Origin of the sequence: Paraburkholderia sp. SG-MS1, from assembly GCF_012275575.1 — a bacterium.
In the GTDB taxonomy this organism is placed as follows: Bacteria; Pseudomonadota; Gammaproteobacteria; order Burkholderiales; family Burkholderiaceae; genus Paraburkholderia.
In genome coordinates this window covers 1-40,654 of the sequence record NZ_NPIH01000261.1, presented here as the reverse complement: position 1 = coordinate 40,654, position 40,654 = coordinate 1, and the positions used below count along the sequence as shown (strand labels likewise).

Annotated in this window: 34 protein-coding genes; 4 read left to right on the top strand and 30 right to left on the bottom strand. The window is 64.6% G+C overall.

Annotated features, from left to right (window positions below; all coding sequences use genetic code 11):
• Window positions 1-353 (top strand): LysR substrate-binding domain-containing protein (locus CIC12_RS26570; protein ID WP_238812899.1); only part of this gene is annotated, 353 nt, incomplete at its 5' end.
• Window positions 354-444: 91 nt separating this feature from the next.
• On the opposite strand, the gene CIC12_RS26565 is transcribed toward CIC12_RS26570, so the two are convergent.
• From CIC12_RS26565 to CIC12_RS26550, 4 genes are all read right to left on the bottom strand, one after another.
• Entirely contained in the window at window positions 445-750 is a 306-nt protein-coding gene (locus tag CIC12_RS26565; protein ID WP_168668521.1) for a hypothetical protein, read from the bottom strand.
• A gap of 43 nt (window positions 751-793) precedes the next feature.
• The gene (gene ligD, locus CIC12_RS26560; protein WP_168668519.1) at window positions 794-3,829 is read right to left on the bottom strand and encodes a DNA ligase D; all 3,036 of its coding nucleotides are present in this window, start codon (window positions 3,827-3,829) and stop codon (window positions 794-796) included.
• 71 nt (window positions 3,830-3,900) lie between these two features.
• Window positions 3,901-4,941: a non-homologous end joining protein Ku gene (gene ku / locus CIC12_RS26555; protein ID WP_168668517.1), complete on the bottom strand. Its 1,041-nt coding sequence runs from the start codon at window positions 4,939-4,941 to the stop codon at window positions 3,901-3,903.
• A gap of 155 nt (window positions 4,942-5,096) precedes the next feature.
• The gene (locus tag CIC12_RS26550; protein WP_168668515.1) at window positions 5,097-6,362 is read right to left on the bottom strand and encodes a cytochrome P450; all 1,266 of its coding nucleotides are present in this window, start codon (window positions 6,360-6,362) and stop codon (window positions 5,097-5,099) included.
• A 513-nt stretch (window positions 6,363-6,875) separates the two neighbouring features.
• On the opposite strand from CIC12_RS26550, the gene serB reads away from it, so the two are divergent.
• Entirely contained in the window at window positions 6,876-7,715 is an 840-nt protein-coding gene (gene serB, locus CIC12_RS26545) for a phosphoserine phosphatase SerB (protein ID WP_168668513.1), read from the top strand.
• Window positions 7,716-8,239: 524 nt separating this feature from the next.
• On the opposite strand, the gene CIC12_RS26540 is transcribed toward serB, so the two are convergent.
• The 13 genes from CIC12_RS26540 to CIC12_RS26480 form a co-directional block, all read right to left on the bottom strand.
• Window positions 8,240-9,424 (bottom strand): cystathionine beta-lyase, encoded by a 1,185-nt coding sequence (locus CIC12_RS26540; protein WP_168668511.1) that lies wholly within the window; start codon window positions 9,422-9,424, stop codon window positions 8,240-8,242.
• A gap of 168 nt (window positions 9,425-9,592) precedes the next feature.
• The gene (locus tag CIC12_RS26535) at window positions 9,593-10,267 is read right to left on the bottom strand and encodes a hypothetical protein (protein WP_168668509.1); all 675 of its coding nucleotides are present in this window, start codon (window positions 10,265-10,267) and stop codon (window positions 9,593-9,595) included.
• A gap of 52 nt (window positions 10,268-10,319) precedes the next feature.
• Complete coding sequence (bktB, locus tag CIC12_RS26530) at window positions 10,320-11,504, bottom strand: beta-ketothiolase BktB (RefSeq protein WP_168668507.1); 1,185 nt, start codon at window positions 11,502-11,504, stop codon at window positions 10,320-10,322.
• 83 nt (window positions 11,505-11,587) lie between these two features.
• Window positions 11,588-12,538: a sugar kinase gene (locus tag CIC12_RS26525; protein ID WP_168668506.1), complete on the bottom strand. Its 951-nt coding sequence runs from the start codon at window positions 12,536-12,538 to the stop codon at window positions 11,588-11,590.
• A gap of 3 nt (window positions 12,539-12,541) precedes the next feature.
• Entirely contained in the window at window positions 12,542-13,933 is a 1,392-nt protein-coding gene (rimO, locus tag CIC12_RS26520; protein WP_168668504.1) for a 30S ribosomal protein S12 methylthiotransferase RimO, read from the bottom strand.
• 188 nt (window positions 13,934-14,121) lie between these two features.
• Window positions 14,122-15,708 (bottom strand): tetratricopeptide repeat-containing glycosyltransferase family protein, encoded by a 1,587-nt coding sequence (locus CIC12_RS26515; protein WP_168668502.1) that lies wholly within the window; start codon window positions 15,706-15,708, stop codon window positions 14,122-14,124.
• 214 nt (window positions 15,709-15,922) lie between these two features.
• Window positions 15,923-16,945: a tRNA dihydrouridine synthase gene (locus CIC12_RS26510; RefSeq protein ID WP_168668500.1), complete on the bottom strand. Its 1,023-nt coding sequence runs from the start codon at window positions 16,943-16,945 to the stop codon at window positions 15,923-15,925.
• Window positions 16,946-17,324: 379 nt separating this feature from the next.
• Window positions 17,325-17,942, bottom strand: a complete 618-nt coding sequence (phaR, locus tag CIC12_RS26505; RefSeq protein ID WP_121318343.1) for a polyhydroxyalkanoate synthesis repressor PhaR — start codon at window positions 17,940-17,942, stop codon at window positions 17,325-17,327.
• A 133-nt stretch (window positions 17,943-18,075) separates the two neighbouring features.
• Window positions 18,076-18,816 carry a 3-ketoacyl-ACP reductase gene (locus CIC12_RS26500; RefSeq protein WP_168668498.1) on the bottom strand — a complete coding sequence of 247 codons (741 nt, stop codon included), beginning with the start codon at window positions 18,814-18,816 and terminating at the stop codon, window positions 18,076-18,078.
• Between the two features lie 204 nt (window positions 18,817-19,020).
• Window positions 19,021-20,202 carry an acetyl-CoA C-acetyltransferase gene (locus tag CIC12_RS26495; protein WP_168668496.1) on the bottom strand — a complete coding sequence of 394 codons (1,182 nt, stop codon included), beginning with the start codon at window positions 20,200-20,202 and terminating at the stop codon, window positions 19,021-19,023.
• A gap of 132 nt (window positions 20,203-20,334) precedes the next feature.
• Window positions 20,335-22,155: a class I poly(R)-hydroxyalkanoic acid synthase gene (gene phaC / locus CIC12_RS26490; protein WP_168668523.1), complete on the bottom strand. Its 1,821-nt coding sequence runs from the start codon at window positions 22,153-22,155 to the stop codon at window positions 20,335-20,337.
• A gap of 624 nt (window positions 22,156-22,779) precedes the next feature.
• Window positions 22,780-23,643, bottom strand: coding sequence for a peptidoglycan editing factor PgeF (gene pgeF, locus CIC12_RS26485; RefSeq protein ID WP_168668494.1), 864 nt, complete (start codon window positions 23,641-23,643; stop codon window positions 22,780-22,782).
• Window positions 23,640-24,908 (bottom strand): RluA family pseudouridine synthase, encoded by a 1,269-nt coding sequence (locus tag CIC12_RS26480; protein WP_168668492.1) that lies wholly within the window; start codon window positions 24,906-24,908, stop codon window positions 23,640-23,642. The genes pgeF and CIC12_RS26480 overlap by 4 nt, the downstream gene beginning before the upstream one ends.
• A 38-nt stretch (window positions 24,909-24,946) precedes the next feature.
• On the opposite strand from CIC12_RS26480, the gene CIC12_RS26475 reads away from it, so the two are divergent.
• The gene (locus CIC12_RS26475; protein WP_168668490.1) at window positions 24,947-25,807 is read left to right on the top strand and encodes an outer membrane protein assembly factor BamD; all 861 of its coding nucleotides are present in this window, start codon (window positions 24,947-24,949) and stop codon (window positions 25,805-25,807) included.
• Window positions 25,808-25,937: 130 nt separating this feature from the next.
• Here CIC12_RS26475 and rlmD read toward each other — a convergent pair whose 3' ends face one another.
• The 6 genes from rlmD to surE form a co-directional block, all read right to left on the bottom strand.
• Complete coding sequence (gene rlmD, locus CIC12_RS26470; RefSeq protein WP_168668488.1) at window positions 25,938-27,359, bottom strand: 23S rRNA (uracil(1939)-C(5))-methyltransferase RlmD; 1,422 nt, start codon at window positions 27,357-27,359, stop codon at window positions 25,938-25,940.
• A 161-nt stretch (window positions 27,360-27,520) separates the two neighbouring features.
• Entirely contained in the window at window positions 27,521-28,297 is a 777-nt protein-coding gene (locus tag CIC12_RS26465) for a 3'-5' exonuclease (RefSeq protein WP_168668480.1), read from the bottom strand.
• Between the two features lie 4 nt (window positions 28,298-28,301).
• On the bottom strand, window positions 28,302-29,384 hold the full coding sequence (gene rpoS / locus CIC12_RS26460) for an RNA polymerase sigma factor RpoS (RefSeq protein WP_168668478.1): 1,083 nt from the start codon (window positions 29,382-29,384) through the stop codon (window positions 28,302-28,304).
• Window positions 29,385-29,395: 11 nt separating this feature from the next.
• A complete protein-coding gene (locus CIC12_RS26455; RefSeq protein WP_168668476.1) occupies window positions 29,396-30,325 on the bottom strand; it encodes a peptidoglycan DD-metalloendopeptidase family protein in 930 nt (309 codons plus the stop codon).
• A gap of 5 nt (window positions 30,326-30,330) precedes the next feature.
• Window positions 30,331-31,431, bottom strand: coding sequence for a protein-L-isoaspartate(D-aspartate) O-methyltransferase (locus CIC12_RS26450; protein ID WP_168668474.1), 1,101 nt, complete (start codon window positions 31,429-31,431; stop codon window positions 30,331-30,333).
• The gene (gene surE, locus CIC12_RS26445; RefSeq protein WP_168668472.1) at window positions 31,428-32,186 is read right to left on the bottom strand and encodes a 5'/3'-nucleotidase SurE; all 759 of its coding nucleotides are present in this window, start codon (window positions 32,184-32,186) and stop codon (window positions 31,428-31,430) included. The genes CIC12_RS26450 and surE overlap by 4 nt, the downstream gene beginning before the upstream one ends.
• A gap of 241 nt (window positions 32,187-32,427) precedes the next feature.
• Here surE and CIC12_RS26440 point away from each other — a divergent pair, with 241 nt between their 5' ends.
• Complete coding sequence (locus tag CIC12_RS26440) at window positions 32,428-33,402, top strand: NADPH:quinone oxidoreductase family protein (RefSeq protein ID WP_168668470.1); 975 nt, start codon at window positions 32,428-32,430, stop codon at window positions 33,400-33,402.
• A 121-nt stretch (window positions 33,403-33,523) separates the two neighbouring features.
• Here the strand turns inward: CIC12_RS26440 and CIC12_RS26435 are convergent, their stop codons facing one another.
• From CIC12_RS26435 to CIC12_RS26405, 7 genes are all read right to left on the bottom strand, one after another.
• Window positions 33,524-34,348, bottom strand: coding sequence for an ABC transporter permease (locus CIC12_RS26435; protein WP_168668468.1), 825 nt, complete (start codon window positions 34,346-34,348; stop codon window positions 33,524-33,526).
• 90 nt (window positions 34,349-34,438) lie between these two features.
• The gene (locus CIC12_RS26430; protein ID WP_121318369.1) at window positions 34,439-35,251 is read right to left on the bottom strand and encodes an ABC transporter ATP-binding protein; all 813 of its coding nucleotides are present in this window, start codon (window positions 35,249-35,251) and stop codon (window positions 34,439-34,441) included.
• Between the two features lie 150 nt (window positions 35,252-35,401).
• Entirely contained in the window at window positions 35,402-36,439 is a 1,038-nt protein-coding gene (locus CIC12_RS26425) for an ABC transporter substrate-binding protein (protein ID WP_168668466.1), read from the bottom strand.
• A gap of 193 nt (window positions 36,440-36,632) precedes the next feature.
• Window positions 36,633-37,886: a CaiB/BaiF CoA transferase family protein gene (locus CIC12_RS26420; RefSeq protein WP_168668464.1), complete on the bottom strand. Its 1,254-nt coding sequence runs from the start codon at window positions 37,884-37,886 to the stop codon at window positions 36,633-36,635.
• Window positions 37,887-38,018: 132 nt separating this feature from the next.
• Window positions 38,019-38,615 carry a recombination mediator RecR gene (recR, locus tag CIC12_RS26415; RefSeq protein WP_168668462.1) on the bottom strand — a complete coding sequence of 199 codons (597 nt, stop codon included), beginning with the start codon at window positions 38,613-38,615 and terminating at the stop codon, window positions 38,019-38,021.
• Between the two features lie 306 nt (window positions 38,616-38,921).
• Window positions 38,922-39,248 carry a YbaB/EbfC family nucleoid-associated protein gene (locus tag CIC12_RS26410; protein WP_007182071.1) on the bottom strand — a complete coding sequence of 109 codons (327 nt, stop codon included), beginning with the start codon at window positions 39,246-39,248 and terminating at the stop codon, window positions 38,922-38,924.
• A 66-nt stretch (window positions 39,249-39,314) separates the two neighbouring features.
• Window positions 39,315-40,654 (bottom strand): DNA polymerase III subunit gamma/tau C-terminal domain-containing protein (locus CIC12_RS26405; protein WP_274597578.1); only part of this gene is annotated, 1,340 nt, incomplete at its 5' end.

Sequence of the window (40,654 nt, the reverse complement as noted above, 5' to 3'; positions counted from 1 at the left end):
CCCGCCACGAATGCATGATTCTGTCGGACCAGCGCGACTGGGCCTTCGTCACGCCTGCCGGGCCGCTCGACGTGCGCGTGAGCGGACGGCTCGTCACCGACAATGGCGAGGTGATCCGCGATGCGCTGCTCGCGGGTTTCGGCATCGCGCTGAAATCGACGTGGGACGTGGCGCCCTATCTGCGCAGCGGCGCATTGGTCAGCGTGCTCGACGCCTATCCGCTCGCCGAGGAGGTGGCGATCTGGGCCGTGTATCCGAGCCGCGCGTTCGTGCCACCGAAGACGCTCGCGTTCATCGGGTTCTTGGCAGCACATTTTGGCGATCCGCCGTATTGGGACGGTGAGGCTGAGTGAGGTTGGGTTCGAACTGGCCTGAGCCGAACCCGCGGCAACGCCGCACCCGATTCAACCTGCCCCGCCCGCCGGCGCTCGGCGTCTTGCTCCGTCAGCGCTTGCCTGCCCGCCCCGCATCGCCCTGCTTGCCGTCCGAATTCACATCGGTGTGCGTATCGTTCTGTGTCTGCTGCTGATACTCGTCGCCGCCACGGCGGTCCGTATCTTTCAGGCCGTGTGCGAGATCCCGATGCGCCTGCTTGCCGACATGGCGCGGCTCGTCCTCGTGCTGCGACTCCGGGTCCTGATCGGTTTCATGCGGCAGCGGCGCGGCGGCGTCCTGCAACGAATGCGGATCTTTTTGCCCATGCGGATCGGCCTGCTTGTCGCCGTCCGACGATTGCGGTGAGGTCTTCATGATGTGCTCCTTCCCGTGTTGAGTGAGATCGGCTGGCAAACGCTCATCGCGCTCCGTCCAGGCGTTTTTTCATCGCGGCGGTAATGCGCTGGCGCGTCTTCGCATAATCTGCCCATGGATCGCTTGCGAGATCGGCGAGACGCTCGTGCAGGTTCTCGATGGTCCACTGATCGCCGCCCGTGGTGGCAGCGACCTCGTCCCATGACAGTGGCACCGACACGCCCAGCCCCGGCCGCGCGCGTGCCGAGAATGCGGCCACCGTGCTGGAGCCGCGGTTGTTGCGCAGGTAGTCGACGAAGATTTTCTGCTTACGATTTTGCGCGCCCATCTTCGCGCTGAATTGCCTGGGCAGCGTCGTCGCCATATGTTGCGCGACGGCTTGCGAGAAGTCCTTCACCTCATCCCAGCCGGCCTGCTTCGCGAGCGGCACGACGACATGCAGTCCCTTGCCGCCGCTCGTCTTGCAAAACGACTTGAGGCCGAGTTCGTCGAGCAGCGAGCGCGTGAGTTGCGCGGCTTCGATCATGCGCTCCCAGCCGAGCGCCGCGTCGGGGTCAAGATCGAACACCATGCGATCGGGCTTTTCGATATTCGCGGCGAGCGCATTCCACGTGTGAAATTCGACCGTGCCCATTTGTGCCGCGCCGACCAGCGCCTCGATCGTCTCGACGGTGATCAGCGGCGGATGGCCGGGGTCGAGGCCGGGATGCTGCGTGACGTTCGGAATCGATAGCTTCTGGCTGTGCTTCTGAAAGAACAGCTCGCCGCCGATGTCCTCGGGCGCACGCACGAGCGACACCGGCCGGTCCTGCAGATGCGGCAGCATCCAGTCGGCGACGGACTCGTAGTACCGCACGAGGTCGATCTTGCGGGTGCCGCTGCTTTTGTCGATGACACGGTCGGGGTGGGAGATGCGCACGCTTGCGACTTCGCTGGGGGTGGTGGTTTTCGTAGCGGTCTTTGCGGTTGCAGTCTTCGACGTTGCAGTCTTCGACGTTGCACCCTTCGACGTTGCACCCTTCGAGGCGGTAGTCTTCGAAGCAGCGGTCTGCGAAGCAGAGGTCTTCGACCCAGCCGCCTTCGACACCGCCCGCTTCTTCGGCGCGGCATCGGACCCGTTGTCGGTTTGCTGTTGCACGTCGGCTCCTTGGCGGGATGTTTCCATGACGATCTGACGCGCCGGCTTGTCGTCGCGCAGGCTCACGAACGACGCCTGGCGCACGATGCCGTCGCTTGTCCACTCGGCGAAGTTGCATTCGGCGACGAGCACCGGTTCGACCCAGTGCACCGGCGTGCGGCTGCGCTCGCGCGGCGCGGAGGCGAACGGCATGCGCTTCGTCTCGTGGGCGTCGAGCGCTTTCTTGACGGTGCGCAGCAACGCGGCGTCGAAGCCCGTGCCGACCCGCCCGGCGTAGCGCAGGCGCCCCTCGCCGTCGTAGACGCCGAGCAGCAGCGCACCAAACGCGGCGCGGCTGCCGCTCGGCTCCGAATAGCCGCCGATCACGAACTCCTGGCGCCGCCGGCACTTCAGCTTGATCCACGTCTGCGAGCGCCCCGACACATAGCCGCTGTCGCGCCGCTTGCCGATGATGCCTTCGAGGGCCATGTCGCACGCGCTCCTGAGCAGTTCGTCGGCGCTAAACGCGAAGTCGTTCGAGAAGCGCAGCACGCTGTCGTCGACCTCGTCCAGCAGCGCGTGCAGAATCGCGCGGCGCTGTTCGAGCGGCACGCCGCGCAAGTCGTAGCCGTTCAGAAACGGCACGTCGAACAGATAGATGACAATGTCCTGCGGACGGTTCGAATCGAACGCGTTTTGCAGCGCCTGAAAACTCGGCACGCCGTGTTCGTCGAGCACGACCGCTTCGCCGTCGAGCCATGCGCTTTCGAGGTCGAGTTGGTCGAGCGCCTGGACTTGCTTGCCGAACTTCGCGGTCCAGTCGTTGCCCGCGCGCGTGAACACCTTGACGGCGCCGCCTTTGACCGAACGCTCGATGCGCGCCAGCACACGATAGCCGTCGAACTTGATTTCGTAGGCCCAGTCGTCGCCGGGTGGAGCGGCATCGACGAGCGTCGCGAGTTGCGGCTTGAACGTGGCCGGCAAACGAGCCTTGACGGCCCCTTCGATCGACGGCGACGCTGCAAGCTCGCGCAGAGACTCCCCGGTTCGGGTGGAGACGATGTCGGGCCGCTTCGGGTCCGCTCGGCTCGACGATGCGGATTGTGTATTGCTTCGGGCGACGGCTTGTCCAGCGCCCCGGGACGTCCTGCTGAGCGGCGTATTCGTTTTCGAAGCCGTGCCAGGCTCTGTTGCGTCGCTGCTTGCGTCCTTCCGTTTTCTGCCCTTGCCGGAAGTCTCGTTTGCAATTTCGCCTTCGCTGCCGGGCGCAGTTTTACTCGCCCGCCCGCTTGCGGTTTTCCCTTTCGCCTTGCTCGCGGTTTTGCCCGCAGCACCTTTCGAGTTCGCCCCGCTCCGCGCTGCCGACCCGCTACCGAGCACACTCCCGGGACGTTCCTTCAGAACGTCATATTCGCTCTCGTCGCGCGCTTCATCGTCGCGCTCCTTGATCAACAGCCATTGCTCCTTGTCGCCGCTGCCGCGCATGTGACTGCGCACCAGCGTCCAGCCGCCGTGCAGCTTTTCGCCGTGAAGCTGGAATTTGAGCTTGCCTGCCGCATAGGAGCGCGCCGCCTGCGCCGCGCCACCCACCGGCTCCCACGTGCCGCGATCCCACACGAGCACGCTGCCCGCCCCGTAGTTGCCGGCAGGAATCTCTCCTTCGAACGACCCGTATTCGACCGGGTGATCTTCGACGTGCACCGCCAGCCGCTTCACCGACGGATCGAGACTCGGCCCCTTCGGCACCGCCCACGACAATAACGTGCCATTGAGTTCGAGCCGGAAGTCGTAGTGCAGACGCCGCGCGTCATGCTCCTGAATCACGTAAGCGAGCGTCTCGTCTTTCGAGCGTTCCGCCGTCTTGCGGCCGGCGGAGCGCTTCGAGCCCGTCCGGGTGCCGGCAGGCTCCGGCGTTTCGTCGAAGCGACGCTTGCGGTGGTAGAGGTCGAGTCTGTCGTTCATGGCGATGACGTCGTCCAAAGTGGATGGGGCGCGGCGCTAAGCGTCCGCGCAACGCTCAGATGGCCGGGCGTTCATGCGGCCGCGCGCCGCTTGCGGGCCGCGGGCGTCGCGGCGGTTTTGGCCGCCGTCGCCCGAGCGCCGGCAGTACCGCTGCCGGCGCTACTACCGCTACTGCGACTGCGTGGCGTGCTCGCCGCGCGTGTCGTACGGGGCTTCTTTCGCGCCGGCGTCGAAGCCTTGCCGTCGGCATCGGCGTCGTCCCGATCGTCGTCATCGTCTGCGGCGCGCTTGCGAGCGCCTGCCGCGGGCTTGCCCTTGCCCCGGCCCAGGCTCCGTTTGAGCAGATCGGACAGGTCGAGAATATCGGCCGATTGCCGCGACTCGTGCGGCGCTTCGACCTCGGTGATCTCCTCGGTCTTGCCCGCGCGAATCTTGCGATCGACCAGTGCCATGATGTCGTCGCGGAACGTGTCGTGATACTGCGACGGGTCCCATGTATCGCTCATGTCGTCGATCAGTTTCTTCGCCATGTCGAGTTCTCGCGCCGACACACCCGCGGCCTTCATTCCCTCGGGAGGCAGCTTGAATTCGTCGAAGCCGCGCACCTCGGCGGCCCAGCGCAGCGTGTTCAGCGCCAGCACCGGGCCCACCGGAATCAGCGCCGCCAGATGCTGTTTGTTGTGCAGCACGACGCTCGCGACGCCGACCTTGCCCGACGCCTTCATGGCTTCGCGCAGCAACGCATAGACCTTGTCGCCCTTGCGGTCGGGTGTCAGGAAGTACGGTGTGTCGAGGTAAAGGAACGAGATGTCGGGTGCATCGACGAACGCGAGGATGTCGACTGTCTGGGTCGACTCGGGGTTCGCCGCGCGGATTTCGTCGTCCGACAGCACCACGTACTTGTCCTTTTCGTACTCGAACCCCCGCACGATGTTGTCGCGGCTCACGTCCTTGCCGGTGCGCTTGTTGATCTGCTTGTAGCCGACCGGATCGATCGTGCGCTTGTCCAGCAGATTGAAACCGACCTTCTCCGACTGCGTTGCCGGATACAACTGCACCGGCACGTGGACGAGTCCGAAACTGATTGCGCCTTTCCAGATCATGTGTGCCATCGTGCGCTCCCGTGAGCCTAAGACTTCAGACGAAGCAGCAAGCGTGCCACGGCCCGGCGCACGGAGCCGGGCGCAACGCAGGCGCGGCGCCGGCGCTTGCGGATGGCGCGCGGTCCACTACCCAGGCGGTAAGACTTTCGTCAGGACGGCAAAAGCTACGGTGCGCGGCGCGATGCCGGCCCTGCTTTAGGCGTGACGTCAACCGGCACGGCCGCAAAGCCGCGAAAACGCACGCGTCCGCCACGCGTCGGCTCGCCAGCGAGGCAATACGTCGGAAAACGCTGCACGAAACGTCCGATTGCGATACGCGCCTCGAGCCGCGCCAACGACAACCCGGCGCATTGATGGATGCCGAAGCCGAACGCGAGATGCCGGTTCGGATCACGGCGGATGTCGAAACGGTCCGGCTGCGCAAACTGTTCCGGGTCGCGATTGGCCGCGCCGATGCACAGCGTGACCGGCGTGCCGCGCGCGACCTCGACGCCGCCGATCTCGGTGTCGACGGTCGCCATCCGGTTGCCGAGCTGGTTCGAGCTCTCGTAGCGCAGACATTCCTCGACCGCCGGCTCGATCAGCGACGGCTCCTCCAGCAACGCGGCGCGCTGCTCGGGCCAGTCGGTGAGGGTGACGAGCCCATTGCCGATCAGGTTGGTGGTGGTCTCGTGCCCGGCATTCAGAATGAAAATGCAGTTTTGCAGCAACTCCGCTTCCGACAATTGCTCGCCACCCGCTTCGCCCTGGATCAGCCGCGTCAGCACGTCGTGCTGCGGGTCGCCCGGTTCGCGCCGGCGCCGCCCGACCAGTTCGCGCAGATAGTCGACGAACTCGCTCACCGCGCGATTGCCGCGTTCGAGCTGCGCGTCGCTGAGCGCGGGTTCGAGCGCGCCGAGGATCGCGAGCGACCAGTCGCGCAGCGGCTCGCGCTCGTCATGCGGCACGTCCAGCAGATTGCCGATGATTTCGACCGGAATCGCCGAGGCGAACTCGCCGATCAGATCGATGCGGCGACGCCGGGCCGCCACGTCGAGCAAGCCATCGACGAGGCGGATCAGGCCCGGCTCCATCGCTGCGATCGCGCGCGCCGTGAGCGCGCCGGCGATCAGTTTGCGCACGCGCGTGTGACGCGGCGGGTCGTTGAAGACGAGGCTGGTCGTGTGATGAGCGTAGAGCGGCGAGTCGCCGTATTTCGGCTTGAACTCGACGGTCTTGTCGGAGCTGAAGGTTTTCGGGTCCCGGTAGACCGCCTGCACGTCGCGAAAGCGCGTCAGAAACAGCGAACCGTCGGGCATGCGCCGGATCGGCTCGTGGGTGCGCAGCGCGTGGTAGACCGGATAGGGATTGGCATAGAACGCGGGGCTCAGGTGGCGCAGATCGAAGTCGCGTGCAAGGGAGGATGCGTCGCTGGCGGTCGCCGGGGTCATGCGGTTGTCTCCGTAAGGATGCGCCTCGTTGCTTGTGCCAGTGTGCTGGTTCCGACGTGCGCCGGAGGTGTCGGGCGCGCGAGGTCGGGACGGGCACAGGCTGGTGGGCGTCGTTGGAAGCGACAGTATGAACCGGGCGTGGAGGGATTGCACGACGGACGCGCAGCGGGACTCGCATGCGGACCGGCCCGGGGTGATTGGGCTTGCTCGTCATACGGCGATGCGTATGGCTGTTTCGGCGCGTTCGCATGCTCCGCACACGCGGCATGGTGGCGCTGCTGAAGAAACGGCGGCACGTCCCTCGCGTTTAGCAGAGACGTTCGACGGACGAGCGTGATGGACGCGTCCAACGGCGGAGCGCAATCCACCGCCTGCCTGTCGGTCCTTTTCTCGCCACCCCGTTCCCCGTGCCGCCTCCTGGGCGCTCACGATGGCGCGTCCCTGGGAACCGATACAATAGCGGGATTTTCCGCGCGCGCCGCGCGCCCTCTTTCCTGCGTCACTGCGTCGTCCATGAACCTCGTCATTCAAAGTTCCGCGCCTCTTTCCGCCGATCACCACACCACGCTCATCGCGCTCGCACGCGGGTCGCACGCTACCGTCATCGACGCGAGCTCACTTCGCATCGCGCACGCAAGCGTCGCGCAGCGCGGCGATGTCGAGGTCTATTGCGCTGCCCATCAACTGGACTACGCGTTCGTCGACGCCGGCCGCCAACTGCGCGACTTCGGGCTGGTCGCGATGGACATGGATTCGACGCTGATCACGATCGAATGCATCGACGAGATCGCCGACTTCTGCGGACTGAAGGCCGAAGTGGCGGCGATTACCGAGGCTTCGATGCGCGGCGAGATCAAGGATTTCAACGAAAGCCTGACGCGCCGCGTCGCGCTGCTCAAGGGTCTCGACGCAAGCGCGCTCGAACGCGTTTATGAAGAGCGCCTGCAACTGTCGCCGGGCGCGGAGCGGATGCTGACCGGTGTGAAAGAAGCGGGATTGAAAACACTGCTGGTGTCGGGCGGATTCACATTCTTCACCGAAAAACTGAAAGCACGCCTGGGTCTCGATTTCACGCACGCAAACACGCTCGAGATCGTGGACGGCAAGCTGACCGGCACTGTGATCGGCGAGATCGTCAACGCCGATGTGAAAGCGCGCACGCTGTGCGAAACGTGCGCCACGCTCGGCATCGAACCGACCCGCGCGATTGCGATGGGCGACGGCTCCAACGATCTGAAGATGATGGCCGCCGCGGGACTGTCTGTCGCTTTCCGCGCGAAGCCGGTGGTGCGTGAAGCGGCGAGCGTGGCGTTCAACCATGTCGGACTGGACGGGTTGCTGCGGCTGTTCTGATGCCGGAGGGAAACACCGCACGGTGTAGCGCAGCGAGCGCTGCACCATGACGGTCTATCCGGACCGATCCGCTACTGCATCAGCATGGCGGCCCGAAGCAGCACCCTCTCGCTGACAAAAACGATGATCGAGATGACGGCCCCCCACCAAAATGCGCGCATGATTTTTCCCGATCCGTGCCAAATGCGTACCTTCTTCGCGGCACTATCTAAAAATTAGATTTCAGGTGTACGCGACGCTCGAACAGACAAACACGACAAGCGCCAGCGTGGAGATCGGGCCGACAATCGGCACCCCCGGGATTCAGCAACATCCAGAGGAAAAGATTCACCGAGGCTCGCCACCGTGCGGGAACCGTTGGTCAGCGTGTGCACCCTCGTAGCGTCGAGGTCTGGTTCCGTCTATTCAGCCAAATGGTTAGGCTTACTGGCTATCAGGGCAAAAAAAAACCACCGGGAACGTGTCCCGATGGGCTGACTTATGGCATCACCGTGGCTGTCCTCTCAGCGAACGCAGTCAGCCGTCTAATCCAGCGCAGCCAGGCACTGCTCGAGGTCCGCGCGCAAATCCGCCTCTTCTTCCAGGCCGATATAGAAGCGCACCAAGGTTCCGCGATGCGGCCATTGCCCGGCCGTACGCATCGATGCGACGTCGTACGGCATGGCCAGGCTGTGGGCACCGCCCCAGCTCCAGCCGAGCGAGAAGAGCTCGAGCGACTCGCAGAACGTGTCGATTTGAGCCGCGCTGTAACGCTCGTGGAACACGACCGAAAATAGCCCGCCCGCGCCCGTGAAATCGCGCTTGTAAAACTCGTGGCCAGGACAGTCGGCGATTGCCGGATGCAGTACCACCGAAATTTCCGGGCGGCTCTTCAGCCATGTCGCCAGAGCAAGCGCCGCGCGGTCATGCTGCGCGAAGCGCAGCTGCATCGACGGCAGGCTGCGCAGAATCAGCGAGCAGTCGTCCGACGAGACGCCGATTCCCATGCGCATGCGCGCCGCCTTCAGCTTCAGATGCAATTCGCGGTCGACCGTGATCGTCGCGCCCATCAGCACGTCGCCGCCCCCCGACTGATACTTGGTCAGCGCCTGCACCGAGATGTCGACGCCGTGCTCGAACGGCCGGAACGCGAGCCCGGCGGACCACGTGTTGTCGATCGCCGTGACGACGTTGCGTGCGCGCGCCGCCGCCGTGATCGCGGGCACGTCGGCCACTTCCATCGTCACCGAGCCCGGCGCCTCGATCCAGATGAGGCGCGTATTCGGCTGGATCAGATCCGCGATGCCCGCGCCGATCAGCGGATCGTAGTAACGCACGCTGACGCCGAAATCGCGCGCCAGCCAGTCGCCATGATCGCGATTCGGCGAGTAGACGTTATCGGGAATCAGCACGTCGTCGCCCGCTTTCACGAGGCCGAAGTACACGTTCGAAATCGACGACAGCCCCGAGGGCTGCAGCAACGCATGCTTGCCGCCTTCGATCGCGGCGAGGCGCTGTGCGAGCGCGAGAGAAGTCGGCGTCGCATGCAGGCCGTAGCGCCATTGCGCGTCGTTTTTCCAGTCGAGCGCGCGCATGGTCGCGAGATCGGGGAACACGACCGTCGACGCTCGCGTGACCGGCATCGAGAACGACTCGAAGCCCGGCGTCAATTGGTCCTCGGCGCGCACGGTGCGGGTTTGCAAACCGCGTTTGAGTTTGGATTGGGTCATGGCGAAGTTCGATGAAAGCTGAGAGAAACGGATAAGAACGGACAGAAGCGAGACAGAAGCGAGACAAAAGCGGCGAGCGCGCGGCTTGGGCACACGCGCCGCCCAGGCAAGCGTAGACCAGGCAGCGAAATTGCGTCGGATCGACCGACGGCTTGCGTGGCGGTGGTTTCACTCGCCGGTTTGCAGATTGCTGACGCCGCCCACCGGTTGGCCGCCGGTCCTCGCTGCCGGCGCCGGCGCGGACCCAGCGACATGGCCGCTGGCCGGAGGTGGCTGCGCCCCTCCCGCTGCGGGCGCGGCTCCGGCCGCCGCAGCAGGCACCGTCTGCCCCGCCGCGAGCGGCTTCAGATTAAACGGCTGCGGATCGGAATCGTCGACGTTCATCCGGTCGCCCTCCACCGAGCCGTCCGCGGCGAACGTGCCGACCCAGTTACCGGTGATATGGGTGCCGTCGTTCGATTCCTCGACTTCGAGCGTATCGCCGTTACGGTCGCCGGCGATCAGGATCACCTCGCCGGTATCGGTGTACTGATATTCGCCGTGCACGCCGGACGGATCGTCGGTTTTCGCACCAAGCCGCAGCACGATCTGGCGCGAGCCCAGCGTGCCGGCGTAACGCGGGAACCTGGCGAACTCGGGGCTCGGCTTGAGCGGCAACTGGATCGCCGGCGGCGCGGCCAGTTGCTTGACCGCATCGCTTTCGGCCCAGGCCTGCGCGGGTATTAACGCCACCGTGCCGGCGCACAGCAACGCGGCCGCGCTCATGATCGCCCCACCGCGCCATGCCGTCGTGCCCCTCAACGCATCCTTCGCCGCGCCCTTCATCGCTTTCGATTCCTGCATCCGTTCCTTCCTCATTACCTGATACCTGCTTGCTACCGGTTCACTGCGAGCGTCAAATCCGCTCGAAGATCGCAGCGATGCCCTGGCCGCCGCCGATGCACATCGTGACGAGCGCATAACGCCCGCCGATCCGCTGCAGTTCGTACAGCGCCTTGACCGTGATTAGCGCGCCGGTTGCGCCGATCGGATGGCCCAGCGATATGCCCGAGCCGTTCGGATTGACCTTCGCCGGATCGAAGCCGAGCTCCTTGCTGACCGCGCAAGCCTGCGCGGCGAAGGCTTCGTTCGCCTCGATCACGTCGAGATCGGCGAGCGTCAGGCCGGCGCGTTCGAGTGCCTTGCGCGAAGCCGGTACCGGACCGATGCCCATGTACGCCGGATCGACGCCCGCATGGGCATAGGACACCAGCCGCGCGAGCGGCTTCACGCCGCGCTGCTCGGCGACGCGGCGCTCCATTAGCACGAGCGCCGCGGCGGCGTCGTTGATGCCTGACGCGTTGCCGGCCGTCACCGTGCCGTTTTCCTTCGCGAACACCGGCTTGAGCTTCGAGAAGTCTTCCGCCGATGCGTTCATGCGCGCGTGTTCGTCCGTGTCGAACACGGTGTCGCCCTTCTTCGACGCCAGCGTGATCGGCAGGATCTGTTCCTTGAAGTAGCCGCTCGTGATCGCGTGGGCCGCGCGGCGGTGCGATTCGAGCGCGAGCGCGTCCTGGGCTTCGCGCGAAATAGCGTATTTACGCGCGACGTTTTCGGCGGTCACGCCCATGTGGATCGACTGAAACGGGTCGTTCAGCGCGCCCACCATCATGTCGACGAGGCGCGCGTCGCCTATGCGCTGACCGAAGCGCGCGGCGGGCATCGTATACGGCGCGCGGCTCATGTTTTCCGCGCCGCCGCCGATTGCGATGTCGGCGTCGCCGAGCAGGATGCCCTGCGCGGCGGAGACGATCGCCTGCAGCCCCGAGCCGCACAGGCGATTCACGGTCAATGCGGGCGTGTGCTGCGCGACGCCGCCATTGATCGCGGCGACGCGCGCCAGATACATGTCTTTCGGTTCGGTGTGCACGACGTTGCCGAACACCACGTGGCCGACTTCGTCGCCTGACACGCCGGCGCGCGTCAGTACCTCACGCACCACCCGCGCGCCGAGATCACTCGGCGAAAAATCTTTCAGACTGCCGCCAAAACCGCCAATTGCCGTCCGCACACCGCTTGCCACCACTACGTCCCGTTGCATCGCTCGCTCCTCTTTTAGTCTGTGAAAGTCTCCAGGATGACCTTGCCTTGGCGGGCCGCGCGTCGCGGCGCATGGCGCTGCGTTCAGCCGCCCAGAATCCGTTCGACGCTGGCACGGGAAGGAATCGGCGCTACCGCGCCGTAGCCTTGCGTGGACAGCGCCGCGGCGACGTTCGCGTAACGCGCCGCTGCAAAAGGATCGTCGCCTTCGACAATGCGCGCGATGAACGCGCCGCCGAAGCAGTCGCCCGCGCCGGTTGCATCGACCGCGTTGACGACGTGGCCCGGCACGACCCGCCGCGCGTCGGGCGTCGCGATATACGAGCCTTCCTTGCCGAGCTTCAGCGCGACCACGCGCGGACCCTGCGCGAGCAGGAAATCGACGATCTCGTCACGCCCCGTCAAGCCGGTCAGGTCGGTGACGTCGTCCCAGCTCGGCAGGCAGATGTCGGTTTGACGGATCGCTTCGAGCATCACCGCGCGGGCCCGCGCGAGCGGCCACAGCTTCAGGCGCAGGTTGGTGTCGAAACTCACGCGCACACCGTTGGCGCGCGCGTGCGCGATCGCTTCCAGTGCGGCATCGCAAGCGCTCAGGCTGATCGCGAGGCTGATGCCCGACAGATGCACGACCTTGGCCGCGGCGATCGCGCCGCGCGGCAAATCGTGCGGCGCGTAGCGGCTCGCGGCCGAACCTGCGCGCAGGTAGTCGAATGCGTGGCCGTTCGGACCATGCGACACGAAATAGACGCCGGTGGGCGCGTGCGGATCGACGCGCACGAGCGACGTATCCACCTGCTCGCGCTCCCACAGATCGACCAGCAGACGCCCGAAATGATCCGCGCCGACCGCCGACACAAAACCGGTGCGCGCGCCCTGGCGCGCCGCCGCGATGCAAAAGTTCGACGTGTCGCCGCCGAACCCCTGCAAATAGTTCGGCTGGTCTTTCGCCGACTGGTTGAATTCGATCATCGCCTCGCCGAGGGCGAGGATCGCTGCGGGCTGGCTTTGCGGCGTTGCGGCAATGCTGACGGTCATCGCTTAGACCTCGCCCCACAGGTCGTGGCCGTCGGCGCCGGTGATCTTCACCGACACGAAATCGCCAACCTTATAGCGTTTGGACGCCTTCGTAGCCGGCGCGATATACACAACGCCGTCGATCTCCGGCGCATCCGCGGCGGTGCGGCCAATGCCGCCATCGGCGTTGATCTCGTCGACCAGCACCTTCAGCGTCTTGCCGACCTTCTTCGCGATCCGCTTCGCCGACACTTCCTCCGCCACTTCCATGAAACGCGCGCGACGCGCTTCACGCACTTCGTCGGGCAACGCGCCGTCGAGTTCGTTGGCGCTCGCGCCTTCGACCGGCGAATACGCAAAGCAGCCGACGCGGTCCAGTTCCGCCTCGCGGATGAAGTCCAGCAGCGTCTCGAACTGCTCCTCGGTCTCACCCGGGAAGCCGGCGATGAACGTGCTGCGGATCGTCAGATCCGGGCACACCTCACGCCATGCCTTGACGCGCTCCATCACCTTCTCGGCGTTGGCCGGGCGCTTCATGCGCTTGAGCACTTCCGGATGCGCATGCTGGAACGGCACGTCGAGATACGGCAACACGTGACCCTTGTACGGGCCTTCGGCCATCATCGGGATCACTTCGTCGACGCTCGGATACGGATACACGTAATGCAGACGCACCCACGCGCCGTATTGCGCGGCGAGTTCGCCGAGCGCGCCGACCAGATCGGTCATGCGCGTCTTGATCGGCTTGCCGTTCCAGAAACCGGTGCGGTATTTGACGTCGACGCCGTAGGCGCTCGTGTCCTGCGAAATCACCAGCAGTTCCTTCACGCCGGACTTGAACAGGTTTTCCGCTTCGAGCATCACTTCGGCGACGGGGCGCGACACGAGGTCGCCGCGCATCGACGGGATGATGCAGAACGTGCAGCGGTGGTTGCAGCCTTCCGAAATCTTCAGATACGCGTAGTGACGCGGTGTGAGCTTGATGCCCGCCGCGGGCACCAGGTCGACGAACGGGTCGTGCGGCTTCGGCAGATGCGTGTGCACATGCTGCATCACTTCGCCGACCGCGTGCGGGCCGGTCACGGCCAGCACCTTCGGATGCACTTCCTCGATCAGCCCCGAACCGCTGCCGCTCTTCTTCGCGCCGAGGCAACCGGTGACGATCACCTTGCCGTTCTCGTTCAGCGCTTCGCCAATGGCGTCGAGGCTTTCCTGCACCGCTTCGTCGATGAAGCCGCAGGTGTTGACGACCACGAGGTCCGCGCCTTGGTACGTACCGGAAATTTCGTAACCCTCGGCGCGCAACTGGGTGATGATCTGCTCGGAATCGACTAGCGCTTTCGGGCAGCCGAGGCTGACCATTCCAATGCGCGGAGCAATGTTGCTCTTAACATTTGATTCTAAAGAATTTTTCACAAATGGCTTCTATAGAGGGAGGCATGCCGGGCGTGAGGTCGCCCAACGATACGTAATCAATCCGCTATTTTACCCTCCGGATGACCATACACCGCCAGGGTGATCATGGCCGTGCCCATTTTGCACTCGTCGCGCCCCCGATCGATTCGCCGACGCACAGAGCATCTATAGCCCGTTGCCCTTCGCGGTCACGCAGATGCGATTTTCTGTTGCAACCGCTCTCGCACGCGGGAAAGCGTTGGGCGCCAGTCTCCATAGCGTTCCTGGTGAAACACTTCGACGCTGGAATACCACGGACTCTGCCCCTGTTGCGTTAGCCATCGCCACTCGCCGGTGTAACGGTTTAAAAGCCAGGCCGGTACACCAACAGCGCCCGCGAGGTGTAAAACCGATGTATCGACACTGATGACCAGGTCCAGAGTTTCTACCAGCGCCGCCGTGTCGTGAAAATCCTGCACGTCGCTCATCCAGTTGATCAGTGGCGCGTTACCGGTGAGGGTGGGGTCCACGTCTTTCTGCAAGCTGAACCACTGCACACCGGGCACATCCAGCAACGTACATATGTCTTCGAACGCGACATTGCGCATCGCATTGTCCGAGAGCCCGCTGCTACTACCCCAAGCCAACCCAACGCGCAGCGCCGGCGGCAAAGGCAATTCGCGATCCCGCCATGCGGCGATGCGATGCTCGTCGGGAAACAGATATGCCGCGTCTGGCTTCAGATCGTCCAACTCAACGCCTAGCAATGCTGGCAGGGACGGCAAAGTTGCATAATGCGTAAGCGGTTCCCTTGCAGGCGGCATGTTGTCGATTGCAACCACAGCCGAACTGGAACTGCGTGCGAGCAAATCGACCAAGGGTTTCTGGACAGCAAGGGTTATACCCTCGAACCACTTACTCAAGCGCTCCACGAACCGGAAAAACTGGATCGTGTCGCCAAACCCCTGCTCGCATTCGACGAGAATCTGACTTTCCGCTGGTACGGCACGACCGTCCCACTGCCGCAAACCATGAGGGCATGCGGGCGCATGGCCGTGCGCTTCGCGGCGAAATTCATAGAGTCGCCAGCCCTCAGCGTAGAGTCCTTCGCGCAACAGCGTCGTGCCAAGTGTGCAGCGAGCTGCCGCGAGTTTCCGTCGTGCCGATGGGTCCTCGCCGTGACAAACTTCCGCGACGGCGCATGCCTTGCGCAGGATTGCGATGGCGGCGGCATTCGCTCCCATGTGGCGCTGGTTCATAGCCGCGGACACAAGCAGATCGGAGTCATTGGGCGCGTACTGGATGGCTGTCTCGAAGTGCGCGCAGGCGGCGGCAAAATCGCCTTGCGTCGAAAGCTCCTGCGCGAGCATCCGCTCGGACAACGATAAATTCCGGCGTGCTGCGTCATGATCCTCACTGGTCGAAAGCACGCGACTAAACGCATCGGACGCCATCGCGTAGCTTTTCTGGCGATAGTGCAAGCTTCCAAGGTTGTTCAATGCGTCGGGGTTCCTCGGTTGAAGCTTGAGCGCCTGGTCCAGACATTTCGCAGCGTCCGCGAAATTGCCTATTTCCATACTCAGGCGGCCCCGATTGCTCCACAGGTCTACCGAGCTCGGGTGAATACGGCAAGCCTCTTCAAACAGGCGCAGCGCTTCCTCACGGCGTCCCGCGTGAATCAAGGAAACGGCTTCCTGATTGAAGGAGCGCACGTCACGGGTGGGGAGTTGCGCCTTGGGTATCAGCTTGCCAAGCAGAGGTGAAGCTGCTTTACGCGGAGGCCCTGATTTTCGCATGGATAGGATTCCTCTATTTCAAGATGAAAGTGCCCACAGTCAGGTACGGCGCTATCGGTCTCGTCCCCTGTCGGGTGAGTGAAAACCGACTTTAAGCGCGGCAGTCGGGGCAATCGTGGCGGGTGACAGACCTAGGGAACCGCATGAAGACGTTAAACGTCGAATTGTAGCGGTTCGGCAAGGCCACCGCTCGTAAGTCTTTGAATTTTAGCGATCAACCGGCTACGGCTTCGGCCGGATCGAGCTGTTGGGCGTAGTCGGATCGAGACGGGCGCGGCGATGCGCCAAAGGCCAGCGCCTGCTCGATCACCCCGAGAAGGTCGTGGGAATCCTGCACGCGTCGGATCGCCGTGTGCAGCTCGGCCGCCTGCGGCCAGGTCCGCTGCAGGTAGCTGAGCCACTTCTTGACGCGTCCGTGTTCGTGGCTGTGCGTCGCGCGGGCCTGCAATTTCTTCAGATAGCCGGCGATATCGTGAAGCACCCGCCGCCATTCCGCACCAGATGGGGACGGGTCCATCAGTCCGCGGATTCGCAGCGCGAGGAACGGGTCCGACACGGCGCCGCGACCGAGCATCACGTCGGCGCAGCCGCTAACGGCCCGGCATCGCTCCCAGTCCACCACGCTCCAGACTTCGCCGTTGGCGATGACCGGTACGCGAACGGCCGCGTCGATACGCGCGATCCATTCCCAGTGGGCCGGCGGCCGGTAGGCCTGATCGCGCGTGCGCGCATGCACGACGAGCGAGGCCGCGCCGCCTTCCGCAAGCGCGACCGCGCAGTCGATCGCCCGCGCGGTGTCGGACACGCCGAGGCGCATTTTCGCCGTCACGGCGACGTTGGCCGGCACTGCCGCGCGAACGGCCGAGACGATCCGGTGCAGTTGCTCGGGGTCGGCCAGCAGCATGGCGCCGCCGCCGTGCTGATTGACGAGTTTGGCGGGACAGCCGAAGTTCAGGTCGACCCCGTACGGCGACACGGCGGCCGCTTGCGCCGCATTGCGGGCCATCCACCCGGGATCGCTGCCGAGCAGTTGGATCACCATGGGCGTACCGCTTGCGGTGCGACTCCCGTGAAGGACTTCGGGCGCCTCCCTCTCGTAGACGCGGGCGGGCAGCAACGAGCCCGTCACGCGGACAAACTCCGACACGCAGCCGTCGAAGCCGCCCGTACCGGTCAGCACGTCGCGCAATACGTAGTCCGCGAGCCCCTCCATCGGGGCGAGAAACAGCCGGCTCATGTGGGGGCCTGCTTATGCGATCCGCCAGTCAAACGAAGCTGACCGGTCCGGCCTTCGGAGTCGAAGGGCTCGATGCGGTAGGGAAAGTGATCTGCGACATAAAGCAAAGCGGGCCCGGCTGGAGCGATGACGATGGCAATGGCAAAAATGGGGGGAACGGTGAAGCAAGGATTCAAGGGTCATGAAGACCCCCACCCTATGGAGGGAGAAGCACCTGCGCGCTCAACCCATGATTGTACCGCGCCAGCGGCTATGCGCCTGTGCCATGCGTGGGCAGAAGCGCGAAGGCAACGCCAGTGACGACGCAAGCAACCGCATGCCACATGTAGCCACCCCTTGAAGCCGTCAACGTTGGCGCGATCCGCAACATCGCACGGTATTACTTCTTCTCCGGTTCCGGATCGGTTTGCGGGGTGCCCGGCGCGTTCCCGCCACTGCCGGCATTGACCGCGCCGCCCGGCGTGAACGGGAAGGTGGCGAACATCGACTTCGCCTGGTTCTGCATCTGCTCCTGCATTTGCACGAACATGTTCTTCGATTGCTCGATGTAGCTGGTCATCATGCCCTGCATCATCGGGGCCTGCATGTTCATGAACTGCGACCAGACTTCCGGATTCATCGCCTTGCCTTCGTACAGATTCTTCGACTGGTCGGCGAGCTTCGCCTGAATGTCGATGAAGGCCTGGATGTTCTTTTCCAGATACGTGCCCATCATGCCCTGCATCGCATGGCCGTAGAAACGGATGATCTGCGACAGCATCGACGACGAGAACATCGGCAAGCCGCCGCTCTCCTCCTCGAGAATGATCTGCAACAGGATGGCGCGCGTCAGGTCCTCGTTGCTCTTCGCATCGATGACCTTGAAATCCTCCTGATCGAGCACGAGCTGCTTGACATCCGTGAGCGTGATGTACGTGCTTGTCTCGGTATCGTAGAGCCGACGATTCGGATATTTCTTGATCAGTCGATCGGCTGTTTTCTTTGTAGTAGTGGTCATGTAACGCCTTTGAGCGCGAGTTGAGCGCGGAAACGGCGTCAGCCGGCTGCGCAATCTGGCCATTGCGCAACCGGGACGCCGCCGGAACCATCTGAGCCGGAGCGCGCCGCCTTGTGAGCGGCGCGCCGGTGACTCAGCCCATATGCAAACCACCGTTCAGCGAAAAATCAGCGCCCGTGGAGAAACCCGATTCATCCGACGCGAGCCACGCGACGATCGAGCCGATTTCGTCCGGCTGACCCAGGCGGCGCACCGGAATCGTCGCCACGATCTTTTCCAGCACGTCCGGGCGGATCGACTTGACCATGTCGGTGCCGATGTAGCCCGGCGACACGGTGTTGACCGTCACGCCCTTGGTGGCCACTTCCTGCGCGAGCGACATCGTGAAGCCGTGAATACCGGCCTTCGCGGTCGAGTAGTTGGTCTGGCCGAACTGGCCTTTCTGGCCGTTCACCGACGAGATGTTGATGACGCGGCCCCAGCCACGCTCGACCATGCCGTCGATCACCTGCTTCGTGACGTTGAAGAGGCTGGTCAGGTTCGTGTCGATCACCGCCGTCCAGTCTTCATGCGTCATCTTGCGGAACACGACGTCGCGCGTAATGCCGGCGTTGTTCACCAGCACATCGATCTCGCCGACTTCGGCCTTGACCTTCTCGAACGCGGCCTTGGTCGATTCCCAATCGCCGACGTTGCCTTCGGACGCGATGAAATCGAAGCCCAGCGCCTTCTGCTCTTCGAGCCACTTCACGCGGCGCGGCGAATTCGGGCCGCAGCCCGCGATCACCTTGAAGCCCTCTTTGTGCAGTCGCTGGCAAATGCTCGTGCCGATACCGCCCATCCCGCCCGTTACGTACGCAATTCGCTGTGTCATAAACTACACTCCGTTATCGTTTTTCGAGGCGCCGACCGGCAACCTCTTCCCCTCGTCTGGTGCTTCATCTCCACTGCCGCCGGGCGACCGGCCGACGAGGCCACTGCTGACACCACGCGCCACCTGCTTCGCCGTGACGCGCGGCAACCTTGCCTGATGCCTGCTGCCGGCCGGCGCCTCGCTGCGCCGGTCAGCGCGGCGTACTCAGGCGCGCTCGAGCGCCAGCGCCACACCCATGCCGCCGCCGATACACAGCGACGCCAAACCCTTCTTCGCATCGCGCTTCTGCATTTCGTGCAGCAGCGTGACGAGAATGCGGCAGCCGGACGCGCCGATCGGATGGCCGATCGCGATCGCGCCGCCGTTCACGTTGATCTTCGACGTGTCCCAGCCCATCTGTTGATTCACGGCGCACGCCTGGGCGGCGAACGCCTCGTTGATTTCCATCAGGTCCAGGTCGGCCGGCGTCCAGCCCGCGCGCTCCAGACAGCGGCGCGAAGCCGGCACTGGGCCCATGCCCATCACCTTCGGATCCAGACCGGACGTCGCATAAGCCTTGATGCGCGCGAGCGGCGTGAGGCCGAGCGCCTCGGCCTTCTTCGCCGACATCACCAGCACCGCCGCCGCACCGTCGTTCAGCCCCGACGCATTGGCGGCAGTGACCGAGCCTTCTTTGGAGAACGCCGGCTTCAGGCCCGCCAGCGCTTCCGCCGTGACGCCGTGACGCACGAATTCATCGGTAGCGAAACGCAGCGGCTCGCCCTTGCGTTGCGGAATCTCGACCGGCACGATCTCGTCGTTGAAACGGCCCGACTTCTGCGCGGCTTCCGCCTTGTTCTGCGAAAGCGCCGCGAACGCGTCCTGCTGTTCGCGCGTGATGCCGTATTCCTTCGCGACGTTTTCCGCCGTCACGCCCATGTGGTACTGGTTGTACACGTCCCACAGGCCGTCGACGATCATCGAGTCGATCAGCTTCGCGTCGCCCATGCGGAAACCGTCGCGCGAACCCGGCAGCACGTGCGGTGCCGCGCTCATGTTTTCCTGACCACCCGCAACGACGATGTCCGCGTCGCCCGCGATGATGGCGTTGGCCGCGAGCATGACCGACTTCAGTCCCGAGCCGCATACCACGTTGATCGTCATGGCCGGCACTGCCGTGGGCAGTCCCGCCTTGATCAGCGCCTGACGTGCCGGATTCTGGCCGGAACCGGCCGTCAGCACCTGCCCAAGAATCACTTCGCTTACCTGCTCGGGCTTCATACCGGCGCGTTCGAGCACGGCGCGGATCACCACTGCGCCGAGCTCGGGCGCGGCGATCTTCGCCAGCGATCCACCGAATTTGCCTACTGCCGTACGGGCGGCCGATACGATCACAACATCAGTCATTTCCATATCCTCCGGGCACGCCGGCCAACTGCGCCGCAGCCCGTCAAGTTAAAAATTCGTTGCTCTTACGCCCTTGCTCAATCAGACGCTCATTCACACCGCCAACCCCGCACCGTGAAGCGCGTTTTAACTTTACTCCCGTTGGCGCACGTAACGTCCGGGCGCGGGTTCGATGACCGGAAATTCGGCCGAGCCGGCCGTGGCGCGTGGCTTGACCTTCTTGCCGCCGTACTGATCGAGCCAGCGGGTCCATTCGGGCCACCAGCTGCCCGGCACTTCCGACGCGACGTCGAGCCATTCGTCGGCGCTCTGCGGCAACGTTTTGGCGTCGCCTTGGAGGGTCCAGTAGTTGCGCTTTTTCTTTGCGGGCGGATTGATCACGCCGGCGATGTGCCCCGACGCGCCGAGCACGAATTTCAGCGGCCCGGTGAGGAGCGGCACCGATGCGTATGCGGTTTGCCACGGCACGATATGGTCTTCGCGTGACCCATAGATGAAGGTGGGCACGTCGATCTTCGACAGGTCGACCGGCTGGCCGCAAGTGGTCAGCGCACCCGGTTCGCGCAGCCGGTTTTCGAGGTACGTGTTGCGCAGATACCAGACGTACATCGGGCCCGGCAGACTGGTCGAGTCGCTGTTCCAGTACAGCAGATCGAACGGCACCGGCGTGCGTCCCTTCAGGTAATTGTCGACGACATAGTTCCACACCAGATCGTTCGGCCGCAGGAACGAGAACGTGTTGGCGAACTCGATGCCGCGCATCAGTCCCGGCGCACCGTTCTTGCCGCCGATGGTCTGCTCGCGCATCTGCACGTGCGCCTCGTCGACGAACACGTCGAGCACGCCGGTGTCGGAAAAGTCGAGCATCGCGGTGAGCAGCGTCATCGACGCGGCCGGTCGTTCGCCACGCGCCGCGGCGACCGCGAGCGCGGTGGCGAGCATCGTGCCGCCGACGCAGAACCCGAGCGTGTTGATCTGCTCGCGGCCGCTGATCTTGCTGACTGTCTCGATGGCGGTGAGCACGCCCTCACCGATGTAATCGTCCCAGGTTTTATGCGCAATGGATTGATCGGCGTTGCGCCATGAAATCAGGAACACCTGGTGTCCCGCATCGAGACCGTGCGCGACCAGCGAGTTCTCCGGCTGCAGGTCGAGAATATAGAACTTGTTGATGCATGGCGGCACGATCAGCAGCGGCCGCTCGCGCACGGTGGCGGTGCGCGGCTTGTATTGGATCAATTGCAGCAGCTCGTTCTCGAACACCACCGAGCCCTCGGTGTTCGCCAGATTCTCGCCGACCACGAAACCCGATTCGTCGGTCTGCGAAATCTTGCCGCGCTGCATGTCGGCGAGCAGATTCATCACGCCCTGGCGCAGGCTCTCGCCCTTGCTGTCGAGCAAGGTTTTTTGCGCTTCGGGATTCAACGCGAAGAAGTTGCTCGGCGAGGCCGCCGCCGTCCACTGCTGGACCGCAAAACGAACGCGCTCACGCACCTTCGGTTCGATGTCGAGCGCGTCGACCATTTCCTGCAGATAGCGCGCGTTCAGCAGATACCAGGCGGCGGTGAATGCGTACGCAGGCGTCGCGCTCCATGCTTCGGCGCTGAAGCGGCGGTCCTTGAGCTCGGGCGCTTTGGCCGCCGACGAAGCGGCCTGCTGGATCAACTCCATCGCCTCGCGCGAATAGTCGGCTTGCAGTTTCTGCAGACGTTCGGCCGGAATCGCGGCGCTCGGAATATTCAGCCCCGCGAAGGTCGGCATGGACGGCATCGCGCCGGCGGCCAGTTTGCTGAAATCGGGCATGCCGGGAAACGACGGAATCTGGGGAAAGCCCGTTTGCGCGACGCCGGGCACCTGCGGCATCTGGGGCATGGAAAACGGCAAGCCACCCGCGCCAGGTGGCGTACCGAGCGAACGCCACGCGGTCATCCACGTGTCGAACAATTGCTGCATGCCGGCGGCGGGCGCGGCGCCGCTCGTACCGGCCTGCTGCGTCTGCTCCTTCGAGGAGTCCGTGCTGGGGGAAGCTGAGGAATGAGAAGCTGCCATACCTGCTTTTGACCGGTAAGTCCTTGCGGACGGGTTGAGAGGCAGGTTCGTGCGCACGTGAGCGATTGCTCGCGACCTCGTCACGCCCTGTCCCATGTACGAGGAGCTCGTGAGGAACATTCTTGCTCCCCATCGCAAGGCATGTCAATGCTTGTTCCCGATTTTGCCGCAGTGCGATAGTTTTTTAATTATCGTTTTCCCTGTGTAGCAGATCGCCCTTTTTGAAGTCTGGTGATTGGCAACGGCTGCGAACGAAAAAAGCTCCCATATTGCATGGGCTTATGTGCGTTTATCCGTTCGCACGCACACGCTTTACGCGACAGATTTACGCCAGCCCCGCGAATTCCGGCAGCGCAGCAAAATCGCGCCGCGCGGCTCGGCACAAACCCGCATGCGCGAGTCCGCGAAACGCGTGGCCCACGCCGCCGGCGCTCGCCGATGCAGCGCGCCCACATGACGACGGATCGGTGTACGAAGCGTCGCCATGCGGGCGTCGATTGGTCTGAATCGGGAGCGGCGCAAGCCGCGTTAGTCCGCGAGGCTCTGCGCCTGGTCGTCCAGCCAGATCAGTGCGGCCATACGGCCGGTCTCCCGATCGCGGCGATACGAATAGAAACGCTCACGTTCGGTCACCGTGCAGAGATCGCCGCCGACGACGCGCGTCACGCCGAGCGTCTGCAGACGCAAGCGCGCCAGCATCGGGAGATGCGCGAGATATTTGCCGGGATTGCGCGGATGCTCGACGAATGCGTTCACCGTAGCGTCGCGTTGTGCGCCGTCGACGCCGTTCATGAAGGCGTCACGCACGTCGCGGCCGACTTCGAACGCGTCTGGACCGATCGACGGCCCGAGATACGCATGCAGTGCGTGCGTTTCAACACCGGCGAGTTGCGCGACACGCCGCGCGGTCTGCTCGACAATACCCGCCGCCAGCCCGCGCCAACCCGCATGCGCCGCACCGACCGCGCGGCCCGCTTCGTCGCATAGCAGCACCGGCATGCAGTCGGCCACCATCACCACGCACACGGTGCCGGGGCGATCGGTGACGCTCGCATCGGCGCGCGTCGGCGTGCCGTCCGCGCGCGCCTGGGCGAGCACATCTTCAGCTCGTACGATGCTCGCGCCATGAATCTGTTCGAGCCACGCGGCCTCGCTTACGCCCACGAGATCCAGCAGCCGCTTGCGGTTCAGCGCGACAGCGGCCGGATCGTCACCGGCTTTCGTGCCGAGATTGAGTCCGCCGGGCTGGTCTGCGCCATTGCGCCAGCGGCCGAACGGCGGCTGACTCACGCCGCCGTCGCGCGTCGTGACGAGCGCGCGCACCCGCGGCGACACGTTCCATGCCGGTTGCACGACATCGGCAAAGCTCAGCTCCGGCAGATTCGGGCTCATGCGTGATCGTCCTTGTCGTGATCGTCTGCGTCTTCGGCGTCGTCGTGATCGAGGGCGCCGTCTTCGTCATCATCCAGCGATGCGTCGTAGTCGTCCTCCTCATAGTACGTCTCGTCGAACTCGCCCGCGTCGTCGCGCCCCAGCCCGAGCGCCGCCGACAGCGCCTCCATGTCTTCCGGCACGTCGGCGCGCCATTGCATCGTGCGGCCGGATTGCGGATGAATCAGCCCCAGCCGCCACGCATGCAACGCCTGGCGCGCGAAGCCGTCCGGTAGCGGCGTGACCGAGCGCTTGCCGCGCGCGCGTCCATACACCGGATCGCCGAGCAGCGGATGGCCGATGTGCGCGCAATGCACGCGAATCTGATGAGTGCGGCCGGTTTCGAGATCGCAGTGAATCGCGGTGACCGGCTGACGCTGCCAGATCGCCGAATCGACCCGGCGGAAATGCGTGCGCGCGGGCTTGCCCGACGCGCTCGTCACCACCGCCATGCGCGTGCGTTCGCGCGGATCGCGGCCGATCGGCGCGTCGATGGTGCCCTCTTCCGGCATGTTGCCCCACACCAGCGCGAGATAGCGGCGTTTCACCGTGCGTGCCTGCAACTGGCGCACCAGATCGGTCTGCGCTTCGAGCGTGCGCGCCACCACCATCAGCCCGGAGGTCTCCTTGTCGAGCCGGTGCACGATGCCCGCGCGCGGCAGGCCGGCGGCGGCGTCGCCGTAGCGGTACAGCAGACCGTTCAGCATGGTGCCGCTCCAGTTGCCCGCCGCCGGATGCACGACCATGCCGGCCGGCTTGTTGATCACCACCAGCGTGTCGTCTTCGTAGACGATGTCGAGCGGCACCGGCTCGGGCGTGAAGGCAAGCTGTTCGGGCAGCAGATCGGGCACGAGCTCGATGGTCGCGCCGAGCGGCACCGGCTGGCGGATCTTCGCCGGTTTGCCGTCGATGCGCACGCGCTCCGCTTCGATCCAGCTTTGCAACCGGTTGCGCGAGAATTCGGGAAACACCCGCGCGAGCACCTTGTCGAGGCGCTCGCCGGCCAGTTCGTCGGGCACGACGACGCTGCGCGGGCTCTCGTCGGCGACGCGGCTCGCTACGGTCGGCACCATGGCCGGCGCGCCCGCGGCCGCGAGCGCGTCGCTGCCGAGATCGTCGTCGAGGGAATCGACGCCCAACGCGTCGGAGGGGTCAGCGCTTACGCTATAATCTTTGTTGCTATTCCCGGCGCCGGTTGCGGCGCCCGGAGTATTTGAGCGGGTCATTGAGTCTGGGTCACCTGGACGTAAAGCTAGACTGGAAAATGCGAGCCTTGAACACCATCACTGAAGCGGCGATCAATTTGGCGGCCATCAAGAAGGCGGCCCGGAAAGTGGCCGGATACATTGCGTGTGCCGCGGCCGTCGTCGCCGTTGCGGCTTGCCACGGCCTGCCGGAGAAGACCGACGAAACGGCAACGTGGAACAACAACAAATTATATACGGAGGCGAACGACGCCTTGTCCGGTGGTGATTTCGGCAAGTGCGCGAAATATTTCGAAATGCTCGAAGGCCGTGACCCGTTCGGCCATTTCGCCCAGCAAGCGCAGATCAACGTCGCGTACTGCAACTGGAAAGACAACGAAAACGCCGCCGCCGACACGGCGATCGACCGCTTCATCCAGCTGCACCCGGATCATCCGGACATCGCTTACGCGTATTACCTGAAGGGCATGATCCACTTCAACGACGACCTCGGTCTGTTCGGCCGCTTCTCCGGGCAGGACATGAGCGAGCGCGATCCGAAGTCGCTGCGCGAGTCGTATGACGCGTTCAAGGTGGTGGTCGACCGGTTCCCGAACAGCAAGTATGCGCCGGATGCCGCGCAACGCATGCGCTACATCGTGAATGCGCTGGCCTCGCACGAGGTTCACGCGGCGGATTACTACTATCGCCGCGGCGCGTATGTCGCAGCGATCAACCGGGCGCAGCTGGCGCTGCGGGAGTACAAGAACGCACCGGCTATTGAAGACGCGCTGCACATCATGATGCTGTCGTACCAGAAACTGAACCAGCCGCAACTGGCCGACGATACCAAGCGTGTGCTGGCCGGCACCTTCCCCGACAGTCCGTACATCACGGGCCACGCACGGCCGGGCACGCAGAAGTCGTGGTGGCAGTTCTAACGGGCGCCACGCACTGCACCCCAGCTGGAAACAAAAACGCCACGACTTCGGTCGTGGCGTTTTTGCTTGTGCGAACCGCCGCCTCGTTCAGGTACAAGCCGTGGATAACGGCCGTCACCGTAAGCGGCGCTCAGTCCCGCTCGAACAACGCGATCGATTCCACGTGCGACGTGTGTGGGAACATATTCACCACGCCCGCGCCGACCAGCCGGTAACCGGCCTCATGCACGAGCAGGCCCGCATCGCGCGCCAGCGTTGCCGGCGCGCACGACACGTAGACGATGCGTTTCGGCAGCGGCCCGTTGCTCTGCGCGATCTCCGCCAACGCCTTCGCGACGGCCAGCGCGCCTTCACGCGGCGGGTCGATAAGGAATTTATCGAAATGGCCAAGCGCGCGCAGGTCGTCGGCGGTGACTTCGAACAGATTGCGGCACGCGAACGACGTATGCCCCGCCACACCATTGAGCTCAGCGTTGGCGAGCGCCCGCGTGGTCAGTACTTCGCTGCCCTCGATGCCCACCACTTCCTTCGCGATCCGCGCGAGCGGCAGCGTGAAGTTGCCGATCCCGCAGAACAGGTCGAGCACGCGATCAGTGCGCGCCGGTGCCAACAGGCGCAAGGCCCGGCTGACCAGCACGCGGTTGATCGCGTGATTCACCTGGGTGAAGTCGGTCGGCTTGAACGGCATGCGGATGTCGTATTCCGGCAGCGTGTAGTCGAGCGGCACGTCGAGCGGATAGAGCGGCGTGACCGTGTCCGGGCCGCCCGGCTGGAGCCAGAACTGCACCTTATGCTCGTCGGCGAAATCGCGCAGCACCTGTTCGTCGGCGGCGGTGATCGGTTCGAGGTTGCGCACCACCAGCGCCGTGACTGACGAGCCGACCGCCAGTTCGAGTTGCGGCATGCGATCGTAGATCGACAGCTTGCGAACCATGAAACGCAGCGGCATCAGCATCGCCGAGACATGCGGCGGCAGCACTTCGCAGGTCTTCATGTCGGCGATGTAGCTGCTCTTCTTCTCGTGGAAGCCGATGCGCATCCCGCCCTTCTCCGGCAGAAAACGCACGGCGAGGCGCGCACGATAGCGATACTCCCAGGCCGGTCCGTGAATCGGCCGGAACACCGTTTCAGGGCGCAGCTTCGCCAGATGCTGCAGGTTGTCTTCGAGCACGCGCTGCTTGACGGCGACCTGCGCGCGAATATCCAGATGCTGCATCGAACAGCCGCCGCAGATATCGAAGTAGGTGCACTTCGGCTTGGTGCGCAGCACGCTCTCGCGGAACACCTGAACGACTTCGGCCTGCTCGAATTTCGGCTTGCTGCGATGCGTCGAGTAGCTGACGCGTTCTCCGGGCAATGCGCCTTCGACGAAAATCACCTTGCCGGGCGTGCCGTCTTCGCTCTCGACGCGGCCGACGCCGCGCGCTTCCATATCGAGCGAAACGATTTCAATGACCGGTTCATTGCCGGTGATGACGGGTGCTGGCGCCGGCGCCTTCTGGTATTTCGAGGGGCGCTTCGGCGAGCGACGATGGGGGGCAGTTCGGGACACCTGCGACTTCCTGACAGACTTGGGGGAAAGGCGAGATTGTAGACGAAGCGCTGCGGTAGCCGGCCGCGCTTGCGGTTCGCTGGTGTGTCGTCAGCCGCCGCGGCGGCTGGCGATCCCGCGCTGCGCCTCGTCAGCCGGCTCTGGCGCCGGCCGGCGCAACACTATTGCTCGAACGCCGCCAGATACTCGGCCCATTGCGGCGCGACCTCCAGCGCCAGCGCGTTCTTGACCAGATTGATCTCGTCAGCATACTCCGCCGCCGAAAACGCGCCGCGGATCAGCTGGAAGCGGCAATACAGCAGATACGTATTGACGACGTCGGTCTCGCAGTAATTACGGATTTCCTCGATGCGGCCTTCCCGATACGCGTGCCACACCTGGCTGCCGTCCATGCCCATCTTGCCGGGGAAGCCGCACATCTTGGCGAGCGCGTCGAGCGGCGCATTGGCGCGCGCCTGGTACATCGCGAGCACGTCCATCAGATCCGTATGACGCGCGTGATAGCGGCTGATGTAGTTGTTCCACTTGAACTCGCGGTCGTCCTCGCCGAGATCCCAGAAGCGGCTGGCGGGAATGCCGTTGACCAATGCCCGATAGTTCAGCACCGGCAGGTCGAATCCGCCACCGTTCCACGACACGAGCTGTGGCGTGTACTTCTCGATCACGCGATAGAACGACTGGATCAGCGCGGCCTCGCCATCTTCCAGCGTGCCGAGCGAGCGCACGCGGAAACCGTTGTTGTCGCGGAACACACAGGAAATCGCGGCGATCCGCTGCAGATGATGCGGCAGGAAATCGCTGCCGGTCTTTTCACGGCGCGCGGCGAATGCGTGCTCGGCGACTTCGGCGTCGCTCAGCGTGGGAGGCAAATTTTCGAGGCGGCGAATGCCGGCGACATCGGGAATCGTCTCGATGTCGAACACAAGAATCGGAGTCATCAGGTTATAGAACGGCGTCCTTCCGAACACCGTTGGAGGCGAAGAAGCGCTTCAGACGCACGAGCGCTTCCTGTTGGATCTGGCGCACACGCTCGCGCGTGAGGCCCATTTCGTCGGCCAGCTCTTCGAGCGTGGCGGGTTCGATGTGATTGAGCCCAAAGCGGCGCTCGATCACATGACGGTGCTTGTCCGACAGGCGCGCGAGCCATGCCCGCGTGAGCGTTTCCAGCTCGCGATGCTGCACTTCGGCATCCGGCGACTGACTCTGGTCGTCGGACAGCAGATCGAGCAGGCTGCTGGCCGGATCGAGATCGAGCGGCGCATCCAGCGAGGCCGTGTGCTCGTTCAGCGCGAGAATATCGGTGACTTCGTCGGTCGTCTTGCCGGTCAGATAGGCGATGTCGTCGATGCTGGCATCGCGGCGCTCGGCGGCTTCCCCGGAATTCATCGAATTCTTTTCCAGATGGCGCTTCGCGCGCAACACCTGGTTGAGCTCACGAATCACGTGCACCGGCAAGCGCACGGTGCGCGCCTGGTTCATGATCGCGCGCTCGATGCTTTGACGAATCCACCAGGTCGCATAAGTCGAAAAGCGGAAGCCGCGCGTCGGATCGAATTTTTCGATCGCGTGCATCAGGCCGAGGTTGCCCTCTTCGATCAGATCGAGCAAGGGCACACCGCGATTCAGATAACCCTTCGCGATACTGACGACCAGCCGCAGATTACGCTCGATCATCACCTGCCGCGCATCGAACTCGCCCGCCTTGGCAAGACGCGAATATTTCTGCTCCTCTTCGACCGTGAGAAGCGGCTTCACGCTGATGCGATTCAGATAATGCTGGATGGTGTCGGCCGTCAGCTCGGCTTGCAGCAGCGCGCGGAAATCGTCCGCATCCGGCGCGGCTTCGCTCGCACCTTCACGGGCGTCGCCGGCTTCGTCAGCGCCGCTCTGACGCTCGTCGAGATCGCGTTCTTCCGCGATCTCTTCTTCCACTTCCGAAGCGCCGCTTTCGTCCACCGCAGCGGACGTGGCTTGGCTGATCGTTTCAGACTCGGCTTGCGGCGGGCGGCGCTTCGATTTCGGCATGGTCGTATCGCTTATTGCGGCGGCAAATACTTCAGTGGGTCGACAGGTTTACCCTGACGGCGAACTTCGAAATGCAACATCACACGGTCGGAATCGCTATTGCCCATCTCAGCGATCTTCTGGCCTTTCGTCACCGCGTCTCCCTCTTTTACCATCAAAGCGCGGTTGTGTGCATACGCGGTGAGATAAGTTGCGTCATGCTTGATGATAATGAGATTGCCGTAACCACGCAGCCCATTTCCGGCATAGACCACGCGGCCATCCGCGGAAGCCTTCACCGGGTCGCCTGCGGCGCCGCCGATATTGACACCTTTGTTGGTCGAATCGTTGAACGTGCCGAGCAGCGGACCACGCACCGGCCACGCGAACGCGACGTTGCCGGATGCGCCATTGGCCGAGTCGCTGGCGGCGTTCGGATTGGCCGGCGGGCTCACGGCCGGGTTGTTCGCAGTCGCGCCGTACAGCGGCGGCACGGTGGTGCCGGCTGCGGCGCCGGCCGACGCACCGCCGAGCGGCGCACTCTGCACCGCGCCAGTGCCGCCGATCGGCGCGGTCGCGACACCCGGCGTCAGGCCGGCCGTGTTCGCACCCGGCGGCACGACACGCAACAGCTGGTCGACCTCGATCTGATTCGGGTTGGTCAGGTTGTTCCACGTCGAAATATCGCGGTAGTTCTGGCCATTCTCCAACGCAATCCGATACAGGGTGTCGCCCGGCTTCACGCGGTAGTAACCGGGCGGCGGCGGGCCGAGCGGCACGGCCGGCTGCGCGGCCTGGGTGCCGAGCACGCCGCCGCCGGAGCGGTCGACGACAGGCGCCTGGTCGAGCCGGGAAGCACAAGCCGTCATCAACAGGGACAAGGCGAGCACGCACACGCTACGTTGGGTTACGGTCATGGGGGCATTCAGGCTGGTTCTTTGCATCGCGCGCAACATACTCATCGGTGTCAAATCACTCCGGATTTTAAGGGTACAAAGAAAACGCGATCAAGCCGCGACTCGCGCCATTGCGCAGGCCCGAGGCGCTCGACCAGCGTCAGCACCTGGTTCTGGCCGTCCTGCGAGCCGACCGGCGCAACCAGACGGCCGCCGATCGCGAGTTGTTCAAGCAAGGCCTGCGGCACGTCGAGTCCGGCCGCGGCGATCACGATCGCATCGAACGGCGCCGCCGACGGCAACCCGAGCCGCCCATCGCCGTAATGCAACCGTATGTTCGGAATGCGCAATGGACGCAGATTCGTCTTCGCGCGCTCGGACAGCGGCTTGATGCGTTCGATCGAATACACCTCGCGCGCGACCTGGCTCAGCACCGCGGCCTGATAACCGCAGCCCGTGCCGATTTCGAGCACGTTGGTCAACGCTCGGCCGGCCGCGGCCAGTTCGATCATTCGCGCGACCACCGAGGGCTTGGAGATCGTCTGGTGATGACCGATCGGCAACGCCGCATCTTCGTACGCCTGGGCCGCGAGGCCCGGATCGACGAACATGTGGCGCGGCACCACCGACATCGCGTTCAATACGCGCTGATCGGTCACGCCGTTCGCACGCAGGCGTTCGACCATCCGTTCGCGGACCCGTTCCGAAGTCAGCGCCAATGCGCCGCTCAACGCGACGTTCGGCGCCGTCATGCGTTCGTTGGCGCGGGCGGCGGGTTTGGCGGGCGGTGCGGATTGCAGCGCGGTGCGCGCAGTCGGGCTTGACGCAGGCGCGGCCTTGCCATGCGCGGTCAGTATTGCGGGTTTGGCCTGGGCTTTGATCGATGACGACAGCAATGTCGACGGCGCGGCCTGCGGCTTCGGCTGCGTCATGGCTGCCGCCTGGCCCGGCGCTCTCGCTTGCGGCCCGGCTTGAGCCTTGGGCTGAAGCGCGCTCGGCGCTTTGCCCGGCGTTCTCGCCTGGGGCTTCGCCGGCTGCTGACGCGCATTCAGCGCCGCGCTCGCGGCGAGCGCCGCCGCACGCACTTCGCCGGGGCGCCCCTCGGGCCGGCGTGGTTCGCGCACCAGGTCCTCGAGGCCGAGCGGAAAGCGCTTGGCGCGCTCGCTCGTCATGAAGCGCCGCTGCCGGCGCGCGCCCAGTCGCGCGCCGCAGGCAGCATTTGCGTGTGGGTCAGGTCGAGCTGCAGCGGCGTGATCGACACACGGCCGTTGACGACCGCGTGGAAATCGGTGCCTTCGCTCGCGTCACGCGCGCTGCCCGACGGACCGATCCAGTAGATCGGCTCGCCACGCGGGTTGGTCTGGCGGATCACCGGTTGCGAAGGATGCCGCTTGCCGAGACGCGTGATATGCCAGCCGTCGAGCTGGTCGTAAGGCAGGTTCGGAATGTTGACGTTCAGCAATGGATGTCCGGGCAGCGGTCGCTCGAGATAATGCTTGACGATGTCGGCCGCGACACGGGCGGCGTCTTCAAGATGCACCCAGTCCTTGTCGACGAGCGAGAACGCGATGGCCGGCACGCCGAACATGATGCCTTCGGTGGCAGCCGCGACCGTGCCCGAATAGAGCGTGTCTTCGCCCATGTTCTGGCCGTTGTTGATGCCCGACACCACCAGATCCGGCGTATGGTCGAGCATGCCCGTCAACGCGATGTGCACCGAGTCGGTGGGCGTGCCGTTCACGTAGTAAAAGCCATTGGCCGAGCGCAGGACCGAGAGCGGCCGCGACAACGTCAACGAGTTCGACGCGCCGCTGCAATTCTGTTCGGGGGCCATCACGGTGACGTCCGCAATCGGCTTGAGCGCTTCGTAAAGCGCGGCAAGGCCCGGCGCCAGATAACCGTCGTCATTGCTGAGTAGGATTCGCATGCGGCGATTGTAACCGAGGAAAGATGGCACGCGAACGACACGGCGGCTACGCGCACGCCGTTCGCGACGCGTGCGTGCAACGTTTGCGGTGCACGATTCTGAGCGCTCGTCCCCGCTGCGCCGCATGCAAGCCGATCGCATGTCGCACGATGAAAACGCACGATCGTGCTGATTGCCTTACACTCGGACTGCTTGCGAAAGTTTGCGAATGTTTGCGACCCCTGATCGATATGGAGACACGATGCGCGCAATTCGCTGTAATCAATACGGGCCGCCGGAGAGCCTGGTCGTCGACGACCTGCCGGACCTCGTGCCGCCACCCGGCCACGTCGTGATCGACGTCAAAGCCGCAGCCGTCAACTTCCCCGACGTGCTGATCATCGAAAACAAATACCAGTTCAAACCACCTCTGCCCTTCACGCCCGGCTCGGAAGTCGCGGGCGTCGTGCGTGGGGTCGGTGAAGGCGTGACGCAGTTCAAGCCCGGCTCGCGCGTGGTCGCATACACCGGTTCGGGCGGCTTCGCCGAACAGGCGCTGGCGCCGGCTGCGGGCTGCGTGCCGCTCGCGGAGGGCGTCGAGTTCGACGTGGCCGCGGCGTTCACGCTTGCGTACGGCACCTCGCATCACGCGGTGGTCGACCGCGGCGCGTTGCGGGCCGGCGAAACGATGCTGGTGCTGGGCGCGGCAGGCGGCGTCGGGTTGGCGGCCGTCGAGATCGGCAAGGCGCTCGGCGCGCGCGTGATCGCAGCGGCGTCGAGCGACGAGAAGCTCGCCACCTGCGTTGAACACGGCGCGGATGCGACCATCAACTACAGCACTGAAGATTTGCGTGAGCGCATCAAGGCGCTCACTGACGGCAAAGGCCCGGACGTGATCTACGATCCGGTCGGCGGCGGGTATTCGGAACCGGCGTTTCGCAGCATCGGCTGGCGGGGCCGCTATCTGGTGGTCGGTTTCGCGAATGGCGAAATTCCGAAATTGCCGCTCAATCTGATGCTGCTCAAAGGCGCGAGCGTGGTCGGTGTTTTCTGGGGTGATTTCGCGAAGCGCGAGCCGCAGCACAATCACGCCGCGTTCGAACAGATGACCGGCTGGATCCGCGAAGGAAAGCTCAAGCCGTACGTGTCCGCCCACTATTCGCTCGACGACACCGGCCGCGCATTGCGCGATATGGCCGAGCGTCGCGTGATCGGGAAGGTGGTGATTATGCCTTGAATGAGGGCGCGTTTGATCGACGGCAAAACGATGCCTGACCGATCGAGCGGCACAAATGAAAACGGCGTGCGGTTTGAAAAACCGCACGCCGTTTTCTATCGAGCGCTCGCGCCAGCAGCGACTAGAGTTTCTCGGTGTCGCCGGTCTTCGGCTGCCACTTCATCAGGTGCCGCTCGCCTATGCCGACTATTGCGTCGAGCACCAGTGCGAACGCGGTCAACACCAGAATCCCCGCGAACACGGTATTGATATCGAAGGTGCCTTCGGCTTGCAGAATCAGATAGCCGACGCCGCGCGCCGAACCGAGATATTCGCCCACCACGGAGCCGACGAACGCGAGGCCGACCGACGTATGCAAGCTGGAAAACACCCAGCTCATCGCGCTCGGCAAATAGACGAAGCGCAGCAACTGCTTGCGGTTCGCGCCGAGCATGCGCGCGTTCGCGAGCACGACCGGGCTGACTTCCTTCACGCCCTGGTAGACGTTGAAGAAGACGATGAAAAATACCAACGTCACGCCCAACGCCACCTTCGACCAGATGCCCAAACCGAACCACACGCCGAAGATCGGCGCGAGGATCACGCGCGGCATCGAGTTGGCGGCTTTCACGTACGGATCGAACAACGCGCTCGCGAGCGGCGCGAGCGCGAGCCACAGACCGACGCCGAGTCCGAGCGCGGTACCGAGCACGAACGCGAGCACGGTCTCGACCAGCGTGATCCATAGATGCAGATAGATCTCGCCGCCCGTGAACCACTCCCAGATCCGCTGCAACACCTTCTGCGGCTCGCCGAAGAAGAACGCGGCCTTGTTTGGGTCGTCGAAATAGAACGCTGGCAGCAGCGTCGGGCTGGTCAGCACGTACCAGAGCACGAAGCACAGCACGAGCAGCAGCCATTGCCAGATCACCAGATTCGCCCGCCTCGGGCGTAACGTCTTCCACATGACTCGGTTTGCCTTGGACGATTGGAACAACGCGCTGGGCGAGGCGCGCATACGCGCGCGGCACGGCACAGCGCCAGACGACGCGCGTGTTTAAACCGCGCTGAGTTGCTGCTGATACCCCTTGAGCACCTCATCACGCAACACGCTCCATATCTGCGCATGCAGCTCGACGAAGCGCGGATGCGCACGAATTTCCGCGACGTCGCGCGGACGCGGCAGATCGATGGTGAATTCGCCGATCGGATGCGTGCCCGGCCCCGCCGACAACACCACCACGCGATCGGACATCGCAATCGCCTCGTCGAGATCGTGCGTGATGAACAACACCGCCTTGCGTTTGGCGGCCCACAGATCGAGTAGTTCGTTTTCCATCAACTGGCGCGTCTGGATATCGAGCGCGGAAAACGGCTCGTCCATCAGGATGATGTCCGGATCCAGAATCAGCGTCTGCGCCATCGCGACGCGCTTGCGCATGCCGCCCGAGAGTTGATGCGGATAACGGTCGCCGAAGCCGCCGAGACCGACTCGCTTTAACCACTCGTCGGCTTTGGCGCGCGCTTGCGGCGCCGGCACGCCTTGAAACGAGAGGCCGGCCATCACGTTGTCGATCGCCGAGCGCCACGGCATCAACGCGTCGGCCTGGAACATATAGCCGGCGCGCCGGTTGATGCCGTCGAGCGGCTCGCCGAACACGCTGACCGAACCCGAGGACGGCGTCAGCAAGCCCGCGCCGACGTTCAGCAGCGTGGATTTACCGCAACCGGTCGGACCGACCACCGAGACGAACTCGCCCGGCGCGATGCGCAACGTGGTGTCCTTGACTGCCGTGTAGCGCTGCGCACGGTTGTCGCGCGCGGCGAACGTGCAGGTGATGTTGTCGAGCGCCAGAGCGGCTACGGTCATCGTTCGGCTCGCTTGTTCGAAGATCGGTTGGATGAGAGGGGGTGTTGTGGCGGCGACATGAAATCGCGTTGCGCGCGCAGCGGCGCGAACGAGGCGAACCCACCGAATGCCACGTCTGCGCTGCCTCGCGCGCGCGTGTCCGGGCGTGCTTTACACCTTGACCGTGGTCAGCGCTTTCTTCACGAAGTCGTTGGTCCAGGCCTTCGACAGATCGATCGGCTTGCCCTGCACATTGGGATCGAACGCCTGCAAGGTCTTCAGCGACGTCGCGGGACCGTCGGCGGGCATCAGGCCGTCGGGTGACATCGCTTCCTTCACATGCTGCCACGCATCCAGGTACACCGCGCGATCACCGAGCAGATAGCCTTCCGGCACCGTGTTGATCAGCTCGCTGCCGGTCGATGCCTGCAGCCACTTGAGGGCACGCACCATCGCGTTCGTGAGCGCCTGCGTCGTGTTCGGATTCTTCGTAATGAAGCTCTGCGACGCGTACAGGCAGCCCGCCGGCATGTTGCCGCCGAACACGCTGCGCGTATCGGCAAGCGTGCGCGTGTCGGACACGACGCGGATCTCGCCGGTGCGCTCGAGCTTGGTCATGACCGGGTCGAGATTGGCGATCGCATCGATCTGCCCCGACTGCAGCGCGGCGATCGCCCCGGCGCCCGCGCCCACGCCGATGAACGCGACATCTTTCGCGCTCAGCCCGGCCTTCGCGAGCACGAAGCTCGCCATGATCGAGGTCGAGGAACCCGGCGCCGTCACGCCGATCTTCTTGCCCTTGAGATCGGCGATGGATTTGTAGTTCGGCATCGTCTTCTTCGATACCGCCAGCACGATCTGCGGCGCGCGCCCTTGTAGCACGAATTCGCGGAACATCTGCTTCTGCGCCTGCAGCAGCAGCGTGTGTTCGAACGCGCCGGAGACCACGTCCGCGCTACCGCCGACCGCGGCCTTTAGCGCTTGCGAGCCGCCGGCGAAATCGGAAATCTCGACATCGAGGCCTTCGTCCTTGAAGTAATTGCGCCGCTCGGCAATCGTCAGCGGCAGGTAGTAGAACAGGTTCTTGCCGCCGACCGCGATCGCTACTTTGGTGGTTTCGGGTTTGCCTTGCGCGAAAGCGAGCGGCGAAGCTGCGAGCGTCGCGCCCGCGAGCGCGGCACTACCGGCGAGGAAGGTTCTGCGTTGCATGGTCTGTCGTCTCCCAACTTTTGTTGTGCGGCTTTCTTGAAGCTTTTTTTTCGCGGCTGCTCGCGGTTGCCCTTCACCCGCGATCACAACCACTTTCGCAGCCGTTTTTATCGCTGCTCTGTTTTCTTGCGCGGCGCTCGTAGGCGCCGCCTTCGTGTCCGGCGTCGCGCGACTGCTTGCGCCGTGCCAAGCTTCACACTATCTGTTGCGCATGCAGCCTTGCGATGTCGCCAGCATCATAACCTAGCGATTGCAGGACTTCATCGGTATGTTCACCCAGTTCGGGACCGAGCCAGCGCGTCTCGCCTGGGGTCGCGGACAGCTTCGGCGTGACCGATGGCAGCGTGATCTCCTTGCCGTCCTGCCATTTGAAGCGCTGGATCATCTGGCGCGCCATGAACTGCGGATCGGTGAACATATCCGCCACGCTATAGATACGGCCAACCGGCACATCGGCCGCGTTCAGCACAGCGAGCGCTTCGTCGATGGTGCGCGTGGCGAGCCACGCGGCAATCGCGCCGTCGATCTCCTGCGTGCGCGGCACGCGCCCGTCGTTATGCGCGAGCCCCGGATCGTTCGCGAGATCCTCGCGCTCGATTGCCACCATCAGACGCTTGAAGATCGGATCGCTGTTACCGCCGATCACGATGCTGCCGTCGCGGCACGGATACGTGTTCGACGGCACGATGCCCGGCAGCGATGCGCCGGTACGCTCGCGCACCATGCCGTACACGCCGTATTCGGGCACCACGCTTTCCATCATGTTGAAGACGGCCTCGTATAGCGCGACGTCGACGACCTGCCCTTTGCCGCCGTTGACCTGCTTGTGATGCAGCGCCATCAACGCGCCGATCACGCCGTGCAGCGCGGCGATCGAATCGCCGATCGAAATGCCGATGCGCGGCGGCGGCAAATCCGGATAGCCGGTGATATGCCGCAAGCCGCCCATCGATTCGGCGATCGCGCCGAAGCCGGGCCGGTCACGATACGGGCCGCTCTGACCATAGCCGGACAGACGCACCATCACGAGGCCGGGGTTTTCCGCGGACAGCACGTCGTAACCGAGTCCGAGTTTCTCCAGCAGACCCGGCCGGAAATTCTCGACGACGATGTCCGCTTCTTTCGCGAGGCGACGCACGATCTCCTTGCCCTCTTCGGCCTTCAGGTTGATCGTGACGGATTTTTTGTTGCGCGCCTGCACGGCCCACCACAGCGAGGTGCCGCCGACTTCCGGATAAAGCTTGCGCCATTTGCGCAGTGGGTCGCCGCCTTTAGGGTCTTCGATCTTGATGACGTCGGCGCCGAACTCGCCGAGAAACCGCGCGGCGAACGGGCCGGCGATCAGCGTGCCGAGTTCCAGGACCTTGACGCCGGCGAGCGGGCCGCGGGGTGCCTGATTCTGGCCGTCATGCGCGGCGCTCGCATCTGCTTCGGGGGTAGCGCTCATGTGTCTCCTTTCTTGTGGTCCCGACCTGCGCGGTTTCAACCTGTGCGGTCATCACGGTATCGGGTGCGGCTGCGGCGCGTGCCCGATGCCGCAGCTGCCGCCCGCTCAGCGCGACGCGCGGGCCACCGTGGCTTACATCGAACGCCTGTCGAGCATCGCGCGGGCGATCGTGCCGGCGTCGACATACTCCAGTTCGCCGCCCACCGGCACGCCGCGCGCGAGACGCGTGACGGCGAGACCGCGCGCCTTGAGCGTCTGCCCTAGGTAGTGCGCGGTCGCTTCGCCTTCGTTGGTGAAATTCGTCGCGAGCACGACTTCCTTGACGACCCCATCCGACGCACGCCTGACGAGCCGATCGAAATGAATTTCCTTCGGGCCGATGCCGTCGAGCGGACTCAGCCGCCCCATCAGCACGAAATACAGCCCGCGGTAGGTCATGGTCTGCTCGAGCATGATCTGGTCGGCAGGCGTTTCGACGACGCACAGCAGCGTCGGATCGCGCTCTTCATCGAGGCAGACTTCGCAGATCTGCGCTTCGGTAAAGGTGTTGCACTTCTCGCAGTGCTTCAGATGCTCGGTCGCGAACAGCAACGAGCGGCCGAGCTTCCCGGCGCCCTCGCGATCGTGCTGCATCAGGTGATACGCCATGCGTTGCGCGGACTTCGGTCCGACTCCGGGCAGCGCGCGCAGCGCTTCGACGAGCGCCGACAAGGCGGAAGGTTGTTTCATGCGGATCGGCGTCGAAGTGGATGATGCGTGTGATGGATGCGGGCAGCGATGCGGTGAATTCGGTCAGGCGTTGTCCGCCAGCGCGGTCATGGTCGGTAGGCCTGCGTGCTCGCGTCTGATGAACGGTTCGAGCGACCCGGCGCGCACCCATGTGAAGGGACGGCGCATACGGGACGCGCGCTACGTCCAGGCCGTTCGGTTCACACGTTGCCTTCGCGCGTGCCGCTCGGCGCTGGCGGTCGGCACGCTCGGTTCACGCCGCGGCGACAGCAGCCGCGGCACTTACGCGCGTGGCGACGGCGTCGTTCAGAACGGCAGCTTGAAGCCCGGCGGCAGCGGCAGACCGGAGGTCATGCCGCCCATCTTTTCCTGGGCGGTGGCTTCGGCCTTGCGCACAGCGTCGTTGAACGCCGCTGCGACGAGGTCTTCCAGCATGTCCTTGTCGTCCGCGAGCAGGCTCGGGTCGATCGACACGCGGCGCACGTCGTTCTTGCAGGTCATCGTCACCTTCACGAGACCCGCACCCGACTGCCCCTCGACTTCGATCAGCGCGAGTTGCTCCTGCATCTTCTTCATGTTTTCCTGCATCTGCTGGGCTTGCTTCATCAGCCCGGCGAGTTGGCCTTTCATCATGGACATGCTCCTTCTTGATAGCGTGAAATCTGGAATCCGGTTCGCTACAGCGGAAAACGCAGCAAATCAGTGGGCAGGCGACGCGCCGTTCGCGGCGGCGTCCGTTGTAATCGGGCGGATCGAGCCGGGCACGATGCTCGCGCCGAACTCGCGGATCAGCGACTGCACGAACGGATCGGCGCCGATCTCGCGCTCCGCTTCCTGCTGACGCTGCGCGCGCATCGCGGCGTCGCGCGCGGCGGCGGTGCGGCGCGCCGCACCGACTTCGACCAGCACGTCGATCTGCCGGCCGAGCCTTTCCGCCAGCGCGGCCTTCAGTTTAGCGACCTGCGACGCTTCCGCGTACTGCGGCACCGGCACATTCAGTTTGAGCGTGCTGCCGTCGAGCGCCATCAGTTCACTGTTGAACGCGAGCTGATACGAAATGCCCTTGAGCGGCAAATCGACGGCGAGCGCGGGCCAGTCGCCGTTGAAACCCAGCGGCTCGAGCGGCACGGCGGGCGGCAGCGGCCGCGAGTCGAGCACCGGCTCTGCCGCAGCGGCGGCCGGCGCGTTCACGCTGACGTCGTCGGGACCGCGGTCGAACACGGGCATGTAGTCGTCGTCGAGCGGGCCAAAATAGCCATCGCCCGATGCCGCGATCGGCACGTAATCGTCGGGCGGCATGTCGTCCCACGCCGGCATCGACGAGCTGTTCTGCTCTGCGCCATTGCGCCCGGCCGAGGGCGACGGCGCACGGGCGACCGGCGCGGCATCCTGCTGCGGCGCGCGGCGCGGTGCACCAGGCTCCGGCGCCGGGACGACCACGCGCGGCGCTGCCGGCTTCGGCGCGACCGGCGCTACGGGCTTCGTAGCCGCCGCCGAAGTGGCACGGCCACGGTCCGACGATACTTTCAGACCGGCGCTGCGCAAGACGTCGAGTGCGGCGCTCGCGCCGCCGGCGCGGCGCGGCGCGGCATCGGCTGCGGGCGCGGCCCGCTCGGAAGGCGCTTGCCGTGCGGCTGCGGCCTGCTCCGTGCGCGCGAGCGCGGCAGTCGCCGGTGCGGTGAGCGCCGAGGCCGATGTTGGGTCGTTCAGAGCGGACGCGACGGGCGCTTCGTTTGAGGTGGCGCGGTTGAGGGTAATACTTGCTGCGGCGGCTTCGTTTGCGTTTGCGTCGTCGAAGCGAGCGTGCGTGGCGGGTGGATTGCCCCCTGCGTCAGCGAGGTTCGCGTTTGCGGAACCCTCGTTAGAATCCGTATCGCGAGGCGTGTCGTCCCAAGGTGCCAACGCGCGCGCTGCGCTCGCAACTGTTGTTGCGGGCGTAGCGTTTGACGACGCAACCGCTTCCCCGACAGCGTTCATCGGCGCGGCGACGACTCCCGCTTCGGCATTCGGTGATTGCAGCGTCGCGGCGTCTTGCGCAG

Excerpts from the sequence above, each read along its gene's own strand:
- CIC12_RS26565 (WP_168668521.1), bottom strand. The coding sequence starts at position 750 with ATGAAGACCTCACCGCAATCGTCGGACGGCGACAAGCAGGCCGATCCG.
- ligD (WP_168668519.1), bottom strand. The coding sequence starts at position 3,829 with ATGAACGACAGACTCGACCTCTACCACCGCAAGCGTCGCTTCGACGAA.
- ku (WP_168668517.1), bottom strand. The coding sequence starts at position 4,941 with ATGGCACACATGATCTGGAAAGGCGCAATCAGTTTCGGACTCGTCCAC.
- CIC12_RS26550 (WP_168668515.1), bottom strand. The coding sequence starts at position 6,362 with ATGACCCCGGCGACCGCCAGCGACGCATCCTCCCTTGCACGCGACTTC.
- serB (WP_168668513.1), top strand. The coding sequence starts at position 6,876 with ATGAACCTCGTCATTCAAAGTTCCGCGCCTCTTTCCGCCGATCACCAC.
- CIC12_RS26540 (WP_168668511.1), bottom strand. The coding sequence starts at position 9,424 with ATGACCCAATCCAAACTCAAACGCGGTTTGCAAACCCGCACCGTGCGC.
- CIC12_RS26535 (WP_168668509.1), bottom strand. The coding sequence starts at position 10,267 with ATGCAGGAATCGAAAGCGATGAAGGGCGCGGCGAAGGATGCGTTGAGG.
- bktB (WP_168668507.1), bottom strand. The coding sequence starts at position 11,504 with ATGCAACGGGACGTAGTGGTGGCAAGCGGTGTGCGGACGGCAATTGGC.
- CIC12_RS26525 (WP_168668506.1), bottom strand. The coding sequence starts at position 12,538 with ATGACCGTCAGCATTGCCGCAACGCCGCAAAGCCAGCCCGCAGCGATC.
- CIC12_RS26515 (WP_168668502.1), bottom strand. The coding sequence starts at position 15,708 with ATGCGAAAATCAGGGCCTCCGCGTAAAGCAGCTTCACCTCTGCTTGGC.
- CIC12_RS26510 (WP_168668500.1), bottom strand. The coding sequence starts at position 16,945 with ATGAGCCGGCTGTTTCTCGCCCCGATGGAGGGGCTCGCGGACTACGTA.
- phaR (WP_121318343.1), bottom strand. The coding sequence starts at position 17,942 with ATGACCACTACTACAAAGAAAACAGCCGATCGACTGATCAAGAAATAT.
- CIC12_RS26500 (WP_168668498.1), bottom strand. The coding sequence starts at position 18,816 with ATGACACAGCGAATTGCGTACGTAACGGGCGGGATGGGCGGTATCGGC.
- CIC12_RS26495 (WP_168668496.1), bottom strand. The coding sequence starts at position 20,202 with ATGACTGATGTTGTGATCGTATCGGCCGCCCGTACGGCAGTAGGCAAA.
- phaC (WP_168668523.1), bottom strand. The coding sequence starts at position 22,155 with ATGCAGCAATTGTTCGACACGTGGATGACCGCGTGGCGTTCGCTCGGT.
- pgeF (WP_168668494.1), bottom strand. The coding sequence starts at position 23,643 with ATGAGCCCGAATCTGCCGGAGCTGAGCTTTGCCGATGTCGTGCAACCG.
- CIC12_RS26480 (WP_168668492.1), bottom strand. The coding sequence starts at position 24,908 with ATGACCCGCTCAAATACTCCGGGCGCCGCAACCGGCGCCGGGAATAGC.
- CIC12_RS26475 (WP_168668490.1), top strand. The coding sequence starts at position 24,947 with ATGCGAGCCTTGAACACCATCACTGAAGCGGCGATCAATTTGGCGGCC.
- CIC12_RS26465 (WP_168668480.1), bottom strand. The coding sequence starts at position 28,297 with ATGACTCCGATTCTTGTGTTCGACATCGAGACGATTCCCGATGTCGCC.
- rpoS (WP_168668478.1), bottom strand. The coding sequence starts at position 29,384 with ATGCCGAAATCGAAGCGCCGCCCGCCGCAAGCCGAGTCTGAAACGATC.
- CIC12_RS26455 (WP_168668476.1), bottom strand. The coding sequence starts at position 30,325 with ATGAGTATGTTGCGCGCGATGCAAAGAACCAGCCTGAATGCCCCCATG.
- CIC12_RS26450 (WP_168668474.1), bottom strand. The coding sequence starts at position 31,431 with ATGACGAGCGAGCGCGCCAAGCGCTTTCCGCTCGGCCTCGAGGACCTG.
- surE (WP_168668472.1), bottom strand. The coding sequence starts at position 32,186 with ATGCGAATCCTACTCAGCAATGACGACGGTTATCTGGCGCCGGGCCTT.
- CIC12_RS26440 (WP_168668470.1), top strand. The coding sequence starts at position 32,428 with ATGCGCGCAATTCGCTGTAATCAATACGGGCCGCCGGAGAGCCTGGTC.
- CIC12_RS26435 (WP_168668468.1), bottom strand. The coding sequence starts at position 34,348 with ATGTGGAAGACGTTACGCCCGAGGCGGGCGAATCTGGTGATCTGGCAA.
- CIC12_RS26430 (WP_121318369.1), bottom strand. The coding sequence starts at position 35,251 with ATGACCGTAGCCGCTCTGGCGCTCGACAACATCACCTGCACGTTCGCC.
- CIC12_RS26425 (WP_168668466.1), bottom strand. The coding sequence starts at position 36,439 with ATGCAACGCAGAACCTTCCTCGCCGGTAGTGCCGCGCTCGCGGGCGCG.
- CIC12_RS26420 (WP_168668464.1), bottom strand. The coding sequence starts at position 37,886 with ATGAGCGCTACCCCCGAAGCAGATGCGAGCGCCGCGCATGACGGCCAG.
- recR (WP_168668462.1), bottom strand. The coding sequence starts at position 38,615 with ATGAAACAACCTTCCGCCTTGTCGGCGCTCGTCGAAGCGCTGCGCGCG.
- CIC12_RS26410 (WP_007182071.1), bottom strand. The coding sequence starts at position 39,248 with ATGATGAAAGGCCAACTCGCCGGGCTGATGAAGCAAGCCCAGCAGATG.